This window comes from Nonomuraea sp. NPDC004186 (genome assembly GCF_053603495.1).
The window spans coordinates 1-57671 of record NZ_JBSGFQ010000021.1 but is presented as its reverse complement, the minus strand read 5'-3'; the positions used below and the strand labels follow the sequence as shown (position 1 = coordinate 57671).

The following is a 57671-nucleotide window of genomic DNA, read 5'->3' as shown; positions in this document are numbered from 1 at the left end:
ACAAGGGCTTGCGCTCCCACCGCGCCTGCCAGAGGTGGGCCATCACTGAGCGCGGCGTGACGATGAGCGCTTGTGCCGGCAGGTGGCTGGATGCCTGCTGATCGCTACCCCTCGGGCCTGACCGACGCGCGGTAGGAGCTGATCGAGCCGTTACTGGCGAACACCGCGCCATGCGCGATCGGCCGACCCGATCCGGAAGGCACCCGGTCCGGGGCGGGCATCAGATGGCCCACCGCTTCGCCGGTCAGCGGGTGGGCTCGATGGCGCCGCAACGGGCCGGACGGCTCACGAAGCTCATCGGGGGGCTGCCCTGCTGTGTCGGCCTGTGCGAGTCACGGCTGGTTGTCGAGTGCGACGTGGTGCAGTTGTCGGCGAATGTGGTCAACCGGCTCTGGAGAGCGGCTGGAGTTGGACGCTGAGCCGCAGTTCGAGTGCTTCGGCCAGGCGTTCCAGCATGGGGATGGTGGGCATGGTGCCGCCCCCCTCGAAGCGATCCACCGCCGGTTGCTCGAGTCCTGCTCGCTCAGCGAGTTCGGCCTGAGTGAGCCCAAGTTCCTCGCGGCGGCGCCGTACGGTCTCGCCGAGTTCGAATCGAATACGGGCGGCCTCGTAGGCGGCTCCGGCGCCAGGGCAGCTCATGATCTCAGCGCGCTTGTCGGACCAGGCCTTGCGCTCAGCCATGCCGCTCACTCCTCATCTGGTACGCAACCGGCCGCCAAGTGCACCACGCACGACCGGCCAACGAGGCCCGGAAGGCACCCGGTCCGGGGCGGGCTCCAGCGGGCCAACCCGGTAACCGGGCAACGGGCGGGCGCTGGCGAGCGCAGCGAGCGGGGGTTGAGGGGGATCGAAAGGGAGCGGAGCCCCCTTGGGAGGCGCAGCCTGGAACTCCGAGCGCGAAGCGCCCCGTTGTGGAAGGCCTTGCTTCTAGGCCCAGTGTGGAGGCTTGTTGTCCAGGTAGAAGGCGTCCGGGTCGGTCTCGGGCCAGTCGCCCCAGCCCTCGTCCGTGTCGTCCGCTGTCTGCTCCGGTAGAAAATCGTTCACGCCGGACATGCTACTCGGGCATACAAAGCACCCGACGTGTCCGCAGGTCCAGGGACAGGCGGGGGCGGCGGCGGTACGATGCGAGAGCAGGTGTCGCCTATCCCCCCGTGAGGCTGCTCATGGCAACCCCGACAGGCTGGCAGCGAGACGGCAATCTACCGGCGGAGCTCACCAGCTTCATCGGCAGGACACGGCTCCTCGCCAACCTCAAACGGCACCTCGGCGAGTCCCGCCTGGTGACCGTGACGGGCATCGGGGGCGTGGGCAAGTCCCGTACGGTGCTGAGGCTCGCGCATCTCGTCCGGTCGCAGTATCCGGACGGCGTGTGGTTCGCTGATCTCGGCCGGCTGCAGGACGCGGGCATGGTCAAGCACACCATCGCCTCCGCGCTGGGCATCGCCGACCAGTCCTCGCGGGCCGAGTCCGAGTCGTTGTCGGAGTGGGTGGGCGAGCGCGACATGCTGCTCATCATCGACACCTGCGAACACCTGGTGCACGGGTGCGCCGATCTGGTGCACGAGTTGCTGGAGGCGGCGCCCAATCTGAAGGTGCTGGCCACCAGCCGCCAGTCGCTGAACCTGCCGTACGAGCACGTGGTCCCCGTGCCGCCGCTGCAGGTGCCGTTCGAGGATCCGGGCGAGAGCCTGTTCACGAACGAGTCCGTGCAGCTCTTCGCCGAACGCGCCGGGGCGAGCGTGCCCGACTTCGTGCTCGACGAGGACAACATCGGCGCCGTGGCCGAGCTGTGCCGCAGGCTCGACGGGATCCCGCTCGCGATCGAGCTGGCGGCCGTGCGGCTGCGGGCGCTGTCGGTGGAGCAGATCCTCGGGCTGCTGGCCGACCGGTTCAGCCTGCTGGCGGGCGCGAGCCGGACGGCGCTGCCGCGGCACCAGACGCTGCGGGCGGCCATCGGGTGGAGTCACGAGCTGTGCGAGCCCGCGGAGCGGCTGCTGTGGGCGCGGCTGTCGGTGTTCGCGAAGGACTTCGAGCTGGACGCGGCCAGGTTCGTCTGCTCCGACGGGCGGCTGCCGTCCGAGGACATCACCGATCTGGTCACGGGGCTGGTCGAGAAGTCCATCCTGCTGATCAGGAGCAACCACGCCGGGGTCCGCTACAAGCTCATCGACACCCTCGCGGAGTACGGCGAGGAGTGGCTCGACAAGCTCGGCCAGAGGGAACAGATGCAGCAGCGGCACCTGGAGTACTACCTGAGCCTGGCCCAGCGTAGCGAGGACGCCTGGTCCGGGCCGCGGCAGATCTACTGGTTCGTCCGCATGCGGCAGGAGCACGACAACGTACGGGTGGCGCTCGACCACGCGCTCAAGTCGCCGGGCAAGTCGGTGCTGGCGCTGACGCTGCTGTCGTCGTTGTGGTTCATGTGGATCTGCTGCGGATTCGTCCGTGAGGGGCGGCTCTACCTGGAGAAGGCGCTCCAGGCCAACCCCACCGTGAGCAAGGAGCGCTGCAAGGCGCTGTGGGTCCTCTCGTACGTGCGCAGCGCCCAGGGTGACAGCGCGGGCGCGCTGAAGGCGGCCGAGCAGTGCAGCACCGAGGCCGTCAGGGTCGGCGACTCCAGGGCCGTGATCCTGGCCTCCAAGATGCAGGGCACGGCCGCGCTGCTCCAGGGTGACCTGCAGAAGGCCAGCGCGCTGCTGGGCGTGGCGATCGAGTTCAACACCGACAACAAGGAGCTCAACCCCGGCCTGCTGCCCGCCATCGTCGAGCTGTCGCTGGTGCTGTCGTCGCAGGGCGAGTTCTACGAGGCGGAGTCGCTGCTGCTGGACTGCCTGCAGGTGTGCAGGGAGCGCGGCGAGCTCTGGGTCAGCTCGTACGCGCAGTGGGCGCTGGCCTTCACCAGGCTCGCGACCGGCAGGGCGGAGGAGGCGCTGCAGAGCGCCAGGGAGGGGCTGCGGATCAAGCGGCACTTCCACGACACGCTCGGCACCCTGCTGGCGCTGGAGACCTGCGCGCGCATCTTCGTCCTGCACGACGAGCTGGCGCTGGCCGCCAGGCTGCTCGGCGCGTTGCAGCAGAACTGGAAGTCGGCCGGCCTGCCGCAGATGGGCGCGCCGTTCCTGACCGACGACCACAACGTGTGCGTGCGCGAGTGTGTGCGGCGGATGGGCGAGCAGGCCTACAAGAACACCTTCGAGGACGGCGCCAGGCTCGACCTGGACGAGGCGTCCGAACTCGCGCTCGGTGGCGAGCCGGACGCCTCTGAATAGCGCCGGCCTCAGACCGCCTGGGGCCAGCGGGTGCCGTCGGGCCAGGCGTGCACGTAACGTGCGCTGCCGAGGGAGAACTCGATGTGCCCGCGCACCCAGTGTTCGAGCCCCCGTACGTACTTGCGGACCGGTAGCGACGCCCAGTGTTCCAGCGTCGCGCGCCGCTCGATGAACGCGGCGATCGCGTTGTTGTGCATCTCCGCGACCTCGCGCAACGCGTCCTGGAGGGAGAGGGACTTGTGCGTGGCCAGGACGGTGACGAGGTTGTGCCGGGCCTTGTCGTTCCCCCGTTCCTTGGCGTACGAGAGCAGGTCGTTGTCCCAGCCGATGAGGTCGCACGCCAGGTCGGAGAGCGCGCGAACATCGGGATGATGCCATTCCTCCGCCTCGAGCCGGTAACCGCCACCGGCGTCGATGAGCGCGAAGCAGGTGTACGTGGCCCCCGTGATGCGGCGCATCAGCACGTAGTCCTCAGGGTTGGGGATCAGGTCGACCTCGCGGTTGGCCGCCTCCCAGATCTGGGCGAACAGGTACTCCTTCACCGTGATCCGCCACCGGTCCACCTGGGCGGGGGTGGCGGCTTCGGAGATCCGGTGCAGGAGCTCGTAGAGGGCGAGGCCGAACGGGTCGTCGAAGTCCGGCTTCCTGCGTCCGTCGAGGATCTCGAGGAGCGGCGGCAGGGCGCGGGCCAACGCGGAGGCCCGGTGTCCCATCAGCTCGCCCTCGCAGAACGCGTCGTCGAACGCGAAGAGCCAGTTGTACCAGTCGTTGATCAACCGGAGGCTGTCACGCGGCACGGTCGGGTTGGTTCGGGCCGCGAGCAGGCCGATTTTGGAGCGCCGGAAGTGCTCGATCGCCTCGGCGCCGGTGAGCATGTTCGTGGCGGCCAGCCATGCGTGACTCTCCGCGTCGACCTCCGCGGCGTGCACGTGGATCTCGTTCGGGAACGGACATGGCAACGGAGGGATGTGGAGTGGTCGCCTACCAAATGTTTGCGCAGAAGTAGCCACGTCATCCAGCATGACGAGGCGGTGAACGAAAGGCCACAGGCGGCAACTTCGAGGCCTTTAGTGCTTATTTCATACTATGAATCGCTTTGCGTGAACCATTGGATAAACTGGTCATTTACCACAATCGCGTCGCACGCAACGCCGGCGGCGAGCCCGTGCGGCGATCGTCGCTCTCATTCGGTAACGCTCTGACCACGACAGACTCCTTTTGTGGTGAGCGGCGTCAGACCGAGGTCGCGGACCCGGCGGGAATCGGCGCCCCGCTGTTGCAAGCGGGCGAAACCGTCCTGGCGTGACCGTAATGAGCCGCGAGCACCAGCAAAGTGTCACCTTTGCCGTCGGTCGCCTCGACCGGTGCCCGACCTCGGCCTATGTCTTCGGCATCCCGGCGGCACCCGTCCTGGCCAGGGCGAACATCCCGGTTGCGAACCCCCGATCTTCGGGTCAGTGGAGATGTGTCCTATTGACCCTCGATAGGGTGCCGTGCGCGGAATCGTTCCGACTCGCCGTAGGTTCTGGTGAAGAGTACCTAGGGAAAGGCTGTCCAACCGTGTTCGACCCGAAGGATCTCTACGAGCTCGCAGACGACGCGCCCGAGCTGCCCGATCCGGTGTTGCTGTACCACTTCGACGGCTTCGTCGACGCGGGGGCCGCCGGACGCCTCGCACTGGGCCACCTGCTGGCCGAGCTGGAGCACCGGGTCGTGGCGACGTTCGACGTGGATCGGCTGCTCGACTACCGGTCTCGCCGGCCCATCATGACCTTCGACACTGACCGATGGGTGGAGTGCGAGAGCCCGGAATTGGCCGTTCATGTCGCCAAGGACGCGACGGGAACGCAGTTCCTGGTGATGAGCGGGCCCGAGCCCGACCGGGAGTGGGAGCTGTTCACCAAGGCCGTGTCGGACCTGGTGGAGCGCTTGAAGGTGAGCAAGATCGTGACGCTCCACGGCATCCCCATGGCGGTCCCCCACACCCGGCCGCTCGGCCTGACGATGCACGCCAGCCGGCCCGAGTTGATCAACTCCCAGACGAGCGCGTTCGGACGGGTCCAGGTGCCGGGGAGCGTGGCGGCGCTGCTGGAGTTCCGGCTGGGGGCGCAGGGGCACGACGCGCTGGGGTACGCGATCCACGTACCGCACTACCTCTCGCAGGCCGAGTACCCGACCGCCGCCGTCACCGGCCTGGAGGCGGTGACGCGGGGCACGGGGCTGGTGTTCCCGCTGGACGGGCTGCGCGACGCGGCCCGCCGTACGACGACGGAGATCGAGGAGCAGATCCAGGCCTCCACCGAGCTCTCCACCGCGATCACGGGGCTGGAGCAGCAGTACGACGCGTTCGCGGGCGGCGCCGAGCGCGAGAACCTGATGGCCGAGACGACCCCGATGCCCACGGGCGACGAACTGGCCGCCCAGTTCGAACGCTTCCTCGCCGAGCGCGACGACGAGTAAACACCCATATTTTACGGTGGCCCGAGCCGGCACCACCCGCCGCACGTGGCGGGGGCCTGTCCAGGGTGACGCTCACCAGGTGTGCGTGGCGGGCCGCCGTCACGCCGCCCCGTGGGCCGTCTGGGTGGTGCCTTCGTGACCCCGGAAACGTGGTGCCTTCGTGACCCCGGAAACAGCGATGCCTTCGTGACCCCGGGACCAGGGCCGTGGCCGGGCACCGCCTGAGGGGTCTCGACGGGGCTGCCGGATAGCCTGAGGAAATGACTGACATCCGGGTCGGACTGGTCGGCTACGGCACCGCCGGAGCGTATTTCCACGCCCCTCTCATCCACGCCACCCCCGGCCTGTCCCTGACCGCCGTCGTGACCGGCAACCCCGCCCGCCAGGCCGAGGTGGCCGAGAAGTACGGCGCGGTCCCGGTGCCCGACGTGGACGAGCTGTGGGGCCGGTGCGATCTCGTCGTGGTCGCCTCCCCCAACAGGACCCACGTGGCCACCGCAGCCTCCGCGCTCACCGCCGGCCTGCCCGTCGTCGTGGACAAACCCCTGGCCAGGACCGCTGCGGAGGGCCGGGAGCTGGTGCGGCTGGCCAAGGAGCGCGGGCTCATGCTGACCGTGTTCCAGAACCGGCGCTGGGACGGCGACTTCCGCACCGTCCGCAGGCTGGTCGAGGAGGGGCGGCTGGGTGACGTGCTGCGCTTCGAGTCGAGGTTCGAGCGGTGGCGGCCGGTGCCCAAGGGCGGCTGGCGGGAGACCGGGGGCGCGGAGGAGATCGGCGGGCTCCTCTACGACCTGGGCAGCCACCTGGTGGACCAGGCCCTGCAACTGCTCGGCCCGGCGCGCGAGGTCTACTGCGAGAGCGACGTGCGGCGCGAGGGGGTGGCCTCCGACGACGACACGTTCATCGCGCTGACGCACGCGGGCGGGGCCCGGTCGCATCTGTGGATGAGCTCGGTGGCGGCCTGGCGCGGGCCCAGGTTCCGGGTGCTGGGCTCGGCGGCCGGGTTCGTGAAGTACGGGATGGACGTGCAGGAGGAGCGGCTGCGGGCGGGGATGTCGCCCGGTTCGCCGGAGTTCGGGGAGGATGACGAGGGGAGCTGGGGGTTGCTCGGCACGGAGGAGGCCCATCGTGCCGAGCGGACGGAGCCGGGGGCGTACCTGGACTTCTATCGCGGGGTGGTGGCGACCCTGCGCGAGGGGGCGCCACCACCCGTGGACCCGGAGAGCGTGATCGACACGCTGACCGTCATCGAGGCCGCCCGCCTGTCGGCCACCCAGCGCATCGTCACCCACCTGGGCTGACCCACCCACCCGCCCGGACGCGAGCGGCGCGCCAGTCATCCAGGGCGGCGACTCATACAGGGCGGCAACCAGAGCCGTCCGACGGCAGCGCCGGCGGTCCAGCGGGGGCAGAGTCGTCCCGACCCTGGCGGCCTTCGCCGGTCCGTTCCGGGCGCCTCGCCGGAGGACCGTCACCGCCGGTCTGGGCCGCGCCTTCCTCGCCGCGAACGCGTGCGCCCTGCTCCTCCTCGCCGCCCTGGTCGCGGTGTTGATCTCCCCGCACCAGCCCACCGCTCTCCTCGGCGGCCTGGCTCTGGCCTGGGCCGCCAGGAACCAGGGATCCCGGAAATGAGTAGGCCCTACTCATGAGGAATCCGCCGGTCACGCCCACTCTGGATCACATGACACAAATGATGATCATGTCCCTCGCAGCAGTCCGCCGTACCCTCATCGTCTCCTTGACCGCAGCCGCCGGCCTCGCCCTCACCGGGATCGGGGTCGCCCACGCCGAAACCACCTACTACGAGGTCGTCGCCGAGCACAGCAGCAGATGCCTGGACGTTCAGGACGCCAGCCGCGCCAACAAGGCCAACGTTCTGCAGGCGTACTGCGTGAATGGACGCAACCAGCAGTGGGCTCTCAGGCGAACCGACAACGGCTACTTCAAGCTCGTTGCCCGGCACAGCGGCATGTGCCTGGACGTACAGGACGCCAGCCGCTTCCACGGCGCCGACGTCCTGCAGGCGAACTGCTGGGACCCGGGCTACAACCAGCAGTGGAGGATGCGGACGGTGCCCGGACCGAAATGGCGCGGCACCGGCCTCCCCTTCGAGCTGATCGCCCGGCACAGCGGCCTGTGCCTGGACGTTCAGGACGCCAGCCGGGCCCACGGGGCCAACGTCATCCAGGCGATCTGCAAGGACCGCCCCAACCAGATCTGGCGTCTCCGAACCCCATGAGCGCCAACCGGAGGTGTTGACCCTGGCCCCGCGTCGCTTCGGCGCGGGGCCGTCCGCCTGCTGCCACGCGGTAGGCGGCCGGTGGTGGCGTCAGTCGCGGAGGCGGGTGTGGAGGGCGGTCGTGTCGGCGTCGGTCCAGCCGTGCCGGGTCAGCCAGCCCATCGCCCCGCCGAACCGCTCGTCCAGCACCTGGAAGAACTGCTCGATGTACCGGGCCCGCGGCATGTGGTCGTCCGCCGGCCGCGAGTCCAGATCGCCCCGGTACGTCGCGCTGCTCCGCAGCCGCTTGAGGATCAGCTCCAGCCGCTCCCCCGTCGCCACGTAGTCCTCGACGATCGCCTCTCGGGTCGCCCCCGCCACCTCCAGCGCCAGCGCCGCCAGCACTCCGGTGCGGTCCTTGCCCGCCGCGCAGTGCACCAGCGCCGCCCCGTCGTCCAGCGACATCGCGCGCAGCGCCGCCACCACCGCGTCCGGGCGGTCGCGCAGGTAGCCGAAGTAGAAGCCGGTCACCCGCAGTTCCTCGTCCAGCCCGCGCTCGGCCCAGGGCAGCACCCGGTCGCCGTCGATGGTGTCGGCCTCGACGTCGGTGTGCGTGCCGCCCTCCGCGAACAGCGTCAAGTGGTGGTGGCGCACCTCGGGCACCAGGGTCAGCGGCCCCGGGCCCTCCATCGCGACCTCGGCGTTCGAGCGCAGATCCACGACGTGCCGCAGCTTCAGCTCACCCACCAGCACCGCCACGTCACCCGGCGTGAGGCCCTGCAGGTTGTCGGCGCGGAAGATCCGCCCGCGCCGGATGCGGCCGCCGTCGCGAGTCGGCAATCCGCCCAGGTCACGCGCGTTGACCGCGCCTTCCAGGTCTATCCACCTCGTCATCTCATCCATTATTGCGACCCTATATGTCCGCCAAATATGAGCGAATTCGAGGTTCATAACGCAGCATGAACGTATGGATCCACGAGCTCTGCCGCCCCGGCTGGTGATCGATCCAACGCTGCACCCGGAGATCTCGGTCGAGCTGCGGTCCAGCCCGCACATCCTCCGCCTGGCTCGATCCGGTGTGCGCGTGGACACCACGAAGAACCCTGCCCTCCTCTTCGTGATCCCGGCCCTCCTGATGGTGGTCGCCGTAGCGACCGGCACGGCAGCCCTGCTGGTCCCCGGTGTGGGGCTCGGGCTGATCGTCCTGTTCAGGTGGATGGCGTTGGACGGCACCTATCGATCGACCCGGCGGCGGATCCGCGCCGCCCAGGTCCACGCCAACCGCTTCATCCTCCCCGAGGACCTGGACTACCCCTGCCAGAGGCTGCTGCGCAGGGCACAGAACGCGGTCGAGGCGATCATGGCCTCCCGCGTCCACCGGGACGGCCTGATCGACACCATCGACAACCGGGTCTCACTGCCCGAGGAGGTCTGGCAGATCGCCCAGCGGCTGCGGAAGCTGTCGTCCATGCACGCCGAGCACGGCAAGATCGTCCCCCGCGAGCTGCCGCCCGGCATGGAGGACGCGTTCAAGCCCTACACCACCGCGCTGGACGCCGCCTGGACGTCGCTGTCACACCGCGTCCGCCACCTGGAGAAGTACGCCAAGCAGGTGGTCAAGGCGGACAAGGTCTACCACGCGCACCGGCGGCTCGAGGCGCTGGCCGCCAAGACCCCCGAATACCAGCAGCTGATCGCCGACACCGTGCGGGACGAGCTGGCCCACGAGCGCATCAGGGAGCTGGCCGACCAGGCGGCGCACGTGCGCAAGCTGTTCGAGGAGAGCATCGCCCAGGCCAGGCTGGCGGCGGGCGAGCTGATCAGGACCCCCCTCACGTGATCCGGGCCGCTCAGGGGCCGGCGCGTCTGAGGAGCTCCAGGGTGCGGCGCATGCCGGCCTCGTTGCCGAGGCTGCGGTAGATGTCCCTGGCCTGCTCCAGCGGCCCCACCGCGGCCCCGCGGCCGCCCGCGTCGAGGTGCGCCTCCCCCAGGTAGCGCAGGCTCCTGGCCATCCACCACCGGTCCTCGAGCTCCTCGAACCCCCGCACCGCCCGCCGCAGCTCCCGCTCCGACTCCTCGATCCGGCCCAGCCGCGCCAGGGCCCGCCCGGCCGACACGGCGGTCCTGGCCACCCCCCACGAGTCGCCCAGCGCGGCCAGGATCTTCTCGGCCCGCCGGACGAAGTCCAGCTCGCGCAGCCCGTTGTCGGGGTCGCCGACCTCCCCCGCGGCCCGCAGGCAGCGGGCCTCCTCCCACAGCTCCCCGCGCTGCCTGAACATCTCGGAGGCCCGGTCGAGGCTGAACCCGGCCCTGGTGAACAGGTTGGCCGCCGGCCGGAGGTCGCCCGCGCGGTGCTCGACGCGCGCCTGCGCGGCCAGCACCTCGCCGTAGACGCGCAGGGTCTGGGCCTCGGAGTAGCGGTTGCCGTCCCGCTTGAAGATCTCCAGGGCGTCTTCCAGCAGCTCCCTGGCCTCGTCGGGACGGCGTTCCGACATGCGCATCTCGGCGAGGTTGCGCTGGGTGCGGGCCATCCACCACAGGTCGTCCTCGCCCTTGAACGCGGTGATGGCCCCGATGAGATAGTCCTGCGCCCGGTCCAGGTGGCCGTCGCTGAACAGCGTCATGCCGATCGTGCGCATGGCCCTGGCCGCCCACCAGGTCTCCCCCAGCTCCTCGAACGTCTCCAGCGCCCGCCTGGCCTCCTCCAGCGCCCGCTCCCGCAGGCCCAGGCCGCCGTGCACGGAGGCGCTGTCGAGCAGCGCGATGGCCAGCGCGCGCCGGTCGCCGATCTGCGCGGCGGCCTCGCAGCCGAGCTCGGCGACGGCCACCCAGTCGGCCCAGTATGCGCGCAGCGAGTGGCACAGGGAGCAGAACGCCCTGGCCAGCCCCCAGGTCAGCTCCCACAGCCGGAGCTGGCGGGCCAGGTGGATCATGGCGAGCAGCGTCAGCCGCTCGGCGTTGAGCCAGTCGCCGGCCCGGACCTGCCCGTCGGCGTCGGAGCGGCGCCCGCCCTTGCTCCAGTCCTGCGGCCAGCGGTTCTGCGCGGCCTCCTCGGCGCGGCGGCGGTAGCCGTAGAGCACGCGCTCGATGGCGGCCCTGCGCCGCTCGGCCTCGTCCTGCTCGGCCAGCTCCGCGGCGAACACCCTGACCAGGTCGTGCAGCCGGTAACGCATCGTGCCGGTCTGGTCGGTGCCCGAGCACTCGGCGAGCTGGGCGTCGATGAGGGCTTCGAGCTGGTCGGCGCCGTCGAGCCCGGAGCTGTCGAGCAGCTCGCCGGCCACCCAGCCGGGCACGTCGGGCGCGGTGAGCGCGCTGAGCAGGCGCAGCAGGCGGCGCTGCATGCCCGTGCAGTCGTCGTAGCTGAGCTGCACGGAGGCGCGCACGCTCTTGTCCACCGTCGGGGCCACTTCGAGCTGGTCGAGGCGGCGGCGGGTGTCGGCCAGCCGGGCGGACATCTCGCGCATGCTCCACTGCTCGCGGGTGGCCAGCCGGGCGCCGCAGATGTTGATCGCCAGCGGCAGGTAGTCGCACAGCCGCACGACCTCCTTGGCGGCCTCCAGGTCGTCGACGACCCGGTCGCCGCCGGCCAGCCTGGCCAGCAGCTCCACTCCGTGCGCCTCGCTGAACACGCCCAGCCGCGTGTCATGGGTGCCGTTCAGGAACAGCGGCGCGCGGGAGGTGACCAGCACCGCGCAGCCGGGCTCAGCCGGGATCAGCGCCTTGACCTGTTCGGCGTCGTGGGCGTTGTCGAGGCCGATGAGGATCCTGCGGCCCTTGGTCCAGGTCAGCCAGAGCTTGCGTAACTCGTCCAGGCCGCCGGGGTCGGTGGTCAGGCGCACGTCCAGCGCGCGCAGGAACCCGATCAGCACCTCGTCGGGGCGCACCGGTGCGTCCACGCCGCCGCGCAGGTCGGCGTAGAGCCTGCCGTCGGGGAACCAGCCGGCCGTCTCGTGCGCGAACCTGGTCATCAGCGCCGACTTGCCGACGCCGCCCCGGCCGTACAGGGAGACCACGAGGGGCGGTGAGAGGCCGGGGGTCTTCCTGCGCTCGGTGAAGACCTCGTGCAGCTCGGCCAGCGCCTCGGCGCGGCCGGTGAAGTGCTCGGGGACCGGCGGCCACTGGTCGGGCGGGTGCGGGCCGGGGGCGGGGAGCGCCTGCTGCCGGGGCTCGCGCGGCTCGGTGGTGGCCCAGGTGGTCAGCCCGACGAGGACGGCCGCCGCGCCGGTCACGGCGATCTTGGCCAGCGGCGGGATCTCCCAGTCCACGGAGGCGGTCAGCACGCTCGCGGCGGCGGCCGCGAGGCCCGCGGAGATGGGCGCGGCCCATGGCACCTTTCTGCGTCTTTTGCGCGGTTTGTCAGGTAAGTCCCCTGTCAACGAACACCCCCTATGGGGTAATTCAAGCCAATGGGGTACGGCTTGCGCCAGCCGTACCCCATCGTTCATCTGTTAGCCGATCACATGACAGGTGGCCGTCGCCGTCTTGCTCGGGTCGCTCTCCGAGGTGGCGGTGAGCTTGACCCTGGCCAGGCGGTCGCCGCCGGTCCCGCGCACGGCGTTCACGGTGACGAGGTCCTGCTTGCCGAACGCGACGGAGTCCAGCGCGTTCGGGATCTGGGCGGTCCAGCCCTTGCCCTGGATCTCGGCCTTGAGCCGGTAGACGTCGGAGTTCAGGTAGGCGCTGACGTCCTCCGGGTGCTGCCCCTGCGCCGGGGCCGCCTTGCCGGTGTTGAACAGCGGGAACTTGCAGGTGGAGATGTTCTTGGCGGTGGGCAGGCCGGCCGAGGGGAGCAGCTTGACGCCGCGCTTCTGCGGTCCCGCGCCGTCGAGCGAGCGGATGGCGACCGTGTAGGACAGCTCGCCGTCGCGGTCGCGCTTGACGTCGGTGACGTAGAAGTGCAGGCGGTTGGCCTGGTCGACGTACTCGTACTCGCTGCCGGAATCCGTGCCGGCGTGGAAGAGGGCGTCGGCGAGCTGGCGGTAGTCGCCGACCGTGATCGGCACCTTCGTCCCGTCGGGCAGCACGTAGTCGGTCATGCCGATGTCCTGCGGGTTCGCGTCGATCACCCACTCGAACGGGGACCGGTCCTGGTTCTTGGTCTTGGCCAGCAGGACGCCGGAGTCGGGCGTGAAGGAGTCGGTGCCCACGCGGTCCACGACCTCGACCGTGTAGTTCTCGTAGCCGCCGCCGTCACACAGCGGGTTGGTCGTGACGTCGCAGGCGGGGCTCTTGTCGCCGGTGTCGAAGGAGATGTTGACGCCGGACAGCTCGTTCTTGCCCGGCTGGACGGCGCGGGCCACGACCCGGGCGGTGACCAGGCCCGACTCGTCGAGCGCCTCACGCGAGAGGCGTAAGACGTTCTGCTCGTCCACCATCTCCAGCTTGATCTTGTTGCGCAGCATGTGCTGGGCGCCCATGGACGCGCCGGCGGTCGGCGGGATCAGCCAGCGGGAGTGCGGGCCGCCGGGGCCGTTGAAGCTGCCGCGGCTGAGCATCTCCCAGACGCCCGTGTACGCCCTGCGCGCCGGCACGCCGTACGGGTTGTTGTAGTTGTCGGCGATGCCCATGATGTGGCTCAGCTCGTGGGCGTAGACGGCCATGCCCGAGCTCTCGGCCTGGACCGAGTCGATGCCGAAGCGGGCGTTCGGCCAGAAGTTGGAGCCGGCCTGCCACGAGGTCCAGTCGACGTAGCGGGTGGCCACCCAGTTGGGCAGCGCGGGGTCCGGCGGGCCCCACTCGTCCGGTACGTCCTCCTTGGTCGGGAACTTCATCATCCCGAACTCCTGCCAGGTGGACGACTCGTCCTGACCGGCGCTCAGGTAGAAGACGAAGTCGAACTGCTTGGCCACCTCCTCGCCTACGGAGGCGATCCAGGCGGCGTTGCCCTCGGTACGCAGGTTCTTGTTGCAGGTGTCACCCGCCGGGCAGCCGGTGCCGCCCTGGAACTCCATCGCGTACTCGTGGTCCTTGCCCGACAGCGTGTAGGGCCCGAACCCGGTCAGCTCCACCCCGTACCTGCCGCCCGAGTCCTCCATCCAGTACTCGTGGATGGTGTGACCCTTGTTGAGGTCGTTCGGGGTGTTGAGGAAGTCCTGGTAGAACTTGGCCACCTGGTCGCGCGGGACGTCGTGGGCCTCGGCGCTGGGGTTCGCGTAGATCGTCGAGCCCTTGGGCTGCGTCACCACGAACGACTGGTTCGGGTAGTCGAGCAGCACGAGCGCGCCCTTGAACGTGCGCTTCGACCCCTTGACGGCGGGGTCGTTCCACTTGGTGCCGGGCGGCCGTTTGTAGTCCGCCCACGTCATGTTGTCGGGATTCTCCCAGTTCTGCGGATCGATCGGCTTGATGCCGCCGGCTGGGTCGGAGCGCAGGGCCTGGGCGTCGGCGGGTTCGTCGAGCTGCCAGGGCTGCGTTTGCGGCCAGTGGTTCTGCCGCCACGGATACTCGGGATCGGTGGGGGGTGCTGCGGAAGCAGGGGTCGCCATCAGGCTCACCGGGATCAGCACGATGGCCGCCAGCAAACCCTTCAGCAGCTTCTTCGGGGCAATCACGGATTGACGGTATAGACGATATTGACGGAGATCACCGATCAGTTGTAGGGAAGAACCGTAGTCGTCTTTCCGACAATTGTTGAAATATCCACGTAAAGGTGTTGGTGTGGCGGATCTCCAGCGGACCGTGGACGAGCTCGCCGCGCGTCTCGGCCGCCCCCTGCTGCTCGAGGACCGCGTGCAACGCGTCGTGGCGTACAGCGAGCAGAACGGCGCCATGGACGACATCCGCCGCGACTCGATCCTGCGCCGCAGCACCACTCCCGAGGTGCGGCAGTGGTTCCGGGCGGCCGGCGTGCACGAGGCGACCGGGCCCGTGCGCACCCCGGGCGCGCCGCACTTCGGCCTGCTGCCGCGGGTGTGCGTCCCGGTACGGCACGCGGACGCGCTGCTCGGCTTCCTGTGGTTCGTCGACGCGGAGCCGGCCATGTCCGACACCGAGATCGCCGAGGCCGGGGCCGCCGCCCCGGCACTCGCGCTGGCCCTGTTCCACGAGAGCCTGGCCAGCGGGCTGGCCTCCCACCGGGAGCTGGAGGCGGTCACCGGGCTGCTGGCGGGCGAGCGGGACGCGGCCAGGCAGCTCATCGAGGCGGGCGCGTTCCCGCAGGCGCAGCCGGTGACCGTACTGGTGGCCAAGCCGCGCGGGGCCGAGCCGGACGAGGCGCTCAGGCTGGGGCTGGAGCAGGGGCTGCTGGCGCTGCGGCGGCGGCTGAACGGTCACCATCCGCTGCACCTGGTCCGCTACGACCACGCCGTGCTGCTGACCGCCGGGCCGCCGGTCTCCCCCGACGAGCTGCACGCGGCCATGCCGGTGCCGGTGGTGGTCGGGGTGGGGCGGACCAGGCCGGCGCTGGCGGAGGCGGCGGAGTCGTACCGGGAGGCCAGGCACGCGGCCGAGGTGACCTCGCGGGTGCCCGGGCTCGGGCGCACGGCCGAGTGGGCGCGGCTCGGCGTCTACCGGATGCTCACCCAGCTGCCCGACCAGGAGCTGCATCCGGGGCTGGAGGGACTGCTGGCCGACGCCCAGTACCTGCCGCTGCTGGAGACCCTGGAGACCTACCTGGACCTGGCCGGGAGCGCGGTCGCCACCTCTCGGGCGCTGCGGCTGCACCGGACGTCCCTGTACTACCGGCTGCAGCGGGTGGAGGAGCTGGCCCGTACCGACCTGAAGGACGGGGGCGAGCGGCTCGCGCTGCACCTGAGCCTGAAACTCGCCCGCCTCTCCGGTCGATATTTACCGAGAGAATCACATAATTTGTCCTAATTGCGAACCTGACAGGGCTCACGTTTAATGCCCTGACAGGGATGATCCGACGGGAGTGCCGATGCCGTCTGCGAAACGTGCCGGTCCGGTCCTGAACAGGCGCGCGCCCATGCCCGTCGTGGTCCATTCCGGCCCGCTCGTCCTGCCGGTATGCGCCGATCCCATTCGTGACGGGGCCGTGGCACTCAAGGGCGACCGGGTGGTCGAGGTGGGCACGCGAGCCTCGGTGACCACGTCCTTCCCCGCCGCCGAGGAGCGGCGGTGGACCGGCATGATCGTGGCCGGGCTGGTCGACGCCCGCGCCGCGGGGTCCGCCTCCGGGCCGGTCGCCGGACCCGGGGTGACGGCGCGGGCCAGGGTGGTCTCCGACCTGGCCGAGCCCGCCGGGGTGCCCGGGATCTCGTACGTCGAGGTGACCAGCGCGAGCGAGGAGGAGTGGGAGACCCGCGGGCGGGACGCGGTGATCACGGCGATCCGCGAGGTCGACCGGCCCTGCCCGGTGGGGATCGCGGCGCACACACCGGACCCGCAGGTGCTGGAGGACGTGGCGGTGCTGGCCAGGACGTTCGGGCTGCGCCTGCTGGTCGATCTGGACCGGCTCTCCCCCGCCGTGCTGGACGAGGCGGGGGTGCTGGGACCGCTGTGCCACGTGGCGGTCTCCCGGCCGCTGGACCCCGGGGAGCGCAAGCTGCTGCGGCTGCGCAAGACCGTGGTGGCCGTCTGCGCGTCGCCCGCCCCCGACGTGCTGGCCCTGCTCGACGAGGGCAACACCGTAGCCCTCGGCACCGGGGGCGACGGCGGTCCGACCGGCGGTACCGGCGGGGTGCTCGGGGTGGCGCGGGGCATCCGGCAGCACGCCCGCGAGCTCGGGCTGCGGACCCGAGGGCTGGACGGCAGGCTGGTGGCGGCCGCGACCATGGGCGGGGCCCGGGCGCTGGGGATGCACCGGGGCAAGGGGCGCATCGGGTCGCTGGCCCCGGGGACCCGCGCCGACTTCGCCGTCTTCGACGCCCGCGGACGCTACCCGTACGCCGCGCTCCTGGCCCAGCCACCCTGCCTCGGCACCGTCCTCGGCGGCACCGTCCTCCCCGCGGCCTGATCGCTAGCGGAACTGGGACTCCACCAGGCCCAGCAGGTCACGGAGCTGGTCGCGCTGCTCCTCCGTCAGGACCGTGAACAGGTCCTGACCCGCGTCCCGGCGGGCCTCGCGGGCGCGCTCGGCCATCCGGCGCCCCTCGGGAGTGATCACCACCAACGTGGAGCGGCGATTGGCGGGATCCACCTCGCGGCGCGCCAGCCCGGCCTCCTCCAGCGCGTCCACCACCGGCGTGAGCGAGCGCGGCACGATCCGCAGCTCGTCGGCCAGCCGCACCATCCGCAGCGCTTCCGGGGCCTCGGCGAGCGCCCGGAGGGCCCGCGCCTGCCCCGGGTTGAGCCCCAGCGGGACCAGCCGGTCCACGTACCCGCGCCGCAACCGCCGGCTGACCAGGTGCAAGAGCTCGGCGAGCTCCTTTTCTCCCATGTCGATAAGTTTAGCCGGAACAAATATGAGTTAACCTCTGTTTGAGTGGACATCTGAAAGGAGGCGCCACTTGGCGGAGGAACCACGCGCGCCCCTCGGGCGCATCATCAAGCTGTTCCGCCCCTACCGCGGCCGCCTGGCCCTGGTGGGCTCCCTCATCCTGCTGTCGTCACTGGTGTCGCTGGCCTCGCCCTTCCTGCTGCGCGAGGTGCTGGACGTGGCGATCCCGGCCAGGGACGCCGGCCTGCTCGCGCTGCTGGCCCTGGGCATGATCGCGGTGGCGGTCATCACCAGCGTGTTCGACGTCGTACAGACACTGATGTCCACCACCGTGGGCCAGCGGGTGATGCACGACCTCCGCATCGCCGTCTACGGCCACCTGCAGCGCATGTCGCTGGCGTTCTTCACCCGCACGAGGACCGGCGAGGTCCAGTCGCGCATCGCCAACGACATCGGCGGCATGCAGTCGGTCGTCACCTCGACCGCCTCATCCCTCGTCTCCAACCTCACCACCGTGATCGCCACGATCGTCGCCATGGTCGCGCTCGACTGGCGGCTGACGGTCGTCTCGCTGCTGCTCATGCCGGTGTTCGTGTGGATCAGCCGCAAGGTCGGCAGCGAGCGCAAGCGCATCACCAACGAGCGGCAGCGCAAGCTGGCGAGCATCGCCTCCATGGTCCAGGAGTCGCTGTCGATCAGCGGCATCCTGCTCGGCCGCACCATGGGCCGCTCCGACGGTCTGACCGAGCGCTTCGGCCGGGCCTCCGACGAGCTGGCCGACCTCGGCGTGCGGACGAGCATGGCGGGACGCTGGCGGCAGTCGTCCATCCAGATCGTCATGGCGGCCATGCCCGCGATGATCTACTGGGCGGTCGGCCACACGGGCGCGATCTCGGTCGGCACGCTGGTGGCCTTCACGACCCTGCAGACCAGCCTGTTCAGGCCGATGGTCTCGCTGCTGCGGCTGGGCGTCGAGGTGCAGACCTCGCTGGCGCTGTTCGGGCGGATCTTCGAGTATCTGGACCTGCCGGTGGACATCCGCCCCGGCACGCGGGAGCTGCGGGACGTGCGCGGCGAGGTCCGCTTCGAGGACGTCGACTTCTCGTACGGCGAGACCCCCACCCTCACCGGCGTGGACCTCAAGGTCCCGGCGGGCGCCAGCCTGGCCGTCGTGGGCGAGACCGGCTCGGGCAAGACCACGCTCAGCTACCTGCTGCCCAGGCTCTACGACGTCACCGGCGGGCGGGTCACGATCGACGGGGTGGACGTGCGGGAGCTGACGTTCGACACGCTGAGCGAGGCGGTCGGCGTGGTGTCGCAGGAGACGTACCTGTTCCACGCCTCGATCGCCGACAACCTGCGCTTCGCCAAGCCGTCGGCCACCGACGAGGAGCTGGAGGAGGCCGCGCGGGCCGCGCGCATCCACGACCACATCGCCTCGCTGCCCGACGGCTACGACACGCTGGTGGGCGAGCGCGGCTACCGGTTCTCCGGCGGCGAGAAGCAGCGTCTGGCCATCGCGCGCACGCTGCTGCGCAACCCGCCGGTGCTGGTCCTCGACGAGGCCACCAGCGCGCTGGACACGCAGACCGAGCGGGCCGTGCAGGAGGCGCTCGACGCGCTGGCGCGGGGCCGTACGACCATCACGATCGCGCACCGGCTGTCCACGGTCCGCGACGCGGACCAGATCGTCGTGCTGGACGGCGGGAAGATCGTCGAGCGCGGCACCCACGACGAGCTGATGGCCCGCGCCAGCCACTACGCGGCGCTGGTGAGCAGGGATCATCCGCTCGAGCTCGTCTAAACTTCAAACGGGCGTGTCCTGCCTCACACTTTGGTCAGACCGGAATCTCCCCCTGCGAGCACCGCGTTTGACCCCCCGGTGTATCTCGAAGGCTAGGACCCCGTTTTGTCTCCCTCTTCCTCCACGTTCAGAGCGCTGTGGCACCACAACTACCGGCTCTGGGCAGGAGCTGACCTCATCTCCGTGACCGGCACCTGGATGCAGGTGCTGGGCGTCAACTGGCTCATCCTGACGCTGACCGGCTCGGCGACCAGCGTCGGGCTGAGCCTCGTCATGCAGGCACTGCCGACGCTGCTGCTGGGCATGTGGGGCGGCGCGCTGGCCGACCGGCTGCCGAGCCGCCCGGTCGTGATCGCCGCGCAGCTCGCGCAGGCCGCGCTCGCGGCCGTGCTGGCGATGATCGCGGCCACCGGGGCCCAGTCCGTCCTGCCGATCTACGGGGTGGCGCTGGCCGGCGGGGTGGTCAACGCGCTGGGCGGGCCGGCGCTCGGGCGGTTCGGCGCCGAGGTGGTGCCGCCCGCCGACCTGCCGAACGCGATGGCGCTCGGCTCGGTCCTCAACTCCGCGGGCCGCATCCTGGGCATGAGCCTGGCGGGCGTGCTGCTGCCGTTCACGGGGAACGAGGGCCTGTTCCTGATCAACGCCGCCAGCTTCTTCGTGGTGGTCGCGGCGGTGCTGGCCATGCGCCGGGAGGAGTTCCACCTGCTCACACCCTCCGAGCGGCGGGGCGGCTCGGTGCGCGAGGGCCTGCGGTACGTGCTGCGCACCCCGTGGCTGCTCGTCGTGCTGGCCCTGTGGTTCGTGCTGGGCAGCGTGGGGCGCAACTATCAGGTCACCATGGCCGCCATGAGCGCCGGCCCCCTGGACGCGGGCGCCCCCGGCTACGGCCTGCTGTCCACGGTCTTCGCCGTCGGCACCGTGCTCGGCGGCTTCCTGGCGGCCGCCCGGCCCCGGCTCACGCTTCGGCTGCTGCTGATCACGGCGTTCGTGACCGGGGTGGCGCAGGCGCTGAGCGGGCTGATGCCGCAGCTGTGGACGTTCGCGGCCGTGCTGCTGCCGATCGCGGCCGGCGCGGTGACGCTCGACACGACCGTCTCGGCCCGCGCGCAGCTCGACACCCCCGAGCCGATGCGCGGCCGGGTCATCGCGGTGCTGTCCATCGTGAGCGCGGGGTCGGGCGCGCTCGGCGGACCGCTGCTCGGCTGGCTCAGCGACACGCTCGGACCGCGGGCCGCGCTGGAGATCGGCGGGGTGTCGTGCGTGGCGGCCGCGCTGCTCGCGACCGCCGGGCTGGCCCGGCTGTCCGGCCGGACGCTCAGGCAGGCGGTACGGCCGCGCCCCGCCCTGGAGAACGCCTGAGACTGAACACCGGTCCCTCGGGTAGCGGTGGCCCCATGGCAACCGACGTCATCACCTTGATCACCAAAGACCACCGGACCGTGGAATCGCTCTTCGAACGGCTCAAGAGGGGTCAGGGCAACCAGAAGGCCATCGTGACGGAGCTGCACGCCCTCCTGATCGCGCACTCGCGGGCCGAGGAGGACCGGGTATATCCGCGCATCGACGCCCACCACAGCGTCGAGGAGCACAAGGAGGCCGAGATTCTGCTCGACGCCCTTGTACGGGCCGAGCCCGGCACCCCCGAGTTCCGCATGACGCTGGAGAAACTGGTCGAATCCGTCACTCACCACGTCGAGGAAGAAGAGAGCAAGATCCTTCCCGCGCTGGCGAAGTCGGTCGGCGACAAGGGGCTGCGAGAGCTCGGCAAGGCGTTCAAGGAGCGCAGGGCGGAGGAGCTGAAGGCGCTCAGCGTCCCCAAGCAGGCAGCGCCGGCCGGCTCCCGGGAGGGCGCCAGCAAGTCCGAGCTGTACGAACGGGCCAAGAAGGCCGACATTCCCGGACGGTCACACATGGACAAGGAAGAGTTGGCCCAAGCCCTAAGCAAGGCCAAGTCATAGGATTTCGGGCCGCGTCCTGGGTAGGGGGCGCGTATGACCGAAAAACCTCCTGACCGGTTCGGCTTCAGTGACGAACAGGCGATCGAGTTCGAGGAGTGGACCGAGGATCTCGGTTTCTACCACGAGGTCAAGGAAGACGACCCCCAGCGCCGGGACACTCTCGACGAACGCCTTCGCCGCGAGGCCAGGGACCGGCTCCACGAGCCCCGCCCCAAGCACCGGCTGACCCAGCCGGACGAAGGGCTGGCACCCGACACGGAAGGCGAGGAGATCGCCCTCGATTGGGGCGACGACGACGGGAACGACCTGTCGGCGGAGGAGCGTGCCATCCGCATCGACTCCGACGAGAACCTCACGTGATCCGTCCCCGCGCCGCCGTCACCGCTCGCGCGGCGTTCCGGCGCGGGCGTTCGTCCAACGCGTCCCGACACTCGCGCTCAGCCGAGGCGTTCCAGCACGGGCAGCACGGCGTGGAGGTCGTCGATGATCGCGTCGGCGGCCGCCGCCTGCGGGCGTTCGGCGTGCAGGTACCCCCACGGGCCGCGGCGCAGCAGCGCCGTGCGCATGCCCGCCGCGGCGGCCGGGAGCACGTCGTTGTCGAGCCGGTCGCCGACGTAGAGGATCTCGCCGGGCTCCCGCCCCGCGACCGCCGCGACCTTGGCGAAGAACCCGGCGTCCGGCTTGGACACGCCCCATCCCTCGGAGGTGTGCACGGAGTCGGCGGGCAGGTCCATGGCGACCAGTGCCCCGTAGGCCCGCGCCGGCTGGTTGCCCGCGATGATCACCTGGTATCCGGCCGCCCTGATGGCGGCCAGGGCGTCGCGCACGTCGGGGTAGAGGTCGTCGGCGTCGAAGTGGTTGCGCAGGCCGTCGGGCTCGTCGCGCTCCCAGGCGGCATCCTCCGCGTCCGCGTCGAAGCCGGGGCGGATGAGCTCGAAGGCGTCGATGTGGGGGCGATCCAGCGCCGCCATCCCGCCGAGCGCGCCCATCAGCACGAACTCGCTCACGCCCAGCCGCCCGGCCCAGCGCGTCCAGATGCGCGCCTCGCTGATCAGCGTCTCCCCGACGTCGAACACCACGGCCTTGATCATCAATCCCCCCGTTTCAACCCGTTCGGCCGGGCACCTAGGTAAAAGCGCCCGACAAATCCTATAAGGGGGATTTCTTCATGAAGCCAGAGCGCGATGCGAAGCACCGCCAGCTCGACGCCGATCGCGTCCCACTCGACGACCTCACCATGACCACGGATCAGGGCGTCCCGGTCGATCACACGGACGACTCGCTGCGGGCGGGCACCCGCGGGCCGACGCTCATGGAAGACTTCCACTTCCGCGAGAAGATCACCCGTTTCGACCACGAACGCATCCCCGAGCGCGTGGTCCACGCCAGGGGCGCGGGCGCGTACGGGGTCTTCCAGCTCTACGAGCCGCTCGGCGACCTGACCTCGGCGGCCTTCCTGAACGACACCTCGACGCCGACGCCGACGTTCGTGCGCTTCTCGACCGTCGCGGGCTCGCGCGGCTCGGCCGACACCGTGCGGGACGTACGCGGGTTCGCCACGAAGTTCTACACCTCTCAGGGCAACTTCGACCTCGTGGGCAACAACTTCCCGGTCTTCTTCATCCAGGACGGCATCAAGTTCCCCGACTTCGTGCACGCGGTCAAGCCGGAGCCGCACAACGAGATCCCGCAGGCGCAGTCGGCCCACGACACGTTCTGGGACTTCGTGCAGCTCCAGCCGGAGTCGCTGCACATGGTCATGTGGCTGATGTCCGACCGGGCGATCCCGCGCAGCTTCCGGATGATGCAGGGGTTCGGGGTGCACACGTTCCGGCTGGTGAACGCCTCCGGGCAGGGGACGTTCGTCAAGTGGCACTGGCGGCCGGTGCTGGGGACGTACTCGCTGGTGTGGGACGAGGTGCTGCGCATCCAGGGCAACGACCCCGACTACAACCGCCGGGACCTGTGGGAGGCCATCGAGCGCGGCGTCTACCCCGAGTACGAGCTGTGCGTGCAGCTCGTGCCCGAGTCGCGGGAGCACGACTTCGACTTCGACCTGCTCGACCCCACGAAGATCATCCCTGAGGAGCAGGTGCCGCTGCGACCCATAGGCAAGATGACGCTCAACCGCAACCCGCAGAACTTCTTCGCCGAGACCGAGCAGGTCGCCTTCCACACCGCCAACGTCGTGCCCGGCATCGACTTCTCCAACGACCCGCTGCTGCAGGCCCGCAACTTCTCCTACCTCGACACCCAGCTCCTGCGCCTGGGCGGGCCCAACTTCCCGCAGATCCCGGTCAACCGGCCGGTGAACGAGGTGCGCAACGACCAGCGCGACGGCTTCCACCAGCACCTGATCCACGAGTCGCGCACCAGCTACGCGCCCAACTCCATCAGCGGCAACCGCCCCGAGGCCACCGACGGCTACCGGCATTACCAGGAGCGGGTGGACGGCGTGAAGATCCGCGAGCGCAGCCCCAGCTTCGAGGACCACTACAGCCAGGCCACCCTGTTCTGGAACAGCATGGCGGACTGGGAGAAGCGGCACATCGTGGCCGCGTTCCTGTTCGAACTCGGGCACGTGGAGCGGCCTCCCATCAAGGAGGGCGTGGTCCGGCACCTGGGCCAGATCCACCCCGACCTGGCCGCCCAGGTGGCCCAGGGGCTCGGCCTGCCCGAGCCGCCCAGGACCGAGGTCCACTCCAACGCCTCACCGGCGCTCAGCATGACCGGCCAGCCGCAGAGCCTCGCCACCCGCAAGGTCGCCATCCTCATGGCTGACGGGACGGACGCCGGCGAGGTGACCGCCCTGCGCGAGTCCCTGGAGGGCAAGGGCGCCATCTGCGAGGTGCTGGCCCCGGCGGAGGGCACCGTGGCCGGCATCCCGGTGGACAGGCAGCTCGGCGCGGCGAGCTCGGTCCTCTACGACGCGGTGGTGGCCGCCGACGGCGCGGCCCTGGCCTCGCTGGGGCGGGCGCGCTTCTTCGTCATGGAGGCGTTCAAGCACGGCAAGGCCATCGGGGCCGTGGGGTCCGGCCGCGAGCTTCTGGAGGCCGCGCGGCTGCCCAGCGATGTGGGGGTGGTGATGGGGGACGGGATCGCCGAGAAGTTCGCCACGGCGGTCGCCGGCCACCGCTTCTACGAACGCGACGTGGACGCCGTCCCGGCGTGACACCCGTCGAATCGGCCGCCTTACGGGGCGGCCGATTTTCGTGGCAACGGGACGCCGGGGATGGAATACTTAGCGTGCCCGTTCGAATACGAAGGGAGAGAATCCATGGTCGCCATGGTGGAAGAAGAGCTCCACACGGACGCAGTGGAAGTGGAGGAGGAGGAGGACTACACCGACACGGTGGAGGAGGAGCAGCACTCCGGCTCCGCCGAAGAGGAACGTCACACGGACGAGGCAGAGCACGAAGACGACCCGGAGTCGACCTGGGTGCGTCTCCCCCGACGGCCAAGCACCGCCCGCGAATTGTTCGATGCCCTACCCCCCCTCCCCGGCTTCCGGGTCGAGGTCATCGAAGGGAAGCTGATTGTGAGTCCTATGGGCACCCCAGAACACACCTGGATGGCCGTGGACCTGAACGACGCCCTCTCTCCGTTGTGCAAGGAGCGCGGATGGCGAGGAGCGCCCGGCGGCCTGAGCGTCTGCGTCGAAGGCCCCCGAGACTCGCTCATACCCGACTACGTCCTGACGCACCCCCTCTGCCCTCGCTGGGGCCCGGGAGAGCTGTTGTCGTCCGGGGTGCTGATGGTCGCCGAGGTCGTCTCGCCCAGCAGCGTCCACACCGACCGTGAGGAGAAGAGACGTCTCTACGCACTGGGCCGGGTGCCGGTCTACCTGCTGATCGATCCGATCGCCGATGAGCCGAGCGTGACCGTGTTCAGCGATATCAAGGATGGCGTCTATCAGGCGATGACCAGAGTGATCACTGGCACCCCGATCAAGCTGCCCTCCCCCGTCGACTTCAAGCTCGACACCTCGATCTTCATGGCGTGAGCTTCTCCATCGCCTTGGTGATGCGCTTCTCCGACACCGGCGTAGGCGTGCCCAACGTCTGAGCGAAGAAGCTCACCCGCAGCTCCTCGATCATCCACCGGATCTCCACCACATCCGGATCCCCTCTCCGCGCCCGAGGGAGCTTCTCCAGCACGTCGTGGTAGTCGTCCTCGACCTTGTGCACCTTGTCCATCCACTCCTGGTCCCGCCAGGGCTCCTCGGGGAGTTTGGTGAGGCGGCGGTCGATCGCCCGGATATAGCGCAAGATGTCGGACAAACGCCGGTAACCGGTCGCCGTGACGAAGCCCGCGTAGACGAGTTTGCCGAGCTGCTCGCGGATGTCGTCCGTCGACGCGCTCTCCCGCAGGCCGCCCAGCCGGCCGCCCGCCGCGTGCCAGACGCTCAGGATCTGCTCCACCTTCGACAGCACGTCGGCCGCCGTGTCGTGGAGGTGAGCCCGTACGTGCTGGTAGAGGCGGTCGAAGGCCGCCGGGTCCCACGCCGCGCCCCCGGCGTCGAGCATCAGCTTGTCGACCGCCGCGTTGACCACGTCCTCGAACAGCGCCACCGCCCCGCCGTGCGGGCTGCGTGACAGCGCCAGCTTGGCCTGGTTGGACAGGCCGCCCAGCAGGGATTTGGCCGGGTTGGTGACGTTGAGGAGGAGCAGGCGGCGCACGCCGGGCCAGTGGGAGCGGCGCTGCTCGGCCGCCGTGTCGAAGATCTTGATCGAGACGGAGTCGCCCGCGTCCACCAGCGCCGGATAGCCCTTCATCCGGCCCTGCTCGAACACCTTCGGCAGCGTCCCGAAGCTCCACGTGTGCAGGCCGGTCTGCTCCAGGTCGTCGCCGGCCTGCGAGAGCGTCTCCCGCAGGCGCGGGGCGAGGCGGCGCTTCAGCGCGTCGAGGTCCTTGTCCTCGGCCACCGTGCGCCGGCGCTCGTCGATCACCCGGTACGTGATGCGCAGATGCTCGGGCACCTGGTCGAGCTGCCAGGCCTCGCGCGGCACGCGTACGCCGGTCAGGCGCAGCAGCTCGCGCTCCACGGCCGCCAGCAGCGGCTCGCCGCCCTGCTTGACCCCCTCCAGCACCTGCTTGGCGTAGTTGGGGGCGGGCACGAAGTTGCGGCGCAGGGCCTTCGGCAGGGAGCGGATCAGCGCGGTGATCAGCTCCTCGCGCAGGCCGGGGATCTGCCAGTCGAAGCCGTCGGAGCTGACCTGGTTGAGCACCTGGAGCGGCACGTGGACGGTCACGCCGTCGGCGTCCGCGCCCGGCTCGAACTGGTAGGTCAGCTTCATCCGCTGCCCGAGCTGTTTCCAGGTGTCGGGGTAGTCGCGGGCGCTGACGTCGGCGCCCTCGTTGACCAGCATGTCCGGCGAGAACGTGAGCAGGTCGGGCGTCTGCTGCCTGGCCTGCTTCCACCAGGAGTCGAAGTGGCGGGCCGAGACCACGTCGGCCGGCACCCGCTGCTCGTAGAAGTCGAACAGCGCCTCGTCGTCCACCATGATGTCGCGGCGGCGCGCCCGGTTCTCCAGCTCCTCGACCTCGCCGAGCAACCTGCGGTTGTCCTTGAGGAAGCGGTGGTGGGTGTCCCAGTCACCCTCGACCAGGGCATGTCTGATGAACAGCTCACGCGACAGGTCGGGGTCGATGCGGCCGTAGTTGACCTTGCGGCCCACCACGAGCGGCACCCCGTACAGGGTGACCTTCTCCAGGGCGATCACCGCGCCCTGGTTCTTCTCCCAGTGCGGCTCGGAGTAGGTGCGTTTGACCAGGTGTTGGGCGAGCGGCTCGACCCAGTCGGGCTCGATCTTGGCGTTGACGCGCGCCCAGAGCCGGGAGGTCTCGACCAGCTCGGCCGACATGACCCACTGCGGCTGCTTCTTGGCCAGCGCCGAGCCGGGGAAGATCGCGAAGCGGGCGTTGCGGGCGCCGAGGTATTCCTGGATCGGCCGGCGGCCGTCCTGCCCCCGCTGCTTGTCCATGACGTCCTTGACGCCGATGTGCGACAGCAGCCCGACCAGCAGCGACGCGTGCACGTGGTACGGCTGCGCGGGCTGGCTGTTGGGCTGGGCGCCGAGCGACTGGCGCACCTGGCTGTAGATGTCCTGCCACTCGCGTACGCGCAGGTAGTTGAGGAACTCGGCCTTGCACAGCCGCCGGAAGGCGCTGGAGGACAGCTCCTTCTGCTTGTCGCGCAGGTAGTTCCACAGGTTGAGGTAGGCCAGGAAGTCGGACTCGGGGTCGGCGAAGCGCCGGTGCTTCTCGTCGGCCTGCTGCTGCTTGTCGGACGGGCGCTCGCGCGGGTCCTGGATGGACAGCGCCGCGGCGATCACCATGACCTCGCGCAGGCAGCCGTTCTTCTCGGCCTCCAGCACCATGCGGCCCAGGCGCGGGTCGACGGGGAGGCCGGCCAGCTTGCGGCCGACGCCGGTGAGCTTGCCGTGGACGTCGAACGCGCCCAGCTCGTGCAGCAGGTTGACGCCGTCCTTGACCTGGCGGCGGTCCGGCGGCTCCACGAACGGGAACGCCTCGATGTCGCCCAGCCCGATCGAGGTCATCTGGAGGATGACGGAGGCCAGGTTGGTACGCAGGATCTCGGGGTCGGTGAACTCGGGCCGGCTGAGGAAGTCTTCCTCCTCGTACAGCCGGATGCAGATGCCGTCGGAGGTGCGGCCCGAGCGGCCCTTGCGCTGGTTGGCGCTGGCCTGCGAGACGGCCTCGATCGGCAGCCGCTGCACCTTGGTGCGGTGGCTGTAGCGGGAGATGCGGGCGAACCCCGGGTCGACGACGTATTTGATGCCGGGGACCGTGAGCGACGTCTCGGCGACGTTGGTGGCCAGCACCACGCGGCGGCCCGTGTGGCGCTGGAAGACGCGGTGCTGCTCGGCGGCGCTCAGGCGGGCGTAGAGCGGGAGGATCTCGGTGTTGCGGAACTCGGCCTTGCCCAGAGCGTCGGCGGCGTCGCGGATCTCCCGCTCGCCCGACAGGAACACCAGGATGTCGCCGGGGCCCTCCGAGATCAGCTCCCGGCAGGCGTCCACGATGCCCTGGGTCTGGTCGTCGTCCTCGCTGAGCGGCCGGTAACGCACCTCCACCGGGTAGGTGCGGCCGGAGACCTCGACGATAGGCGCGTCGTCGAAGTGGCGGGAGAACCGCTCGGGGTCGATCGTGGCGCTGGTGATGATGACCTTGAGGTCGGGGCGCTGGGGCAGGAGCTGCTTGAGGTAGCCGAGGATGAAGTCGATGTTGAGGCTGCGTTCGTGGGCCTCGTCGATGATCAGCGTGTCGTACTGGTCGAGCATGCGGTCGTTCTGCAGCTCGGCCAGCAGGATGCCGTCGGTCATCAGCTTGACGAGCGTGCGGTCGCTCGCCTGGTCGGTGAAGCGGACCTTGTAGCCGACGACCTCGCCCAGGCCGGTGTCGAGCTCCTCGGCGATGCGCTCGGCGACCGTGCGGGCGGCGATGCGGCGGGGCTGGGTGTGGCCGATCAGCCCGCGTACGCCGCGGCCCAGCTCCAGGCAGATCTTGGGGATCTGGGTGGTCTTGCCGGAGCCCGTCTCGCCCGCGATGATCACCACCTGGTGGTCGCGGATGGCCTCCAGGATGTCGTCTTTCCGCTGGGAGACCGGCAGGTTTTCCGGATATTTCACCACCGGTACGGCTTCGCGCCGCCGGACCAGCCGCTGCTCGGCGCGTTCGACGTCGGCGAGGATCTCCGCGACGATCTTGTCCCGGGCGTCACGTGACCGGACCCGGCGCATGCCGTCGAGCCTGCGCCGCAGTCGCCGCTGGTCGCGCGGCATGAGCTCGGGCAGGCGGGAGTGGAGCTCGGCGAGTGGAGAGGACAAGGAAGGCGTTCCCATACTGCTTTCAGGATATTTGAGCCCCGCGTCCCCGGAGCCAACCGACCATGCTGCCCGACACCGGCGGGACGCGCATCCCAATATCTCGCCTGGCCCGGGACGCCTGGCGGCTATACCGGTTCGGCGGCGAGACGTTCGATCGTGTCGCGCCCCTCCAGGGGGCGCAGCCAGGCGGCGGGCAGGACGCCGGTGCCGTGGAGGGCGCCGAGCAGGTTGCCGCACACCGAGCCGGTGGAGTCGCTGTCGCCCGAATGGTTGACCGACAGCAGCAGGGCCCGCTCCACGGAGGGCTCGACCAGCGCGCAGTACACGCCGATGGCCAGCGCCTCCTCGGCCACCCACGCGCCGCCCAGCGACTCGACCCGCTCCGGCGAGTGCGCGCCGCCGCCGGCGGCGAGCGCCACGGCGGCGCGCAGGGCCGCGCTGGTCTCGTCGTGCGCCGGGCAGGCCGCCAGCAGGTCCAGGGCGCGGTGGACGGCGGGCTCCAGGGCCTCGCCCGCCACGAGGTACGCCGTGATCGCGGCGAACGCCCCCGCGGCCAGGTAGCCGGTCGGGTGCCCGTGGGTGATCTGCGCGCACGCCGCCGCCACCTCGAACGCCTCCCGAGGGTCGGGCCCCGCGGCGCCGGAGAGCGCGACCAGGCCGAAGGGGGCCGAGCGCATCACGGTGCCGCAGCCCTTGGAGTCGGGGTTCACCGGGCCCGGCACGCCCAGCGGGGACGGCCCGGGGAACTGCTGGCGCAGGCCCGACAGGCAGGCGTTGCCCGGGGCCCTGCGCGAGTACAGCCAGGTTTCCTCGCGCAGCCGGCCCGTGCGGTGCGGGCGGTCCGCGGGCGGCGGGGCCTGGTGGTTCTGGGTGTCGAGCCAGCGCAGGTACGCCTGCCGCACCGGCTCCACCACCTCGGGGTACGGATACGCCGCCTGCCCTGAGGCCGGGGGTCCACCAGCGTGGGCGGCGCGGGCCCGGAGCAGCCCTTCCACGGTGAAGAGCGTCATCTGGGTGTCGTCGGTGATGAGGCCGGATCTTCCTCGCCACGTCGTGACATATCCGGTAATGCCCTCCGCCCCGTGCTCCCTGCGGATCTCCCGCAACGACTGGAACTCGATCGGCGACCCGAGCGCGTCGCCGATCGCGCCACCGAGGAGGCAGCCTCGTACTCGATCCCGTACGTCCATGGGGAAATCTTGTCAGGCTCCGGGCGTTCTGAGAGATTGCGGGTGATTCGCCCCACGTCCCGGAGGTCACGCGTGCCACAATTACGCCCGGCCCTCTTCGCCGTCACCCTCACCCTCGCGATCGCGACACCCGCCCAGGCGGCGGCAGCAGCAGCACCCGCCATCACCGTCCAGAACGGCCGTACACAGCCGGTCTTCTCCTACGCGGACGCCGTCCGCGAGCACGTGTACGTCGAGTCGACCGTCGACAGCGACCTCGACGGCAAACTCGACAGAGTACGCGTCGACGTCATCAGGCCCAAGGAGTCCGGCCCGGGGCTCAAGGTGCCGGTGATCATCGACGAGAGCCCGTACTACGACAACTCCGGCCGCGGCAACGAGGCAGAGCGCAAAATTTACGACGCCGCCGGAAATGTCACGAAATTTCCGCTCTTCTACGACAACTACTTCGTCCCCCGCGGCTACGCCGTCCTCAACGTCGACATGCTCGGCACCACCCGATCGGACGGCTGCCCGGACATCGGCGGCAAGGCGGACGTCCTGGGCGGCAAGGCCGTCATCGACTGGCTGAACGGCCGCGCCAAGGCGTTCAGGGCGGACGGCACCCCGGCCGTGGCCGACTGGACGACGGGCAAGGCCGCCATGATCGGCAAGTCGTACGACGGCACCCTGGCCAACGCCGTCGCCGCCACCGGCGTCGAGGGCCTGAAGACGATCGTGCCCATCTCGGCCATCAGCTCCTGGTACAAGTACCAGCGCTCCAACGGCGTCATCTACAACCACGACTACGCCTCCTGGCTGGCCAACTACGTCGACACCGACCCCGAGGCCAAGTGCCAGGCCGTGCGCGACAGGATGGACGCCGAGGACGGTGACGACACGGGCGACTTCAATCCGTTCTGGGCCGAGCGCGACTACATCAAGGGCCTGCTCGGCGACGCCTCCAAGGTCAAGGCCAGCGTGTTCGTCGTCCACACGGTCAACGACCTCAACGTCAAGCCCGACAACTTCTCGACCTGGTGGAAGGCCCTGGCCGACCGCAACGTGCCGCGCAAGATCTGGGTCGGCCAGACCCAGCACGTGGACCCGTTCGACTTCGAGGGCCGGCGCGCGCTCTGGGTGGACACCCTGCACCGGTGGTTCGACCACTGGCTGCACGGCGTACGCAACGGGATCATGAACGAGCCCCGCGCCGACGTCGAGATCGGCCCGGCCCGCTGGACCACCCAGCACGACTGGCCGGCGCCGTTCGCGCTCAAGGCGTCCCTGCGTCCCGCGCCCGACGGCTCGCTCGGCCTGAAGCCCGCCGCCAGGAACACCACCGCCTCCTTCACCGACGTCGCCATGACCGAGAGCGCCATGGTGGCCGACATCGGGACGGCGAACCCGGGACGGGTCGCGTTCACCACGGGCGCGCTCCCGCTCGACCTGCGCCTGTCCGGCACGCCCACCGCGGACCTGCGGGTCAAGCTGGACAAGCCCACCTCCAACCTGACCGCCCTGCTCGTCGACTTCGGCGACGGCACCCGCGTCGACTGGCGCCGCGGCCAGGGCATCACCACGCTCACCGAGGAGGACTGCTACGGCGAGAGCACCGCGGCCGACGACGCCTGCTACAAGAAGGTCGTCACGAACGTGGCCACCCGCCCGCTCGAGATCGTCGCCCGCGGCTGGATCGACGTCCAGAACCGCGACTCGCTCAGCCAGGCCGCGCCGCTGCCGCCCGGCACGTACGGGACGGTCAAGTGGCTGACGCTGCCGCAGGACTACACCTTCAGGAAGGGCCACCGGGTCGGCCTCGTGGTGGCCGGCACCGACTCGACCTACAGCGACGAGACCGGCACCGGCGCGACCGTGACGCTGGACCTGGCCAGGTCGAGCGTCGTCGTCCCGTTCGTCCTGGGCACGCCGCTGGCGGACGTGCCGCAGGACACGACCACGTTCCGCGGTCCCGACCGGGTGGAGCTGCCCGAGCCCGATCGCGAGTTCTCGTTCTTCTAGCGGTATGAGGGGGCTTCTAGCGGTATGAGGGGGCCTCGGGCGCGCTGCCCGGGGCCCTACCCGCAGGAGAGGACGCCGCGCCGGTAGTCGAGCGTCGTCCGCGTGCCCTTCTGCCGGACCGTCCAGGCGACGCTCATGGTCAGGGTGCCGCCCCCGGCGCTGGTGCCGCCGGTCGTCTTGCCGTCACCGGTCGCCCGGCCCGCCCACTGGACGGTGATCTTCCCCCGCTCCACGCTCGACCGCCCGGAGCAGCCGGGCCGCGAGAGCGGCGCGGTCACCTTGAAGGTGTTTCCGGACACGGTGATGCCGTCGGTGCCCTTGGCGGAGACGATCTCGCAGCGTCCGTCGCACGACAGCGCGAACGTTCCGGTACGCCCCGAGCCCAGCCACGCCGTCGCCGGCGACAGCCTGGCCACCGGAGGCGCGGGCTTGGGCAGCTCGGCCTTCCTGGCCATGCTCGTCAGGCCGGCTCCGGCGGCCATCGGGGCCACCCCGGCCACCCAGCGCGACGGCTCGTCCAGCAGGCCGCCCGTCTGCGCCGAGGCCTTGGTGAGCGTCGGGGGATGCTTCTGGGCGTTCACGACGGCCCAGACCAGCCCCGCCACCAGCAGGCCCACGCCCACGATCAGGCCGAGCCTGGCCACGGCCCTGATCGGCGGCCCCGCCTCGGGGTCGTCGTCGTCCAGCCGGTCCCGCCAGAACTCCTGAACCTGCCCGTCCCGCAGCTCGGCCAGATCACCGCCCAGGGAGATCCCGCCGTACCGGATGATGGCGCCCTCGCTGTGGGAGCCGTTGCCCGAGCCTTTGATGGCGGCGCTGAAGACGAGCTTGTCCCCGTACGCGCCGCCGCGGAAGGCCCGCGTACGGCTCGGCGGCGTGAACGGGTGCCGCCCGCGCACGGCGGGTGCCGCCGGGGGCTCCTGGTCGGCGGCGGCCGCGCCCGCCGCCGACCAGGGCTTTCCCGAGGTCGCCGTCGTGGGGTCGGCGACCGGGATCTGCGGCGTGGCGTCGGCGACCGGAGGAGCCGGGGAAGGACCGGTCTCCACCAGTGTGCGTGCCTGCACGGGGAAGCCGTCCGCCCGCCAGAGAGGCCCCTCGCCGGGCAACGGCTGCGCCAACGCCAGCCGGTTGGGAAGTGTGCCGGGCAGTGTGGTGATCGGCAGGCGGCGCAGCAGCGCCGCCGCCGACATGGTCCTGGGCGCGGCCCGGCAGGTCGCGCAGGACTGGATGTGACGGCCGATCCTGGCCCTGGCCCGCCGGCCGGGCGCCGCGACCCACGCCGACACGCGTGCCGTCAGGTCGGGGCATCCGTCGCGCCCCCGCGCGGCGATGATCGCGGCGAACCACTCCTCCAGGGACTCGGCAGCCCGGGTGACGATGGTCCGCACCTCGTCCTGGCGCAGCTCGAAGATCACGGAGATCTCCGCGTCGGCCAGGCCGTGGCGCATGGACAGGTCGAGCAGCTCCCGCTGCGGGCGCTCCAGGGAGAGCAGCGCCTCGGGCAGCAGCTCCGACATCCGGCCGGGCCGCGACCACGAGCCGATGCTCGCGGGCTTGGCGACGAACGCCCGGTGCGCGCGGGCCACCGCGTACAACCAGGGCCGCCGCAGGGCCGGATCGACCACGCGATCCGCGTACAGGTGCGCCGTCAGCATCGCACCGGCCACCGCCTGCTCGGCGTCGCCCGCGGCGAGCTCCGTGCGGCAGTAGTCGTAGAGGCGGGCTCCGTGCTTGTCGCACAGGTCGCGAATGGCCTGGCGAGCGTCGTCAGACAGGGTTCGCCACATCCGGCGTCACACCTCCTCCAGTCAGTACGCGGAACGGGGGGTCGTCACCTCTTCCCTGGCACGGTGTCCAGTAATGAGGCCTGTGCCAGGTAGGCACGTGTCGCGTCAGGGTCTCCGGCGATGGCGCGCAGCCCGGCCATGGCGGCCGCCAGCCTGGCGCTGTCGCGTTCCCGCACTCCCGCGAGCCGGGTCTCGCGAGGTGGGATCACCCGCTGCAGCAGCACCGAGCGCCGCCGCCAGGCCCACGCCTCCAGCGCCGCCGGCGGGGCGAAGCCGCCGATCACGGCCGCGATCACCTGGCCCACCTCGGCCGCGTCGTGGATGCCGGCGTTCATGTTGAGCCCGCCGACCGTGGAGGTCAGGTGCGCGGCGTCGCCGACGAACAGCACCCGGCCGCACCGGTACGAGGTCAGCACACCCCTGGACAGCCCGAACCGGTCGGCTCCCGTCACGTGGATCGGCCCGCTCGCCCCCGGCAGGGCCCGGCGGACCAGCAGGGACAGGTTCGGCGGCGACAGCGGCTCGTGCGTGTCGCAGGGGATCTTGAAGATGATCCGCCAGTGGTCCGGCAGCCCGAGCAGCGTGCACGACTGCTGCACGTCCCGCACGTACGTCAGCGGCGCCAGGCTCGGCAGCAGCCGGTCCAGCGGCGAGTCGGTGAACACCCGCAACGCCTGCGTCGGGTAGGCGGACCTGGGGAACGGCAGGCCCAGGGAGCCCCTGACCGTGCTGTGCGCGCCGTCGGCGGCGATCATGTACCGGGCCCGCGTCCAGGTGTGGCCGACGCGGACCCGGATCCCTGTGCCACCTTCGGCCACGCCGTCCACGTGGGTGCCGAACCGCACGTCCACGTCCGGGTAGACGCTGAGGGCCGCCAACAGCAGCGGGGTGAGCGCGGCCTGGTCGGCGTGGATCCTGAACGGATGCCTGGTCAGGCCGTTGAGCCGGTTCATGCCCATCTCGGCCAGCACGATGCCGGACCGGTCGCGCCACTGCACCCGGTCGACGACGCGGCCCTTGGCGACGAGCTGGGACGCCACGCCCAGGTCGTCGAGGAGGTCGAGCGTGGCCGGGTGGAACGTGCAGGCCCTGGTCTGCTTGCTGAGCTCGCTCTCGCGCTCCAGCACGGTGACCGGGATCCCGGCCTTGGCCAGCGAGAGCGCCGCGGTCAGCCCCGCGGGCCCCGCTCCCACCACGATGACGCCGTTCATGCAGCGCCTCCCATGTACCGCCGGTGCGGCACGCGGCCGAGCGTCACCTGCTGCCCGATGGTCCTGGACAGCGCCCACCAGGCCGTGCAGAGGTTGGAGGTCAGCAGGATCCGGTCGTTGCCGGCGCTGAGGGGGCCGAGCACGGGCAGCGTGGCCATGCCGGTGCCGGTGAACAGCAGCACCGCGTCCGCCGGCAGCTCGGCCAGTTCGACCTGGCTGATCAGCTCGGAGGGGGTGACCGCGTACGAGGAGTAGCCGTTCTTCGCGCGTACCTGGATGACCTGGGTGACGTTCAGCCCGGCCGTCTTCCAGAACCGCTCGGCCAGCTCGGTCAGCCACGGCTGGTACGGGGAGACCAGCACGATGTCGCTCACCTCGGCGTGTTCCATCGCCTCGCGCGTGGCCTGCGTGGCCGAGGCGAAGGGCACCCCGGTCGCGGCCGACAGCTCGGCGCACTGGTCGCGGTCCTCATCGGGACCGAGGAGGTAGCGGGGCTCGCTGCAGGCCATGACCATCGCGCTCAGCGGCAGGGCGTCGAACGCGTAGACCATGGAGGGCAGGGCCTCGTTGTAGCTTTCCAGCCGTTCGGCCAGAGACTGCCCGGGCCGTACCGGGAAGCGCGTGACGTGCATGTCGGCGCGCGACCCGAGCAGGCGGGTGAGCTCGGGCTCCGCCGAGGGGTTGGCGGGCGCCACGATCACTCCCACCCTCCCGCGGCTCACTGAAGGCTCCGGGCGAGGACGGTGCGCATATGGGTTCTCCTCCTGTGCGGGAAGGGTGTGGTGTCAGATGACCGGGTGGCGTAACGCGTGGTCGATTTCGGTGATCGCCCGCGCGGACACCGGACGGATGCGGCGCAGCCTGTGCACGGTGCGCGGCGGTTCTTCCACCGGCGGCGCGTCGCCCTGGTCCTCGCCCCAGGACGGCTGCGGCGCGTGGCGCGCTCCGCGTGCGTGGACCTCGTGCGGCTGTGACCGGCGCAGTTCATCCGTGAGCATGATCGCTCCTGTTCATAGCGGGTTGACGACCTTGCGGTCGTATGTGGCGAAGCGGGCCAGAACCTCGCTCCGTACGTGGTTGACGTGGCCGCGCGGCTCGGCGAGGAGCCGGCGGAAGATCGCCGGCCCCTCTTCCGCCGCGCGTTGAGATCGAGGTTCGGTCTCATGGCTCGACGCCCCGGCGACCCGCACCAGCGCCGTGGCGGCGAGCAGGACGGCGGCCGGGAGAACGGCCACCAGGACGGAGGCGGGCCCGGAAGCGGGCCCCTCCGAGAACGGCCGGCCGATCAGCACTGTGGCGCCCATCGCGCCGATCACCCCACCCAGCATCGCCCACGTGCCGATGGTGCCGATCGCGGAGGCGTGCTGACCGGGTTCGGCGCTCGCGGTGGCCCCCGCCAGAAGACCGACCGCGAGCGCGCCGAATCCGGCGCCCATCAGCACCGCGCCGAGCAGGCTCCACCCGTCGGAAGACGAGTGGGCCGGCAGCGGCGCGCAACCTCCGCCCAGAGCAAAGCCTCCGCCGTAGACGGCTCCGCCGGTCCCGACGCGGCGGACGGCCAGGATGGCCGCCGGAGTCACCGCGATCATGGCCGACAGGAGCCCGGCCTTCTCCACAAAAGGCGGCCCCATGGCGAGCACGGCGAACGACGCCGCACCGGACGGGCAGAACGCGCCCGCCGCCATCGGGAGTCCGCTACGTCGCCGGAGCCGCGGGTCGGCCGCGCGCGCACGATGCCGCCACGAGGTCGCGTACGATCCCGCGTACGACCTCGCGGTCGGCTCCGTGGCCGCGGCCGCACGGCCCGGCGGACGCCGATGAAGCCGGCCCCAGGCGCTCCCCCTCGTGTCGGCCAGCACGCCAGCCGCTAACGCGCTGGTCGACAGCACCGCGCCGACTAAGTCGGGCACGTGCCGCGCGATGCCGGAGGGATGGGGAAGCGCCGGGGCCAGCGGCACAAGCGCCACCGTCAGTCCCAGGCGGGGAAGTCGGCCGTGATCGGCCGGCGGCCACCCGCCGTCTGACAGCAGCGCCAGCATTCCCGCTCCTGCGCACGCGCACCAGAACGCGACGCCCCAGGGCCGTTGGCCGGTGGGCGGCGCGCCGGGCGGCAGCGCGTACGCGGCGGGGAACCTCATGGCGACGCCGAGGTGGTGACCCGGCCGCCTCCTGACCCGGTGCCGTGGCCACGCCACGGCTGCCGGGACCGGTGCGGCCCGGTGCGCGGGGATGGGCGTCGGCGTCATCGCGCCGTCCCCGCTCTGGTGGTTGCCACGTTGGGCACGCTGACGCAGACCATGCGCTCGGTCAGCCCAACCCCCGGGGAGGAATCCGGCGTGGCGGAGCACGATGCCGACGAACGTGCGCGCGACCTGGCCGGCACCGCACCACCGGCCACCGTGCGCGCGACCTTCGAGGCGAGCGCGAGATGTTCGCAGCAGCGGCAGCCGACCTTGGCCTCGAGCCCCGCCACCTGGGCGAGCCTGAGCCGCAGCGGCTCCAGCGACGACCGGCGTTCCAGGCCGTCGAGGTCCTCCAGCCGGGCGGGCCAGCGCAGCGCGTCGCGGCAGCGAGCCTCCACCTCGGCCGGGAGCTCCTCCACCGGGAACCCCTCGTGGCGCAGCCGGGTGGCGATCATGACGGCCATGAAGGCCGTCTTGTCGAAGTCGGCCAGCCGTCCCGCCAGGGCCGCACTCAGCATCCTGGCGCGGTGGCTCAGGCAGACCGCACTCCACCCGAGCAACAGCAGCCGATCAGGTCCCGTCTCCGTGTGCCAGCCGGCCAGCCGCAGCTCGCGGGCCATCCGGTGGTAGAAGCGCCAACGGTGACGAGGGCTGTCCAGCCAGACCTGGAGGCCGCCGAGAGGCAGGCTCGCGACCTGAACGCCGGCTCCCACTGCCGGCCCGGCCACGCGCGCGCAGATCCGCTGCACCACTCGCTCCTGCCCCGTGGAGGGCAGATCTTCGAGGTGCGAGGATTCCATGGTCACGTCCGGCCACCTCCTCCCCGACTGTTAAGCCACAGTTACCATGCCCTCCGATAGTCTGCTTACGAGCGAGGCTATGTCAACTGACAGTTTGCGCATAAGTTGATACCTACTCGCGGGGCAGAGCTGCCCCGCATGGCAGGGGACAGTGCGGCTCGCGTCCCTTACGCTGGAAAAGTTCACGGGCGGTGGATGGAGGTGTGCCGTGGCGAACTTCGCCGAACGGCTCGATCTTGCGCTGACCAAGCGCGGCTTCACCGGCGCGCAGGTCGCCTCCGCCCTGACGGAGGCGGGCATCCCCATCACCCGCGCCTACGTCAGCCAGCTGCGCACCGGCAAGCAGACCAACCCGACGCTCCAGGTGCTCAGGGCGCTGGCCTCGTGCCTCCAGGTGAGCGTCGGCTGGCTGGTCGGTGACGACTACCTCGAGTCCGGCGCGGTCGAGGACCTCCAGCTGCGCGCGGCCGCCATCGGCCTGGGCACCTCAGAGCTGTCCGAGAGCTCCCTGACCCTGCTGCGCGGCGTGGTCGAGCTGGCCCGCAGGGCCGAAGGGCTGCCCGACGAGCCCGAGCCCCCCTCCTCCCCCGACATCCCCGAGGCGGCCGCGCCGCTGAGCGGGCCGCAGCGCCGGGCGCTCGGCAGGCGGCTGCACGGCCTGCGCCTGGCCGCCGACCTGTCGGTCGCGCAGGTGGAGACGGCGATCGGCAAGGGAGCCGCCGCGATCCCGGCCATCGAGGAGGGCCGGATCGCGCCCGCCCCCATCACCGCCGAGCGCCTGCTCGCCCTCTACGGCGTCACCGCCCCGCCCATCCGCGAATACGTGCTGTCGCTGGCCAGGGGCGAGCGCGAGGCCGCCTGGTACGACGCGCAGTCGGTGCCGGTCTGGCTGGCCACCACGTACGCGCTGGAGCAGCGGGCCACGGTGATCCGCACCTACCACCCCCAGTTCGTCCCGCCGCTGCTGCAGACCGAGGAATACGCCAGGGCGGCCGTCACCGTGACCGGGCCGGCGACGCTCGGGCAGCAGACGGTCGACGAGGCGCTCGCCCTCGTGCTGGCCCGCCAGGAGGCCGTGGCCCGCGACAGCGGCATCGTGGTGTGGGCGGTCATCGACGAGAGCGTGCTGACCCGCTCGATCGTCGGGCCGCACGTCCAGCTCCGCCAGATCGACCAGCTCATCGAGCACGCCAAGCGGCCCAACGTCTCGCTCCACGTGCTGCCGACGGACGATCCCGTCTACGTGCCGCGCACCGGCCCGTTCACGCTCTGGCGCTTCGCCGAGGCGTTCGAGGCGGACATCGCGTGCGCCCACGGCATCGAGTCCGACGAGCTGATCACCGACACCGCCGCGGTGGAGGCGTACCACCAGGCGTTCACCAAGCTGTCGGTGACGACGACGACCCGCGAAGAGACTTTCGAGGTGTTGAATTTCCATCGCGAACGGCTTTCGCGTTCCCTCGGAAAGTGATCTCCTTCCCTAATGGATGATCGTTATTCACGGTAGAGGGTTAGGCAGATATACCGAAAACTAATGGCTTTTCCGGTTGTCATCCGCCGCGCAGCGAGGATCATAAGTTCTGGGTCATCGAGTGGGGTCCGAAAGGATCATTCTTTTCCCGAGAAAGTGGGCGAGGGGAAAGGGGCAACACTCAATGCGTCAGCGTGCCATCCGAAACCTGGCGAAGCTGGAGATGACCCAAGCCAGGATCACCCGGGTTCTCGACGCGGCCACGGGTGGGAAGAACAACTTCGTGGCGGACAGAGACGCAGTGCGCCGCTACGACCAGGCCGCTCCCGTCGTGACGACGGCCGCACGGGCCGTGCTCCACTATTTGTGCCGTGTGGTGCGTCATCTGGCCGGCGAAGGTGTGGACCAGTTCGTCATTGTCGGGAGTGGAGTGCCCAGCGGCCTGCCGGCGGGCAGACAGTTGCACGACGTGGCCCGTGACGCCCTGTGCGGCGCGGTCCCCCGTGTGGTCTACGTGGAGAACGACCCGATGGTGCTGGCCGGAGCCCGGGCGACCATCGAGCCCGTCACCGACCTCGTACGCGTCGTAGAGGGCGACGTGCGCGAGATCGACGACATCCTCGATGACCGGGTCCTGCAGACGTTCCTCGACTGGGACCGGCCCATGGCCGTGCTGCTGCTGTCGACCCACAGCCTGAACGACGACGAGTACTTCCACTACGTGATCAAGCGGATCCGGCAGGTGGTGCCCGAAGGCAGCTACCTGTCGCTGCTGCAGACCACGTTCGACGCGGTCCCGCCGGAGCTGCTGGGAGCGATTCACGACCTGCTGGCGATGACGCTGCCGGGTCACGCGATTCGCAACAGAGAGGAGGTCGCGGCGTTGCTCGAAGGTCTGGTGCTGGTCGATCCGGGGTTGGTGTGGATCCCGGAATGGCGGCCGGACGGCCTCGACACCGCCTGCGCCGAACAGCCGAGTTCTTCGGGGAGTTACGGGGCCGTGGCCCACCTCCCCTGACACCGGACGGTCCGGCCGAGCCACCCTGTCGTGCGCGCGGCCGGACTCAGTCCCACCAGAACGACCAGGCGTGCTCGCCGATGATCTGCTCGGCATAGCCCTGCAGGTCACCGGGGCCCTGGACGATGTTGTCCGGGCAGAACGTCCAGTGCTCGGCGGCCACGTGCAACGCGTGCTCCGGATCGACCGGCGGCGCGGCCACGCTCAGGTCCAGGGTGTTGAACCCGACGCTCACCACCCGCGCGCCGAACCGGTCCTCCCAGCTGCGCACCACGGCGGCCAGCGGGACCATCCACTCGTTGTGGTGCAGCGCGCCCTGCCAGCCCATCACGGCCAGCGCGTCGGCGCCCCTGGGGGCGGCGACCAGGCCGAGCGGCATCCCCTTGACGGCCAGCTCGCCCGCGAGCCAGTCGGCGACCGCCTCGGGGGCGGCCTTGAGCATCCCGGGCGGGGCGGGGCCGGGACAGATCGCCCCGAACGGGTCCAGCTCCTCCAGCGCGGCCTGCGGCATCTGGGTCACCCACTCCTGCCACACCTCGGCCATGAACCCCTCGGCGGTGAAGTGGTCGATCTGGCGGGGGTCGTCCGGAACGATCTGCCCGACCCCCCAGGGCTGCGCCGACTCGTCCAGCAGCACCGGCCACAGGCCGCTGTGCGGGTGCCACTCCCGCATGCGCCTCCAGTCCTCGCCGGACGCGGCCTCCTCGCTCATCCAGAACGCCGGCCTGAGCGCCTGGCCCTGCCGGGTGTAGCCGGGATCGGGCCAGACCACCTCGCCCGGCGGCAGCCCCGCGGGCAGCCTGTGCCCCCTGCCGCCGTCGGCGAACAGCCGCCCCAGCTCGCGTGCGCTCATGCCCTACCGTTCCGATACCGAATCCTGTCTCGGAGATGGTAGTCCGGCCGGTCGCCCTTGGACCTTTGACGACGCGGGAAATGCTGACGACTGTCACAATGAGGGGCTGTGATCCCCTTTGACGCGGTTCTGTCTGACCTTGATGGAGTGCTCCGGCTCTTCGACCACGCCGCCCAGGCCGACATCGAGGCCCGGTACGGCCTGCCGCTCATGCGGACGGCCCTCGACCCCGCGCTGATCATGCCCGCCACGCTCGGCCAGGCCACCGAGGCGGAGTGGCTGGAGTCGGTCGCCGTCGCGCTCGGCGGCGACGAGCGGGCCCGCCAGGCCGTGGCCGAGTTCGGGCAGGTGCGGTTCTGGGTGGACGAGGAGGTCAGGGCGCTCTTGGCCAAGGCGCAGCAGCACGTGCCCGTGGTGATCGTGACCAACGCCACGGACTCGCTGGAGCAGCACCTCGACCTGCTGGGGCTCACGTACTTCGCGGACGACGTGGTCAGCAGCGCCAGGGTGGGCGTGGCCAAGCCCGACCCCCGGATCTACGAGATCGCCGCGGAGCGGGCCGGGGTCGCGCCGGAGCGCTGCCTGTTCGTGGACGACCGGCTGCAGAACGTGGAGGCGGCCAGGGCGCTCGGCATGACCGGCGTCCACTACCGCTCGTTCCAGGATCTGGCGGTCGTACTGGGCTGATGGTCGGCGGCCTGGTCGAAGAAGGCTCGTTCCAGCTCGACCGCCAGGCGGAAGACGTCCAGCACCGCCGTCCGGCGCTCCTCGTCCAGGTCCGCGCCGAGGCGGTCGAGCTCGCCCCGCAGGAAGGCCACCCAGGCCCGGAACTCCGGGCCCTCGTGCAGCTCGATCCACTCGCGGTGCACGAAGCTCTCCGGCAGCGGCCGCTCGGCCCGCGACGCCCAGCCCAGGTAGCACCATTCGGCCACGCAGAGCACGGCGACGATCAGCAGGTAGTCCTGTGACGTCCGCGCCTCGTCCATGAGCTGCCTGAACGCGGCCGTCACCGGCTCGGTCGGCGCGTCGGTCCGCCCGTTCAGCGCGGCCAGCGCCCGGTGGAAGTACGTCTTCTCCTCGGTGGTCGCCACCTGGCCGAGGAACTTCCCGTAGGGCACCCGCGCCTCGAACGTGTCCGCGCTCGCCACGGCCGCCCCGAGCAGGGCCGTGAACGAGTCCACGAACTGGAAGTCCTGCTCCAGGTAGCGCCGCATGCCGTCATCGGGCGCCGAGCCCGTCGTGATCGCCATCGCGAACGGGTGCGTCACCACCGCCGTCCACTCGGGCTCGCACTGCTCCCTGAGCCATTCACTGAAGGATCGCTCGCTCACGATCCGACCGTACCCAAATCGAGCGTCAACCCCTTCCTCCCGGAGGACACCAGGTCCTCCGGGAGGAGCCAGCCCTTCCCCTATTCCCTCAAAGACATCCCAGGGACCTCAGCCGGACTGCGGCGAGGAGTAAGGGTGCGGCGGAAGCACCAACAAGGGGGTTGTTTCCGGCGCGGCTCGCGCCAACCGCGCCGGAAACGTCCGCGTGACCGCCGCCCCCGGCCTTGCTCGGCGAGCTGCGCTTCTCGCCAGGCCGGGGGCGACGGCGAGAGAGCGCCGCTCAGTACCCGCCGTACGGATTCTGGGAGGACGACTGGCTACTGGGGGCGCTCGTCTGGTGGCCCGACGGGTGGTTCGTCGGGGAGCTCGACGGCGAGGACGTGGGCGTCGCGGTGGACGTCGGCTTGGTGCCCTGCGGGGCGATGATGCCGATCAGGCCGTGCTTGGTGCCGTCGATGCCCGCGGAGAACCACATGGAGTTCTCGCCGCCGTTGGTGGCGGTGCCGGGCTCCAGGTCCCACAGGCCGGGCAGCACGATCGGGTTGCCGTCGGCCGTGGCCAGCGCGCCCAGGTGGCGGCTGTTCTTGTACGCGTGCACGGTGCCGTCGCCGAAGTTGCCGATGAGCAGCGCGCCCCTGTACTGTCCCCAGCCCTTCGGCGCGGCGGTGATCCCCCAGGGGGCGTTGAGCCCGACCCTGGAGATGCGGCCGGTGAGGCGCCCGCCGGCGTTGAAGCGGCTCACGAAGCCCTTGCCCTCGCCGAATTCGGGCTTGCCGGTGGACGGGTCACGCAGGGCCCAGGACACCCAGATGCTGCCGTTGGCGATCGCCACGTTGTAGGCCTTGTACGTCCTGGGGACGCCCGGGTCGCGGAACTGCCAGCTCTTCAGGCTGATGCGCCGGAAGTCCTCGTCGAAGGCGTGGATGCGCCCGCTCGCGAAGTCGGCGGCCAGCAGGAAGTCTCCGTCGTCGGTCTCGACGAGCTCCAGCCCCTTGTAGTCGGCGCCACGGGTGAAGGCCCCGATGATCGCGTTCTTCGGGTCCACGTCCTTGTTCCAGCCCGTGATGGCTCCGCTCGGGCTGGAGAAGATGAACGTGGCGGGCTTGCCCTTGACGGTGAAGCCCTCGCCCGGGTTGAACACCTGGCCGGTGGGTGCTCCGCCGGGGATCCACACCTCGGTCTGCTCCTTCTTGCCCGTGCCGGAGTAGACGGTGGCGGTGCCGGTGCCGGTGTTCGAGACCCACAGGGTCTTGCCCATGGCCAGGCCCCACGGGTTGACGACCTTGGCGTCGGTGACCGGGGCTTTGCCCTGAACGTCCGACACAAGGTTGATCACGTCGAATCGGTTCCTGGTTGTGGTGGCGTGCGCGGGAGTGGTGAGAGTTGCTCCCCACACAACCGCAACAGCGCAGAGTGTGATGATGCGTGGCCGCATCCGTTGCCTCCTAGTTAGCGCTTGTGACGCGAGATACGTGGAGGGCTGTGGGCCGGTTCAGCCGGTTCCGGAAATATCGGGACAGGAGTTTTTTCGTGTCCTGAAGGGGAGAGGGATTGACATGAACGTGTTGGGCATTGACATCGGTGGTTCGGGAATCAAGGGCGCTCCTGTCGACATCGAGGCCGGCGAGCTGGTGAAGGAGCGCTTGCGCATTCCCACGCCCCAGCCGTCCAAGCCCGATGAGGTGGCGGAAGCGGTGGCGGAGATCGTCAAGCATTTCGGCTGGAGCGGTCCCATCGGGGTGACGTTCCCCGGCGTGGTCAAGGACGGGGTCGTGCTGACGGCCGCCAATGTGGACCACTCGTGGATCGGCGTGGACGCGGCCGGGTTGTTCGGCGGGGCGACCGTGCTGAACGACGCCGACGCGGCCGGCGTGGCGGAGGTGACCTACGGGCGCGGGCGCGGGGAGCGCGGGACCGTGCTCGTGCTGACGTTCGGCACGGGGATCGGCAGCGCGCTGTTCACCGACGGGACCCTCGTGCCCAACACCGAGCTCGGGCACCTGGAGCTGCGGGGCAAGGAGGCCGAGCACCGGGCGTCGGCGCGGGCGCGGGAGGAGCACGAGCTGAGCTGGGAGAAGTGGGCCGAGCGGGTGGAGGAGTACCTCCGGCACGTGGAGATGCTGCTGTCGCCGACGCTGATCGTCATCGGCGGAGGTGCGAGCAGGAAGGCCGACAAGTTCCTGCCGCACGTCCACATCGACACGCCCGTGGTCCCCGCCACGCTCCAGAACGAGGCCGGCATCATCGGCGCCGCCCTGGCCGCCTCCCGTCGCTCATGAGCCGCTCCGGGCCGGGCTCACTTCGTACCGGGCCGGCTCGGGGCCACCCACTTGAAGTCCTTCGTGTCGTCCGGCAGGGCCTGTTTCCCCTCGGGGTACTGGAAGGTGGGGAACGCCGACTTGTCGATCTTCACGGTGGCGAAGTCGACCTCGCGCAGCCTCGCCCCTGGCCAGCCGTCCTGCTCGTACGGCTCGGCCATGTCGGCCAGCGCCTGCCCCTGCGTGATCAGGTAGGCGACGATGGCCGCCTGGCCCATGCAGTACGTGATGAGCGCGCCGATCATCACGGTCAGCACCTTGTCCGCGGCGTTGAGCAGCCATCTCAGGTACAGGCGGCCCTGGACGGCCCCCACGGGTGACAGCACCATCATCGACAGCCCGTACACGCTGGAGGCGGCGACCATCGTGGAGAAGGTCGCCATCGCCCCCTTGAAGAGCCGGAAGGCGTTGGCCACGCCGTCGAGGATGTCGCCGATCTGGTCGAGGGAGTCCCGCAGGACCTCGGTGCCCGCGTGCATCTTGCCGGTCACCCGGGAGAACTCCCGCTGGTCGTCGGCGATCCAGCCGCGGCGGGACTCGGCGGGAATGCCGTCCAGCACCTCCACGGGGTTGTCGAGGTCCCTGGCCATCTGCTTCCAGACCTTGGCGACCTCCGAGACCCGGTCGACGTCCATCTGGAGGGACTCCAGGAGGGCCAGCGACACCAGCGGGACGCCCGCGTACAGCTGGAGCCCCTTGAGCGTCCGGATGATCGGCCACGGCGCGGGCGCCATCACACGTACTCCACGATGCTGGCCTGCTCGGCCCTGCGCCAGTTTCCCGCGCAGGTGGCCAGGCTGTCGGTGATGCCGCGGGAGGCGATGGCGCCGCCCCGCAGGGCCTCCGTGCAGCCTCGCTGCGCCGTCTCGTAGGCCGGGCCGAGGATTCTCGCCAAGATCGTCCCCAGCGTGCCGTCGCCGAGGTCGGTGTCGTAGACGCGATCTCCGGTCTTCATGAGGCCGGCCCAGACGTCGTCGTAGCGCTCGCTCATGGCGGCGATGACACTGGACGTGATGACCCTTGTCTCCTGCGGGGTGGACATGTCGCTCCTTCAGGTGTTCTGCGTCGAAGGTCATCTTTGTCGCCATGGAGGCGTTGATCATCTCGGTTCACCGGATGTTCGACGGGGCGCAACCAGCCGCTGTCAACGGGTTCAGGAAATCTTGATCAACTCCATTGGTCGCGCCGACGAACAGGAAGGTCACGGCATGTTCGACTTCGACCCGGCCGCCGTCACGCCCGAGGAGCTGGACAGGATCGGGCGGCGCGCGGACGAGGCCATGTCGAAGCTCGCCACGGCCATGGACGGGCTCGGCGAGGTCACCGGGGAGGGCACCGCGGCCGGGGGCCGGATCCAGGCCACCGTGGAGGCCGACGGCCTCGTCCGGGACATCCGCCTGGACGCGCGGGTGCTGCGCACGATGGGCAGCGACGAGCTGGCCGAGGCGATCGTGACGGCGCTGCGCGCGGCCCAGCTGTCGGCCCGGGGCCAGCTGGAGGAGCGCCTCGCCGAGGCCCAGGGCGGCGAGCGCCTGCCGTTCGACCTCGGGGACGTCGGCCGCCGCTTCGAGGCCGTCCAGTCCGCCTTCCTCTCCGCCCTGCCCCGGCGCTGACCGGCGGCGCGCCCCCGATCACCGGCCGGACTACCCCGCCTTCGGCGATAGCTCTTAGGGTGGGTGTTCTCCAGCCGATGAGGAGAGGGTGCATGCGAAACGTCGCTCGGACCTCGCTCGTGGACGCCGCGATCGACGAGCTCCGCCGAGAGATCGCGCGTGGTGTGTGGCCGGTCGGCACCAAGATCCCGTCCGAGAGCCAGCTCGCGCAGAGCCTCGGCATGAGCAGGCTGTCCGTGCGCGAGGCGGTGCGGGTCCTGGCCCACGCCGGGCTCCTGCACACCCGCCAGGGCGACGGCACGTACGTGACCGCCACCGACGAGTCCAAGGTCGCCCTGCGCCGGCGGCTCGACACGGCGGCCGCCATGGACATCATCGACGTGCGCCGCGGCCTCGACCTCGTGGCCGCCCGGCTCGCGGCGGGCAGGCGCACCGAGGAGGACCTGACCGCGATGCGCCGGACGCTGGCCCGCCGGGACGCGGCCGCCCGCGCCGGCGACCTCGACGGCTTCGCGGACGCGGACGTGGACTTCCACCTGCTGGTCGCGGACGCCGCGCACAACGCCCTGCTCGGCGACCTCTACCGCAGCATGAGCGACGCCCTGCGCGACAGCGTCAGGGACCAGGAGCAGGCGGCCCTGACGCCGGACAGCTCCCACGACGACCTGCTGGGCGCGATCGAGGACGGCGACGCGGCCCGCGCGGTCGCCGTCTCCGTCGCCATCCTCGACCAGCAGGAACGCGACCTCTGAACCGGGGTGGGCCTGCGACGCGGTGCCGCTCGGGAAAGCGGCGCCGCAGGCACACCCCGGGGCTCTCCCCGCCAGGACCGCCGATCACTTACCCGAGATGACGATCGTCTCCCCTGGCGAGCCCGTCGGCCCGGGCGGGTCCGATGGGTCCGGCGTACCCGTGGGCGGGTCCGGCTCGGCTTCCGACCGGCGCGACCGGCGCATCAGCCGCGCCACGCGGGCCGGCCACCTCGGCGACACCCCGTCCGGCGAGGGCGGCCGAGGCGGCGGGCCCGGCAGGCGGGACTGCGGCAGCAGCCACAGGGCCACCACCGCGACCAGCGCACCACCGACGGCGGCGATCACCAGCGCGTAGACAGGCACCCCGCCGGATCCCTGCCCCGCACCACCGGAGCTTTCCGGCCCCGCACCGGCGCCACCGGAGCTTCCCCGCCGGCCACCCGTGTCACCGGAGCCTTCCCGCCCCACGTCGGTAGCACCGGCGCTCGCCTGCCCCTTCGGCGACCGGGTAATCACCGCCGGACTCCCGTCCGGGAACCCGGGCGGCCGCACGGCCCCCCAGAACGACTTCCCCGCCGACATCGGCGCCACCATCTCGGCGGGCACCGGATCGACCTTCAGCCCACCGGGAACGGTCAGCGTCCCCACCACGTACGGCTGGAACAGCCCCTGGACGCCCTCCACCTTCCACACCCCCTCAGGCACCACCACCGACGTGGCGTAATGCCCGGCCTCCGGCAGCGCCGTGCCGCCGAAGAGCAGGCTCTTCCCGTCCGCCCCGGTGAACCGCAGCCCGACCGCTCCGAGATCCCCCTCGAACGGATGGGAGCCGTGCTGGAGCACCCAGAACCCCAGCGCGTACGACGTCCCGCCCTCGAACCGGGACGGCGCCGGATCCAGATAGGTCACCGCCCACCCGCCGGCAGCGGCGGCGGGCAGGCCGCCCAGGGCCAGCGCCACCGTGCTGGCCACCGTGGCGGCCAGCACGGCCAGAATCCTCTTCATGGGACCACCTCCGGTACAGATACACCGGAGGCGCGCCCCAGGTTCTGACGGGCCTGCGACATTTCCCGTTACGGCGCGCACAATGGAGGAAAGGCGAGAATTCGGCGGGGAGCGAGGAGGCTTGCGCCGTGTCCGCCACCGGACGCGCATATGTGACCGCAATGCTCGACGTCCTCGTTTTCGAGAACGTATTGGTGGCGTGGCGACGGAGCGCGCCCTGGGGCGGATACATGATCGTCTCGCACGAGGGCGAGGAGATCAGGTTGACCGCGCGACAGGCGGAAACGTGGGCGCGGGGCGCCTTCGCCGTCTACCTGGCGATGATCGACCAGGGCCGCATCACCCCGCGCATCCCGCGCGGCACCGCGCAGTCGTAGCCCGCCCCGTGGCTGACCGCCCATAACCGGCCCGGTAAATCCGTCCCGGAATTCCCGCTATTCCCGGCGGGCGTCACGCAAAGGACGTGTGGCCCATTCTCGGGCCGCCGGCGGTCAGGACGACTGGTTGTTCATGAACTCCGAGATCTTCCACTTCCCGCCCTCCTTGCCGAGCAGGAACAGCTCGCGGAAGCGCGCGTCCCCCTGCTTGCTCCCCGAGCGGACGACGGCGTTCTCGGCGCCGACCGTACGCACGTCCACGATGGTGTGCATGGCCGACACCACGTCGGTCGCGCCCTGCAACTGCTGCTGGTAGAGGCTGCGGATCGCCTTGGTGCCCTCGGCCGTGGCCTCGCCGTCTATCTCGACCACCGCGTTGCCCGCGAACAGGCTGACGATCTGGTCCACGTTCCCCGCCTTGAGCGCGTTGAAATAGGACTCGACGGCACCGCGCGGCTGCCCGGCCGCCGTCGCCGTCGCGGTCGGGGACGGGCTCCTGGTGTAGGGACCGGTCGGGGTCACGGCCGCTTTCATCGCTTGCGTACGGTCACCGCCCACGTCGCAACCGGCGACCAGGAGGACGGGGACGATCGCCGCCGGTAGAAGTGCCCGGCGCTGAAAAACCTTGCTCATGGCCGCTTTGATGCCCGCGCCCGCCATGCGCGAATGCGGCGTTTGGCCACTCCGCACGACGCCTTTAGCTCGTTGGGGTGTTACTCACGGTAACGGTTCACTGGATCTGGCTGAGACCGGTCAGAGTTGCGATCGTTGCCGCCCCGAGACCAGCGCACAGGGCGCCGCCGATAGCGTCCGTCCAGTGCCGCGAATCCAGGCGAACCCCGAACCCCTCCCCCAGCGCGAGGACGCCGAACGTTGCGACAGCATCGATTCAGGACGGCGTTGCGTGTTGCCACTGACCCATCGAAGCCCGCACGTCTACCCCCCGGTGGAGACTGGAGCATAGCCCTCGGCCTGGCATCGGCGCAGCCGATATGCCAGAACGGCATGACCCCGCTCTGAGCAGGCGGAAGACGAGCCACTTCCCCCGTACGAGGGAGGCGGTCCCCGGGCCGGTCGGCTAGCTTCTGGAGCCGTGGCGGTTCCCTGGAAACCTTGGAAGCCCTGGAAGGCGGTGCTCTACCAGCTACTGGGCGCGGCGTTGCTGACGCCGGTGGCGGCGGTCCTGGCGGTGGCGCTCGTGACGGAGGTGTCCCTGGCGCGGGTGTTGCTGCTGTGGGCGGCGTGCCTGCCCGCGTCGGCGCTCGTGGCGTGCCTGCCCCTGGTGCCGCGACTTGAGGTCATCGCGCTGTCAGAGCTGCTCGGGGTGGCCGTGCCGGATCGCGCGGACCCGGTCTATCTGCGGGTGCTGACGGCGCTGCACCTGTTCGTGGGGGCGACGCTGAGTGCCGGGGTGCTGGCGCTGGCGCCCGCGTTCACCCGCCGGCAGGCCGCTCAGGATGATCTGGCGCAGGTGTCCGTCATGGCCGTGGCCGTGCTGGCGGTGATGGTGCTGGCGGGGGCCGGGCAGCAGCGGGTGGCGCGCAGGCTGCTGCGCTCCGACCCGTCGCTGGTGATCGAGGAGCTCGGCCGCCGCCAGAGCCTGGCGCTGGAGCTGCACGACTCGGTGGGACACGCGCTCAGCGTCGTCCTGGTGCAGGCCATGGCGGCCCAGGCGGCCCTGGGGCGGCCGGAGACGGTGCCGGTGGCCGAACGGTCGCTGGACCACCTGGTGGGCACCGCACGTGGCGCTCAGCAGGAGCTGGACGTGCTCCTTCGGGTGCTCGACGAGGGCAGTACGGCGCAGGCCCCCACGCTCGCCGCCCTCGGCGCGCTCGTTCAGGGGCTGGACGTGGAGTGCCGTGCCGACCCGGTGAACCGGGTGCCGGAGGCGGCGTCGCGGGCGGCGTACGCGATCGCCAGGGAGGCGGTCACGAACGCGCTCAGGCACGGGCGGGGGCGGGTCCGGGTGGACCTGGCCGTCCGGCAGCACGCCGACCCCGAGGTGACCGCGGTCAGGGGCCGGGGTCCTTCGGGGGTGAAGGGGGGCGTGGCCGCAGTCGGTGGCGGAGGTCCGGGCGGAGCTGGAAGGGGTGGGAAGGAGGTCGTGCTGGTCGTGGAGAACGAGGTGGCCGGGAGCGCGCCGCCCGGGGAGGGGCGCGGTCTGGTGGGGATGCGGATGCGGGCGCGCCTGGCCGGAGGGGTGTTCGAGCGGGAGGAGGTGGACGGCACATGGCGGGTGACGGCGACACTGCCCGCGTGAGCAGGGGGATCCGGGTGGTGCTCGCCGACGACGAGCCGCTCATCCGCTCCGGCTGGGCGACCATGCTCTCCCCGTACGACGACATCGAGGTGATCGGGGAGGCGGCCGACGGCCACGCCGCCGTCGAGCTGGGCCGCGCGGCCGACGTCGTGCTCATGGACATCCGCATGCCCGGCCCCGCCGGCAGCATGGACGGCTTGCACGCCACCCGGGAGCTGGCCCGCCTCTCGCCGCGCACCCGGGTCGTCGTGGTCACGACGTTCGAGAACGACCAGCTCGTCTGGAGCGCGCTACGCGCGGGCGCGGCCGGCTACGTGCTCAAGCGCTCCCCCGCCGCCGACCTGGTCACCGCGATCCGGCTGCGGGACGGCGTGCTCTTCCCCGACGCGTTGCGCCGCATCGCCGCCCCGCGCTCGCGCCCCGCCGCCCACGACCTCACGCCCAGGGAGCTGGACGTCCTGCGTCACCTGGCCCGCGGGCTGAGCAACACCGAGATCGCCGCCGCCCTGTACGTCACCAGGGAGACGGTCAAGACGCACGTCGGCAACGTCCTGGACAAGCTGGGCGCGAGAGACCGCACCCAGGCCGTCGTGCGAGCCTACGACCTGGGCCTGGTCCTGGCGGGCGATCAGGCGCCGACCTCCACGCCGCCGTCCGCCACCCGTACCCGGTAGATCGGCACGGACACCGCGTCCTCGTCCAGGCAGCGCCCCGACACCAGCGAGAACACCTGCTTGTGCAGCGGCGAGGCCACGGTCGGCTCGCCCTTCCTGGTGCCGACGATGCCGCGCGAGAGCACGTACGCGCCGCTGAACGGGTCGAGGTTGCCCAGCGCGTGCAGCGTGCCGTCGTGGGTGCGGAAGATGGCCACCTGCTCGCCGCCCACCAGGGCGCAGACGCCGCGTTCCGGCACCATGGCCTCGTAGTCGCAGATCCGCGTCCAGCTCATCGGGCCATCACCGGCTTGATCTGGCCGCGCTCGCTGGCGAAGACGATCGACGGGTCCGGCACGCCGGGGGCGTTGACGAAGGTGACGAACCTGTTCAGCTTCTCGGGGTCGTCCAGCGTGGCCGCCCACTCGTCGGCGTACGTGGCGATGTGGTTCTCCATCTGCGCGTCCAGGTCGGCGCAGATGCCGAGCGAATCTTCCATGATCACCTCGCGGAGATAGTCGAGCCCGCCGTCCAGCGACTCCAGCCAGGTGGAGGTGCGCTGCAGCCGGTCGGCCGTGCGGATGTAGAACATGAGGAACCGGTCGATCGTCCTGATGAGCTCCTCCGAGCTCAGGTCCGTGGCCAGCAGGTCGGCGTGGCGGGGCTTGAAGCCGCCGTTGCCGCCGACGTACAGGTTCCAGCCCTGCTCGGTGGCGATGATCCCGAAGTCCTTGGACCTGGCCTCGGCGCACTCGCGGGCACAGCCGGAGACGGCCGACTTGAGCTTGTGCGGAGAGCGCAGGCCGCGGTAGCGCAGCTCCAGCGCGATGGCCATGCCCACCGAGTCCTGCACGCCGTAGCGGCACCAGGTCGAGCCGACGCACGACTTCACCGTGCGCAGCGCCTTGCCGTACGCGTGGCCGGACTCGAACCCGGCGTCCACCAGCCGCCGCCAGATCTCCGGCAGCTGCTCGACCCGGGCTCCGAACAGGTCGATGCGCTGACCGCCGGTGATCTTCGTGTAGAGGCCGAAGTCACGGGCCACCTCGCCGATCACGATGAGCTTGTCGGGGGTGATCTCGCCGCCGGGGATGCGCGGGACGACCGAGTATGTGCCGTTCTTCTGCATGTTGGCGAGGAAGTGGTCGTTGGTGTCCTGCAGCGTGACCCGCTCGCCGTCGAGCACGTGGCCGTTGTAGAGCGAGGCCAGGATCGAGGCCACGGCCGGCTTGCAGATGTCGCAGCCCCTGCCGTGCCCGTGTTCGGTGATGAGCTGGGAGAACGTGGTGATCTTGCGGACCCGTACGATGTCGAACAGCTCGGCCCGCGAGTACGTGAAGTGCTCGCACAGCGCCTTGCTGACCTCGACGCCCGACTTCTCCAGCAGTTGCTTGAGCATCGGCACGCAGCTGCCGCAGGTCGTGCCGGCGCGGGTGCAGGCCTTGATGCCGGGCACGTCGGTGACGCCCTTGTCGGCGATGGCCGTGCGGACGTCGCCCGCGCACACGTTGTTGCAGGAGCACACCTGCGCCTCGTCGGGCAGGTCGAGGCTGGCCCCGGCCCCGCTGAAGAGCAGGTCGGACGGCGAGGCGGGCAGCGCCTTGCCGACGAAGGGCCGCAGGGACGTGTACGGGGAGGCGTCGCCCACGCAGATGCCGCCGAGCAGCGTCTTGGCGTCGTCGCTGATGAACAGCTTCTTGTAGACACCGCCCACCGGGTCCATGTAGGTGACGTCGAGCGCCCCCGACATGGCCCCGAACTGCGCCACCTCGACACCCAGCAGCTTGAGCTTGGTGGACATGTCGGCGCCCTCGAAGGCCGAGGACCCGCCCATGATCCGGTCGGCCGCCACCTCGGCCATCGTGTTGCACGGCCCGACGAGGCCGTAGACCATGCCGCCGACCAGCGCGCACTCGCCGACCGCGTAGATCGAGGCGTCGGAGGTGAGCATCGAGGAGTCGACCACGATGCCGCCCCGCTCGCCGACCTCCAGCCCGGACGACCTGGCCAGCTCGTCACGCGGCCTGATGCCCGCCGAGAAGACCACGACCTGCGCGTCCAGCACCGTGCCGTCCGGCTTGCGCAGCCCGGTGACCTGGCCGTCCGCGGTGACGATCTCCTGGACGCCCGCACCGGCGTGCACGCCGAGCCCGAGGCCCTCGATGTGGGACTTCAGCACCGCGCCGCCGCCCTCGTCCACCTGCCGCGGCATCAGCCAGGGGCTCATCTCGACGATGTGCGCCTTCAGCCCGAGCGCGCGCAGCGCGTCGGCGGCCTCCAGGCCGAGCAGCCCGCCGCCGACCACGACGCCCTCGACCGCGTCCTTGGCGGCCACCCGGATCGCGTCCAGGTCGTCGATGGTGCGGTAGACGAAGGCGTGCTCGGCGCCCGGCACCGGCGGCACGAACGGCGCCGACCCGGTGGCCAGCACGAGCACGTCATAGGGCTCGGTGGCGCCGTCGGCCAGGGTGACCTCGCGGGCCTCCCGGTCGATCCCGGTGACCCGGCTGCTCAGCCTCGTCACGACCCCCGCGGGCACCTCGTAGGTGAGGTCCTCCACGGTGACGCCGGAGAGGTAGGAGGTCAGTGCCACCCGGTCGTACGCCGGGCGCGGCTCCTCCCCGATCACGGTGATCCGGCCCTCGAAGCCCTTGTCCACCAGGGTTTCGACGAGCCGGTGGGCCGTCGGCCCGTACCCAACGACGACGATCCTGCTCATACTGAAATCCCTTCCTGCTCGCACAGCCAGCCGACGATGCCCTCCACGGCGTCGCGGCAGGTTCCGCATCCGGTCGTCGCCCTGGTCGCGGCCGCCACTCCGGCCACGTCGCGGGCCCCGGCCTCCCAGCACGCCCTGATCTGACCCTTGGTCACGTTGTTGCACTGACAGACCTTGGCCGCGTCCGGCATCAGCGTCGGGCTGTCGGCCACCGGCGCCGACGACAGCCCGGGGAACAGCAGCCCGGCGCGGTCCCCCGGCACCGGCGCGCCTCGGTCGAAGAGCTGGGTGAGCGTGCCCACGGCGTCGCTCTCGCCCAGCAGGATCGCGCCCACCAGCCGCCCGTCGCGGATGACGAGCTTGCGGTAGGTGCCGCGGGCCCGGTGGCTGAAGCGCACCACCTCGGCGTGCTCCTCGGTGAGCTGGGTCTCGCCCATGGCGGCCAGCTCGACGCTCCTGGCCTTGAGCCTGGTGACCAGCCGGGAGCCCCGGTAGAGGGCCTTGCCGCCGGTGATCACGTCGGCGGCCACGGAGGCCTGCTCCCAGGCGGGGGCGACCAGGCCGTACACGGTGCCCTCGTGCTCGGCGCACTCGCCGATGGCGAAGATCGACGGGTCGTCGGTGCGCAGCTCGTCGTCCACGACGACGCCGCGCCGCACCTCCAGCCCCGCCGCGGCGGCCGGCCCGGTGACGGGGCGGACGCCGCAGGCCAGCACGACGAGGTCGGCCTCGATCAGCTCGCCGCCCGCCAGCCGGACGCCGTCCTCCCGCACCGACTCGGCGCTGACGCCGGTGCGGATCTCGACGCCGAGCCCGGCGAGCGTCTCGCCGAGCACCTCGCCCGCCTCGACGTCGAGCTGGCGCTCCATGAGATGTCCGGCCAGGTGCAGCAGCGTCACGGGCAGGCCGCGCCCGGCCAGCCCGCGGGCGGCCTCGATGCCGAGCAGGCCGCCGCCGACGACCACGGCCCTGCGGGCCTGGTCGGCGGCCTCCATGATGCGCTCGCAGTCGTCGAGCGTGCGGAACGGGATGGCCCGCTCCACGCCCGGGATCGGCGGCACGATCGCCTCACTGCCCGTGGCCAGGACCAGCAGGTCGTACGGCTCGCGCCGCCCGCCCTCGGTCACCACGTGCCTGGTCTCCCTGTCGATGTGGGCGACCGCGTCGCCGAAGGCGGCCTCGACGTTGTGGGCGTCGTACCAGGAGGATTCGAGCAGCCTCACCTGCTCGGGACGCGAGCTGCCGGCCAGCACGTTGGACAGCAGCACCCTGTTGTACGGCTGGCGCGACTCCGCGCCGAAGATCGTGATCCTGATGTGCGGGTCCCTGGTCCGTACCTCGCTGACCAGCCGCGACCCGGCCATCCCGTTGCCGACGACGACGAGCCTCATGAGTCCCTCTCCACCCTGACCGCGCAGACCTTGAACTCCGGCATCCTCGAGGTCGGGTCCAGCGCCGGGTTGGTGAGCCGGTTGGCGCCCTCCCAGTGGAAGGGCATGAAAACGGTGTCGCGCCTGATGGCGTCGCTGATCCTGGCCACGGCCTTCCCCTCGCCTCTCCTGCTGCTGACCCGTACGACGTCCCCGGGCGAGATGTCGAGCTGCTCGGCGAGGTCCGGGTGCAGCTCGACGAACGGCTCGGGAGCCGCCTGGACGAGCGGCGCGATCCTGCGGGTCTGGGCGCCGCTCTGGTAGTGGGCGAGCACCCGTCCGGTGCTCAGGTAGATCGGGTAGTCCGCGTCGGTCTCCTCGGCCGCCGGCCGGTGCTGGACGGGCACGAACCTGGCGCGGCCGTCCGGGTGCGCGAAGGAGTCGAGGAACGGGCGCGGCGTGCCGGGGTGCTCCGGCTCGGGGCAGGGCCAGAAGACGCCCTTCTCTTCGGTGATGCGCTCGTAGGTGATGCCCGAGTAGTCGGCCGCCCCGCCCTTGCTCGCCCGGCGCAGCTCGTCGAAGATCTTGACCGGCTCGGTCTCCAGGCGGTGCCCGAGCCGCTCGGCGAGCCCGGCGAGCACGTCGAGGTCGCTCCTGACGCCCTCGGGCGGGGCCACGGCCCGGTTGCGGAGCAGGACGCGGCCTTCGAGGTTGGTCATGGTGCCGGTCTCCTCGGCCCACTGCGTGACCGGGAAGACCACGTCGGCCAGCGCCGCGGTCTCGGACATGACGAAGTCGCAGGTCACCAGCAGGTCGAGGGAGGCGATGCGCTCGGCCACGTGTTCGGAGGCGGGCGCGGAGATCACGGGGTTGGAGCCGAACAGCAGCAGCGCCCGCGGCCCGCCGGGGGTGCCGAGAGCGTCGAGCAGCTCGTACGCCGACCGCCCCGGCCCCGGGAGGCTGTCCGCCGGGACGCCCCACACGCCCGCGACGTGCTCGCGGGCCGCCGGGTCGTCGATCTTGCGGTAGCCGGGGAGCTGGTCGGCCTTCTGCCCGTGCTCCCTGCCGCCCTGGCCGTTGCCCTGCCCGGTCACGCACCCGTACCCGGAGCCGTGCCGGCCGGGCAGGCCCAGCGCCAGCGCCAGGTTGATGAACGCGCTGACCGTGTCGGTGCCCTTGGCGTGCTGCTCGGCGCCGCGCCCGGTCAGGATGTACGCGTTGCCTGCCGCGGCCAGCGCCCGGACCGCCTGCCGCATCCGGTAGACCGGCACCCCGGTGATCCGCTCGACCCGCTCCGGCCACCAGGCGGCCAGCGAGGTGCGGACCTCCTCGAACCCGGTGGTCCTGGCCGCCACGTACGCCTCGTCCACGAGCTCGTCGGCGATGGCCAGGTGCAGCATCCCGAGCGCCAGGGCCAGGTCGGTGCCGGGCGTGGGCTGCAGGTGCAGCCAGGCCTGCCTGGCCGTCTGGGAGCGCCGCGGGTCGATGACGATCACCCGGGGGCCCGACAGGTGGCGCACGAACGGGGGCATGGTCTCGGCGACGTTCGCGCCGGCCAGCAGCACGACGTCGGCCTCGGCCAGGTCGGTGATGGGGAACGGCATGCCGCGGTCCATGCCGAACGCCTTGATCGAGGCGGCGGCGGCCGACGACATGCAGAAGCGGCCGTTGTAGTCGATCTGGCTGGTGCCCAGCGCGACCCTGGCGAACTTGCCGAGCGTGTAGGCCTTCTCGTTGGTGAGCCCGCCGCCGGCGCCCACACCCCCCCCCGCCGGGGCCGGGTGGGCGGGCGGGCCCGGGACCCCCCCCCCCACCGGGTGCGTGGGCCGGACCCCCCACCCCCCCCCCCCCGCCGCGACCCCC

The 57671-nt window shown here is 70.9% G+C and carries 49 protein-coding genes; 23 read left to right on the top strand and 26 right to left on the bottom strand.

From position 1 onward, the window contains the following. Positions 1-381: 381 nt before the first annotated feature. Positions 382-681: a helix-turn-helix domain-containing protein gene (locus ACWEPL_RS19310; RefSeq protein WP_452436972.1), complete on the bottom strand. Its 300-nt coding sequence runs from the start codon at positions 679-681 to the stop codon at positions 382-384. A gap of 482 nt (positions 682-1163) precedes the next feature. Between ACWEPL_RS19310 and ACWEPL_RS19305 the strand changes: the two genes are divergently transcribed. Then, positions 1164-3269 (top strand): ATP-binding protein, encoded by a 2106-nt coding sequence (locus ACWEPL_RS19305; RefSeq protein WP_363966073.1) that lies wholly within the window; start codon positions 1164-1166, stop codon positions 3267-3269. A gap of 8 nt (positions 3270-3277) precedes the next feature. Here ACWEPL_RS19305 and ACWEPL_RS19300 read toward each other — a convergent pair whose 3' ends face one another. Next, on the bottom strand, positions 3278-4198 hold the full coding sequence (locus ACWEPL_RS19300) for a terpene synthase family protein (protein ID WP_452436971.1): 921 nt from the start codon (positions 4196-4198) through the stop codon (positions 3278-3280). A 631-nt stretch (positions 4199-4829) separates the two neighbouring features. On the opposite strand from ACWEPL_RS19300, the gene ACWEPL_RS19295 reads away from it, so the two are divergent. The 3 genes from ACWEPL_RS19295 to ACWEPL_RS19285 all read left to right on the top strand — a co-directional run bounded on the left by ACWEPL_RS19295 (position 4830) and on the right by ACWEPL_RS19285 (position 7968). Continuing rightward, positions 4830-5729: a proteasome assembly chaperone family protein gene (locus tag ACWEPL_RS19295; protein ID WP_350723021.1), complete on the top strand. Its 900-nt coding sequence runs from the start codon at positions 4830-4832 to the stop codon at positions 5727-5729. 260 nt (positions 5730-5989) lie between these two features. After that, a complete protein-coding gene (locus ACWEPL_RS19290) occupies positions 5990-7030 on the top strand; it encodes a Gfo/Idh/MocA family oxidoreductase (RefSeq protein WP_452436970.1) in 1041 nt (346 codons plus the stop codon). Between the two features lie 380 nt (positions 7031-7410). Next, a complete protein-coding gene (locus tag ACWEPL_RS19285) occupies positions 7411-7968 on the top strand; it encodes an RICIN domain-containing protein (protein WP_452436969.1) in 558 nt (185 codons plus the stop codon). 90 nt (positions 7969-8058) lie between these two features. Here ACWEPL_RS19285 and ACWEPL_RS19280 read toward each other — a convergent pair whose 3' ends face one another. Further along, positions 8059-8841 carry a tyrosine-protein phosphatase gene (locus ACWEPL_RS19280; protein WP_363966081.1) on the bottom strand — a complete coding sequence of 261 codons (783 nt, stop codon included), beginning with the start codon at positions 8839-8841 and terminating at the stop codon, positions 8059-8061. Positions 8842-8914: 73 nt separating this feature from the next. On the opposite strand from ACWEPL_RS19280, the gene ACWEPL_RS19275 reads away from it, so the two are divergent. After that, entirely contained in the window at positions 8915-9787 is an 873-nt protein-coding gene (locus tag ACWEPL_RS19275) for a hypothetical protein (RefSeq protein ID WP_363966083.1), read from the top strand. Positions 9788-9797: 10 nt separating this feature from the next. Here ACWEPL_RS19275 and ACWEPL_RS19270 read toward each other — a convergent pair whose 3' ends face one another. Next, the gene (locus tag ACWEPL_RS19270) at positions 9798-12278 is read right to left on the bottom strand and encodes an ATP-binding protein (protein ID WP_452436968.1); all 2481 of its coding nucleotides are present in this window, start codon (positions 12276-12278) and stop codon (positions 9798-9800) included. Positions 12279-12395: 117 nt separating this feature from the next. Beyond that, entirely contained in the window at positions 12396-14498 is a 2103-nt protein-coding gene (locus ACWEPL_RS19265) for a M6 family metalloprotease domain-containing protein (RefSeq protein ID WP_452436967.1), read from the bottom strand. Between the two features lie 106 nt (positions 14499-14604). Between ACWEPL_RS19265 and ACWEPL_RS19260 the strand changes: the two genes are divergently transcribed. After that, entirely contained in the window at positions 14605-15762 is a 1158-nt protein-coding gene (locus ACWEPL_RS19260; RefSeq protein ID WP_363966089.1) for a PucR family transcriptional regulator, read from the top strand. Positions 15763-15871: 109 nt separating this feature from the next. Continuing rightward, positions 15872-16861, top strand: coding sequence for an amidohydrolase family protein (locus ACWEPL_RS19255; protein WP_452436966.1), 990 nt, complete (start codon positions 15872-15874; stop codon positions 16859-16861). A gap of 3 nt (positions 16862-16864) precedes the next feature. Here ACWEPL_RS19255 and ACWEPL_RS19250 read toward each other — a convergent pair whose 3' ends face one another. Beyond that, positions 16865-17284 carry a MarR family winged helix-turn-helix transcriptional regulator gene (locus ACWEPL_RS19250; protein ID WP_350723039.1) on the bottom strand — a complete coding sequence of 140 codons (420 nt, stop codon included), beginning with the start codon at positions 17282-17284 and terminating at the stop codon, positions 16865-16867. Between the two features lie 70 nt (positions 17285-17354). Here ACWEPL_RS19250 and ACWEPL_RS19245 point away from each other — a divergent pair, with 70 nt between their 5' ends. From ACWEPL_RS19245 to ACWEPL_RS19230, 4 genes are all read left to right on the top strand, one after another. Next, the gene (locus ACWEPL_RS19245; RefSeq protein WP_452436965.1) at positions 17355-19088 is read left to right on the top strand and encodes an ABC transporter ATP-binding protein; all 1734 of its coding nucleotides are present in this window, start codon (positions 17355-17357) and stop codon (positions 19086-19088) included. A gap of 105 nt (positions 19089-19193) precedes the next feature. Next, the gene (locus ACWEPL_RS19240; RefSeq protein WP_363966094.1) at positions 19194-20447 is read left to right on the top strand and encodes an MFS transporter; all 1254 of its coding nucleotides are present in this window, start codon (positions 19194-19196) and stop codon (positions 20445-20447) included. A gap of 35 nt (positions 20448-20482) precedes the next feature. Continuing rightward, positions 20483-21046 (top strand): hemerythrin domain-containing protein, encoded by a 564-nt coding sequence (locus ACWEPL_RS19235; protein WP_363966096.1) that lies wholly within the window; start codon positions 20483-20485, stop codon positions 21044-21046. Between the two features lie 33 nt (positions 21047-21079). After that, the gene (locus tag ACWEPL_RS19230; protein ID WP_350723043.1) at positions 21080-21406 is read left to right on the top strand and encodes a DUF5709 domain-containing protein; all 327 of its coding nucleotides are present in this window, start codon (positions 21080-21082) and stop codon (positions 21404-21406) included. 77 nt (positions 21407-21483) lie between these two features. Here ACWEPL_RS19230 and ACWEPL_RS19225 read toward each other — a convergent pair whose 3' ends face one another. Next, positions 21484-22137 carry an HAD family hydrolase gene (locus ACWEPL_RS19225; RefSeq protein WP_363966098.1) on the bottom strand — a complete coding sequence of 218 codons (654 nt, stop codon included), beginning with the start codon at positions 22135-22137 and terminating at the stop codon, positions 21484-21486. A 77-nt stretch (positions 22138-22214) separates the two neighbouring features. Between ACWEPL_RS19225 and ACWEPL_RS19220 the strand changes: the two genes are divergently transcribed. After that, positions 22215-24218: a catalase gene (locus tag ACWEPL_RS19220; protein ID WP_452436964.1), complete on the top strand. Its 2004-nt coding sequence runs from the start codon at positions 22215-22217 to the stop codon at positions 24216-24218. A 105-nt stretch (positions 24219-24323) separates the two neighbouring features. Continuing rightward, positions 24324-25049 carry a Uma2 family endonuclease gene (locus tag ACWEPL_RS19215; protein ID WP_452436963.1) on the top strand — a complete coding sequence of 242 codons (726 nt, stop codon included), beginning with the start codon at positions 24324-24326 and terminating at the stop codon, positions 25047-25049. On the opposite strand, the gene hrpA is transcribed toward ACWEPL_RS19215, so the two are convergent. Continuing rightward, complete coding sequence (gene hrpA / locus ACWEPL_RS19210) at positions 25039-28911, bottom strand: ATP-dependent RNA helicase HrpA (protein WP_452436962.1); 3873 nt, start codon at positions 28909-28911, stop codon at positions 25039-25041. The two genes, ACWEPL_RS19215 and hrpA, sit on opposite strands and share 11 nt — an antisense overlap. Before the next feature lie 110 nt (positions 28912-29021). Next, on the bottom strand, positions 29022-30086 hold the full coding sequence (locus ACWEPL_RS19205; RefSeq protein WP_452436961.1) for an ADP-ribosylglycohydrolase family protein: 1065 nt from the start codon (positions 30084-30086) through the stop codon (positions 29022-29024). Positions 30087-30158: 72 nt separating this feature from the next. Between ACWEPL_RS19205 and ACWEPL_RS19200 the strand changes: the two genes are divergently transcribed. Continuing rightward, positions 30159-32087 (top strand): Xaa-Pro dipeptidyl-peptidase, encoded by a 1929-nt coding sequence (locus ACWEPL_RS19200; RefSeq protein WP_452436960.1) that lies wholly within the window; start codon positions 30159-30161, stop codon positions 32085-32087. A gap of 56 nt (positions 32088-32143) precedes the next feature. Here the strand turns inward: ACWEPL_RS19200 and ACWEPL_RS19195 are convergent, their stop codons facing one another. The 6 genes from ACWEPL_RS19195 to ACWEPL_RS19170 form a co-directional block, all read right to left on the bottom strand. Continuing rightward, the gene (locus tag ACWEPL_RS19195) at positions 32144-33874 is read right to left on the bottom strand and encodes a hypothetical protein (protein ID WP_452436959.1); all 1731 of its coding nucleotides are present in this window, start codon (positions 33872-33874) and stop codon (positions 32144-32146) included. 44 nt (positions 33875-33918) lie between these two features. Further along, positions 33919-35085, bottom strand: a complete 1167-nt coding sequence (locus ACWEPL_RS19190) for an FAD-dependent oxidoreductase (protein WP_350723058.1) — start codon at positions 35083-35085, stop codon at positions 33919-33921. Continuing rightward, positions 35082-35786, bottom strand: a complete 705-nt coding sequence (locus tag ACWEPL_RS19185) for a maleate cis-trans isomerase family protein (protein ID WP_364252986.1) — start codon at positions 35784-35786, stop codon at positions 35082-35084. Before ACWEPL_RS19185 ends, ACWEPL_RS19190 begins: the two co-directional genes overlap by 4 nt. An 84-nt stretch (positions 35787-35870) precedes the next feature. Continuing rightward, positions 35871-36083, bottom strand: a complete 213-nt coding sequence (locus tag ACWEPL_RS19180; protein ID WP_452436958.1) for a hypothetical protein — start codon at positions 36081-36083, stop codon at positions 35871-35873. Between the two features lie 12 nt (positions 36084-36095). Then, positions 36096-37331, bottom strand: a complete 1236-nt coding sequence (locus ACWEPL_RS19175) for a hypothetical protein (protein ID WP_452436957.1) — start codon at positions 37329-37331, stop codon at positions 36096-36098. Then, positions 37328-38074: a hypothetical protein gene (locus ACWEPL_RS19170; protein WP_363966118.1), complete on the bottom strand. Its 747-nt coding sequence runs from the start codon at positions 38072-38074 to the stop codon at positions 37328-37330. The genes ACWEPL_RS19175 and ACWEPL_RS19170 overlap by 4 nt, the downstream gene beginning before the upstream one ends. 202 nt (positions 38075-38276) lie before the next feature. On the opposite strand from ACWEPL_RS19170, the gene ACWEPL_RS19165 reads away from it, so the two are divergent. Together ACWEPL_RS19165 and ACWEPL_RS19160 are read left to right on the top strand one after the other, a co-directional pair. After that, positions 38277-39539 carry a helix-turn-helix domain-containing protein gene (locus tag ACWEPL_RS19165; RefSeq protein WP_350723067.1) on the top strand — a complete coding sequence of 421 codons (1263 nt, stop codon included), beginning with the start codon at positions 38277-38279 and terminating at the stop codon, positions 39537-39539. A 184-nt stretch (positions 39540-39723) separates the two neighbouring features. Continuing rightward, a complete protein-coding gene (locus ACWEPL_RS19160) occupies positions 39724-40557 on the top strand; it encodes an SAM-dependent methyltransferase (protein WP_350723069.1) in 834 nt (277 codons plus the stop codon). A gap of 46 nt (positions 40558-40603) precedes the next feature. On the opposite strand, the gene ACWEPL_RS19155 is transcribed toward ACWEPL_RS19160, so the two are convergent. After that, a complete protein-coding gene (locus ACWEPL_RS19155) occupies positions 40604-41410 on the bottom strand; it encodes a DUF4253 domain-containing protein (protein WP_363966121.1) in 807 nt (268 codons plus the stop codon). A 108-nt stretch (positions 41411-41518) separates the two neighbouring features. On the opposite strand from ACWEPL_RS19155, the gene ACWEPL_RS19150 reads away from it, so the two are divergent. Beyond that, the gene (locus ACWEPL_RS19150; protein ID WP_452436956.1) at positions 41519-42097 is read left to right on the top strand and encodes an HAD family hydrolase; all 579 of its coding nucleotides are present in this window, start codon (positions 41519-41521) and stop codon (positions 42095-42097) included. Here the strand turns inward: ACWEPL_RS19150 and ACWEPL_RS19145 are convergent. Beyond that, positions 42058-42741: a TenA family protein gene (locus ACWEPL_RS19145; protein WP_452436955.1), complete on the bottom strand. Its 684-nt coding sequence runs from the start codon at positions 42739-42741 to the stop codon at positions 42058-42060. The two genes, ACWEPL_RS19150 and ACWEPL_RS19145, sit on opposite strands and share 40 nt — an antisense overlap. A 280-nt stretch (positions 42742-43021) precedes the next feature. Next, on the bottom strand, positions 43022-44077 hold the full coding sequence (locus tag ACWEPL_RS19140) for a TIGR03118 family protein (protein ID WP_350723076.1): 1056 nt from the start codon (positions 44075-44077) through the stop codon (positions 43022-43024). A 220-nt stretch (positions 44078-44297) separates the two neighbouring features. Between ACWEPL_RS19140 and ppgK the strand changes: the two genes are divergently transcribed. After that, positions 44298-45020 (top strand): polyphosphate--glucose phosphotransferase, encoded by a 723-nt coding sequence (gene ppgK, locus ACWEPL_RS19135; RefSeq protein ID WP_449891716.1) that lies wholly within the window; start codon positions 44298-44300, stop codon positions 45018-45020. Between the two features lie 17 nt (positions 45021-45037). Here ppgK and ACWEPL_RS19130 read toward each other — a convergent pair whose 3' ends face one another. Together ACWEPL_RS19130 and ACWEPL_RS19125 are read right to left on the bottom strand one after the other, a co-directional pair. After that, entirely contained in the window at positions 45038-45793 is a 756-nt protein-coding gene (locus tag ACWEPL_RS19130; RefSeq protein ID WP_452436954.1) for a WXG100 family type VII secretion target, read from the bottom strand. Then, entirely contained in the window at positions 45793-46101 is a 309-nt protein-coding gene (locus ACWEPL_RS19125) for a hypothetical protein (protein WP_452436953.1), read from the bottom strand. Before ACWEPL_RS19125 ends, ACWEPL_RS19130 begins: the two co-directional genes overlap by 1 nt. 166 nt (positions 46102-46267) lie before the next feature. Here ACWEPL_RS19125 and ACWEPL_RS19120 point away from each other — a divergent pair, with 166 nt between their 5' ends. Then, positions 46268-46672, top strand: coding sequence for a YbaB/EbfC family nucleoid-associated protein (locus ACWEPL_RS19120; protein ID WP_350723083.1), 405 nt, complete (start codon positions 46268-46270; stop codon positions 46670-46672). 92 nt (positions 46673-46764) lie between these two features. Next, entirely contained in the window at positions 46765-47424 is a 660-nt protein-coding gene (locus tag ACWEPL_RS19115) for a FadR/GntR family transcriptional regulator (protein ID WP_357730370.1), read from the top strand. 84 nt (positions 47425-47508) lie between these two features. On the opposite strand, the gene ACWEPL_RS19110 is transcribed toward ACWEPL_RS19115, so the two are convergent. Beyond that, entirely contained in the window at positions 47509-48429 is a 921-nt protein-coding gene (locus ACWEPL_RS19110) for a hypothetical protein (protein ID WP_452436952.1), read from the bottom strand. A gap of 128 nt (positions 48430-48557) precedes the next feature. On the opposite strand from ACWEPL_RS19110, the gene ACWEPL_RS19105 reads away from it, so the two are divergent. Beyond that, positions 48558-48806 (top strand): hypothetical protein, encoded by a 249-nt coding sequence (locus tag ACWEPL_RS19105; protein WP_452436951.1) that lies wholly within the window; start codon positions 48558-48560, stop codon positions 48804-48806. 114 nt (positions 48807-48920) lie between these two features. Here the strand turns inward: ACWEPL_RS19105 and ACWEPL_RS19100 are convergent, their stop codons facing one another. Further along, positions 48921-49439 (bottom strand): YybH family protein, encoded by a 519-nt coding sequence (locus tag ACWEPL_RS19100; protein ID WP_452436950.1) that lies wholly within the window; start codon positions 49437-49439, stop codon positions 48921-48923. A 460-nt stretch (positions 49440-49899) separates the two neighbouring features. Between ACWEPL_RS19100 and ACWEPL_RS19095 the strand changes: the two genes are divergently transcribed. Both ACWEPL_RS19095 and ACWEPL_RS19090 read left to right on the top strand, forming a co-directional pair. Further along, positions 49900-51066 carry a sensor histidine kinase gene (locus tag ACWEPL_RS19095; RefSeq protein ID WP_452436949.1) on the top strand — a complete coding sequence of 389 codons (1167 nt, stop codon included), beginning with the start codon at positions 49900-49902 and terminating at the stop codon, positions 51064-51066. Next, positions 51063-51740: a response regulator gene (locus ACWEPL_RS19090; protein ID WP_452436948.1), complete on the top strand. Its 678-nt coding sequence runs from the start codon at positions 51063-51065 to the stop codon at positions 51738-51740. Before ACWEPL_RS19095 ends, ACWEPL_RS19090 begins: the two co-directional genes overlap by 4 nt. On the opposite strand, the gene nirD is transcribed toward ACWEPL_RS19090, so the two are convergent. The 4 genes from nirD to ACWEPL_RS19070 are packed head-to-tail and all read right to left on the bottom strand — an operon-like array spanning position 51695 to position 57568. After that, a complete protein-coding gene (nirD, locus tag ACWEPL_RS19085) occupies positions 51695-52015 on the bottom strand; it encodes a nitrite reductase small subunit NirD (protein WP_350723096.1) in 321 nt (106 codons plus the stop codon). The genes ACWEPL_RS19090 and nirD overlap by 46 nt on opposite strands. Next, positions 52012-54438 carry a nitrite reductase large subunit NirB gene (gene nirB, locus ACWEPL_RS19080; RefSeq protein ID WP_452436947.1) on the bottom strand — a complete coding sequence of 809 codons (2427 nt, stop codon included), beginning with the start codon at positions 54436-54438 and terminating at the stop codon, positions 52012-52014. The genes nirD and nirB overlap by 4 nt, the downstream gene beginning before the upstream one ends. Beyond that, positions 54435-55829, bottom strand: a complete 1395-nt coding sequence (locus ACWEPL_RS19075) for an FAD-dependent oxidoreductase (protein ID WP_363966148.1) — start codon at positions 55827-55829, stop codon at positions 54435-54437. The genes nirB and ACWEPL_RS19075 overlap by 4 nt, the downstream gene beginning before the upstream one ends. Further along, positions 55826-57568 (bottom strand): molybdopterin oxidoreductase family protein, encoded by a 1743-nt coding sequence (locus tag ACWEPL_RS19070; RefSeq protein ID WP_452436946.1) that lies wholly within the window; start codon positions 57566-57568, stop codon positions 55826-55828. The genes ACWEPL_RS19075 and ACWEPL_RS19070 overlap by 4 nt, the downstream gene beginning before the upstream one ends. Positions 57569-57671: the final 103 nt, after the last annotated feature.

Coding starts and splice junctions, on each gene's coding strand:
- ACWEPL_RS19310 (WP_452436972.1), bottom strand. CDS start 681: ATGGCTGAGCGCAAGGCCTGGTCCGACAAGCGCGCTGAGATCATGAGC.
- ACWEPL_RS19305 (WP_363966073.1), top strand. CDS start 1,164: ATGGCAACCCCGACAGGCTGGCAGCGAGACGGCAATCTACCGGCGGAG.
- ACWEPL_RS19290 (WP_452436970.1), top strand. CDS start 5,990: ATGACTGACATCCGGGTCGGACTGGTCGGCTACGGCACCGCCGGAGCG.
- ACWEPL_RS19285 (WP_452436969.1), top strand. CDS start 7,411: ATGACACAAATGATGATCATGTCCCTCGCAGCAGTCCGCCGTACCCTC.
- ACWEPL_RS19280 (WP_363966081.1), bottom strand. CDS start 8,841: ATGACGAGGTGGATAGACCTGGAAGGCGCGGTCAACGCGCGTGACCTG.
- ACWEPL_RS19275 (WP_363966083.1), top strand. CDS start 8,915: ATGGATCCACGAGCTCTGCCGCCCCGGCTGGTGATCGATCCAACGCTG.
- ACWEPL_RS19255 (WP_452436966.1), top strand. CDS start 15,872: ATGCCCGTCGTGGTCCATTCCGGCCCGCTCGTCCTGCCGGTATGCGCC.
- ACWEPL_RS19250 (WP_350723039.1), bottom strand. CDS start 17,284: ATGGGAGAAAAGGAGCTCGCCGAGCTCTTGCACCTGGTCAGCCGGCGG.
- ACWEPL_RS19235 (WP_363966096.1), top strand. CDS start 20,483: ATGGCAACCGACGTCATCACCTTGATCACCAAAGACCACCGGACCGTG.
- ACWEPL_RS19230 (WP_350723043.1), top strand. CDS start 21,080: ATGACCGAAAAACCTCCTGACCGGTTCGGCTTCAGTGACGAACAGGCG.
- ACWEPL_RS19225 (WP_363966098.1), bottom strand. CDS start 22,137: ATGATCAAGGCCGTGGTGTTCGACGTCGGGGAGACGCTGATCAGCGAG.
- ACWEPL_RS19220 (WP_452436964.1), top strand. CDS start 22,215: ATGAAGCCAGAGCGCGATGCGAAGCACCGCCAGCTCGACGCCGATCGC.
- ACWEPL_RS19215 (WP_452436963.1), top strand. CDS start 24,324: ATGGTCGCCATGGTGGAAGAAGAGCTCCACACGGACGCAGTGGAAGTG.
- hrpA (WP_452436962.1), bottom strand. CDS start 28,911: ATGGGAACGCCTTCCTTGTCCTCTCCACTCGCCGAGCTCCACTCCCGC.
- ACWEPL_RS19205 (WP_452436961.1), bottom strand. CDS start 30,086: ATGGACGTACGGGATCGAGTACGAGGCTGCCTCCTCGGTGGCGCGATC.
- ACWEPL_RS19195 (WP_452436959.1), bottom strand. CDS start 33,874: ATGTGGCGAACCCTGTCTGACGACGCTCGCCAGGCCATTCGCGACCTG.
- ACWEPL_RS19190 (WP_350723058.1), bottom strand. CDS start 35,085: ATGAACGGCGTCATCGTGGTGGGAGCGGGGCCCGCGGGGCTGACCGCG.
- ACWEPL_RS19180 (WP_452436958.1), bottom strand. CDS start 36,083: ATGCTCACGGATGAACTGCGCCGGTCACAGCCGCACGAGGTCCACGCA.
- ACWEPL_RS19175 (WP_452436957.1), bottom strand. CDS start 37,331: ATGACGCCGACGCCCATCCCCGCGCACCGGGCCGCACCGGTCCCGGCA.
- ACWEPL_RS19160 (WP_350723069.1), top strand. CDS start 39,724: ATGCGTCAGCGTGCCATCCGAAACCTGGCGAAGCTGGAGATGACCCAA.
- ACWEPL_RS19155 (WP_363966121.1), bottom strand. CDS start 41,410: ATGAGCGCACGCGAGCTGGGGCGGCTGTTCGCCGACGGCGGCAGGGGG.
- ppgK (WP_449891716.1), top strand. CDS start 44,298: ATGAACGTGTTGGGCATTGACATCGGTGGTTCGGGAATCAAGGGCGCT.
- ACWEPL_RS19130 (WP_452436954.1), bottom strand. CDS start 45,793: ATGGCGCCCGCGCCGTGGCCGATCATCCGGACGCTCAAGGGGCTCCAG.
- ACWEPL_RS19125 (WP_452436953.1), bottom strand. CDS start 46,101: ATGTCCACCCCGCAGGAGACAAGGGTCATCACGTCCAGTGTCATCGCC.
- ACWEPL_RS19120 (WP_350723083.1), top strand. CDS start 46,268: ATGTTCGACTTCGACCCGGCCGCCGTCACGCCCGAGGAGCTGGACAGG.
- ACWEPL_RS19115 (WP_357730370.1), top strand. CDS start 46,765: ATGCGAAACGTCGCTCGGACCTCGCTCGTGGACGCCGCGATCGACGAG.
- ACWEPL_RS19110 (WP_452436952.1), bottom strand. CDS start 48,429: ATGAAGAGGATTCTGGCCGTGCTGGCCGCCACGGTGGCCAGCACGGTG.
- ACWEPL_RS19100 (WP_452436950.1), bottom strand. CDS start 49,439: ATGAGCAAGGTTTTTCAGCGCCGGGCACTTCTACCGGCGGCGATCGTC.
- nirD (WP_350723096.1), bottom strand. CDS start 52,015: ATGAGCTGGACGCGGATCTGCGACTACGAGGCCATGGTGCCGGAACGC.
- nirB (WP_452436947.1), bottom strand. CDS start 54,438: ATGAGCAGGATCGTCGTCGTTGGGTACGGGCCGACGGCCCACCGGCTC.
- ACWEPL_RS19075 (WP_363966148.1), bottom strand. CDS start 55,829: ATGAGGCTCGTCGTCGTCGGCAACGGGATGGCCGGGTCGCGGCTGGTC.